Origin of the sequence: Pseudomonas sp. NFPP04, assembly GCF_900113815.1 — a bacterium.
Taxonomy (GTDB): domain Bacteria; phylum Pseudomonadota; class Gammaproteobacteria; order Pseudomonadales; family Pseudomonadaceae; genus Aquipseudomonas; species Aquipseudomonas extremorientalis.
Map to the genome: position 1 here is coordinate 57,672 of NZ_FOQS01000003.1, position 55,989 is coordinate 113,660.

Here is a 55,989-nt window from a genome sequence, read left to right on the forward strand (position 1 = left end):
GCTCACGGTTTCAGCGTGTTGAAACTGGTTCGCTACATCCGTGAAGAGCTGCTGATCGTTCTGGGTACTTCGTCTTCCGAGTCCGCACTGCCACGCATGCTGATCAAGATGGAGCGTCTGGGCGCCAAGAAGTCCGTAGTAGGCCTGGTCATCCCGACTGGCTACTCGTTCAACCTCGACGGTACGTCGATCTACCTGACCATGGCGGCCGTGTTCATCGCCCAGGCGACTGACACTCACATGGACATCACCCACCAGATCACCCTGCTGCTGGTGCTGCTGCTGTCCTCCAAAGGCGCTGCAGGCGTGACCGGTTCGGGCTTCATCGTACTGGCGGCCACCCTGTCGGCCGTAGGTCACCTGCCGGTTGCCGGCCTGGCGCTGATCCTGGGTATCGACCGCTTCATGTCCGAAGCCCGTGCGCTGACCAACCTGGTGGGTAACGCCGTTGCCACCATCGTCGTGGCCAAGTGGGTCAAGGAACTGGACACCGACAAGCTGCAAAGCGAGCTGGCGTCCGGCGGTACTGGCATCTCGGAAACCCGTGAGCTGGATGACCTGGGCGTGGCCGAAGGCCCTGCACCTGTGGTCAAGTAAATCGCCGATGGCGTGAACTAACGCCGACAGCAACGCACAAACGCCCCGACTGGTTCGGGGCGTTTGCGTTTCTGGCGCGTCACTTCGGCGACTTTTGTTTTACAGTGAATGACTCGGTTGTAACGCTTGCAGGAGGTTATGTGGACAGTGTGGATCTGAATGTCCTGCGCAGCGTGCTCGAATGGCGCCGTGCCGGACAGCGAGTGGTGTTGTACAGCGTGGTCCAGACCTGGGGCAGCGCGCCGCGCCCGCCGGGCGCCATGCTGGCGTTGCGGGGCGATGGGGTAGTGATCGGCTCGGTATCGGGCGGGTGCATCGAGGATGACTTGATTGCACGCCTGCAGGACGGCCGGCTGCCTGAAGACGGGCCGCCGGTGCAGTTGGTGACCTACGGCGTTACCCGCGATGAAGCGGCGCGTTTTGGCCTGCCGTGCGGCGGCACCTTGCGCCTGACCGAGGAGCGGGTAGACGAGTGGGAATGGGTGGCTGAGCTGTTGGCACGGTGCGAGGCTCATCAGATCGTCGCCCGGGAGTTGGACCTGGCCACTGGCAAGGTGACGTTGAGTGGCGCGAGCAAGACCGATGTCGTCACCTTCGACGGTGAACGCCTGCGAGCCATCTATGGCCCACGCTGGCGCCTGCTGTTGATCGGTGCCGGGCAGTTGTCGCGGTATGTGGCGGAAATGGCGCGCCTGCTGGATTTCGAAGTACTGATCTGCGACCCGCGCGATGAGTTTGTCTATGGTTGGGAAGACCAGCACGGTCGCTTCGTGCCGGGTATGCCCGATGAGGCGGTGCTGAATATCCAGACCGACGAGCGCACGGCCATCGTCTGCCTCACCCATGATCCGCGCCTGGATGACATGGCGCTGCTGACGGCACTGAATTCCTCGGCGTTCTACATTGGTGCCCTCGGTTCACGGGTCAACAGCCAGAAACGCCGGGAAAACCTCGCAGTGCTCGGCTTGTCGACGGAAGCGATTGCGCGTCTGCATGGGCCGATCGGTTTGCATATCGGCAGTCATACACCGGCGGAAATCGCGTTGTCGTTGATGGCGGAAATTGTTGCGATCAAGAATGGTGTGGCGCCGATGCAGAAGAAGCCGTTGCCGGTGGTGGTTGAGTGAGCATCACCGCGATTGTGCTGGCGGCGGGGCAGGGCAGCCGTTTCCGTGCCGAGGCAGGGGCTGACCAGGACAAGTTGCTGGCTGATTGTGTGGGCCTGGATGGCGTCGTTCGGCCAGTGATCGAGCAGGTGCTGAAAAATCTGCCGAGTGCCGTGGCTGATCGTTGGGTGGTGACTTCAGCCGATCGTCCCGAAGTAATTCGCTTGGCAGAGATCTACGGTTGCAAGGTGTTGCTGCTGCGCTCGGCCGGCATGGGCGACAGTATTGCCGCTGCGGTTGCAGCCAGTGCTTCGGCGAATGGCTGGCTGGTGGTGCTGGGGGATATGCCGTTTATTCAGTCATCGAGCATTGAGCGAGTGATTGCGGGGTTGGAGGAGGGTGGCATCAGTGTGCCGGTGCAGGACGGGCATTACGGGCATCCTGTGGCATTTGGCCGGGCATTTGGGCCCGGGTTGATGGCTTTGACCGGTGACCGTGGAGCCAAGCCGTTGTTTGCCCAGGCGGCGGTGCGTGAGGTGGCGGTAGATGACCCAGGTGTGTCATGGGATGTGGACGTGCCTGCGTTGTTGCATTACCTCTAACCGGACGAACATAAAAAAGCCCCGCCTGATCACTCAGGCGGGGCTTTTCAGTGGCTGCGGGAATCAGGCGAGAGGCTTGCTCTCGTGTTCTGCTTCCTGTGCCGCGGCAGCAGCAGCAGCGGCTTCAGCTTCCTTGCGACGACGACGCACTTCACGTGGGTCGTTCGGCGCACGGCCGTTTTCGGTCAGGGCGCTGACCGGTGCAGCCTCAACCACGGGGGCAGCCACTTCGGCAGCCGCCGGCGCTTCAACTACTGGCGCTGGTTCAACGACCGGAGCAGGCTCAACCACTGGGGCTGGCTCGGCAACCACAACTTCGGCAACCGGTGCCGGCGCTTCTTCTACCGCCGGGGCAGGTGCTGGCGCTGGCGCTTCAACCGGAGCGGCAGGCTCGGCAGTCCATTGGAAGGCGGTCTGTTCTTCACGAACTTCACGAACTTCCGGGGCCGCTTCGACAACCGGTGCTTCAATCACTGCTTTAGCCACAGGTTGAGGCTCGACTACCGGTACTTGTTCAGCCACCGCTTCAACTTCTGGCAGGGCTTCTTGAACCGGAGCAACTTCCACTTCCGGAACAACCGGTGCTTCGATTGGGGTAGTCGCTTCAACAACCGGTGCTTCTACGACTGGGGTTTCGGCAGCAGGTGCTTCAACGACCGACGCTTCAACCACTGGGGCCTCGGCGGCAGGCACTTCCACAACGACGGCTTCTTCAACAGTCGCGGTAGCGCGCTCAGCCTGCTCGTGCGCCTGGGCTTCAGCCGGAGCGCTGATGACCGAGCTGGCAACGGCAGCGGTAACGGCCAGGCCGGCAGCCAGCTCGGCGCCAGTCGGCTCGCTGGTAGCGGCTTCTGCGTTTTCGCCGGTCTCTTCCGAGCCTTCGATCACGTTGCCGTTGGCATCGCGTTGACGCTCACGACGGTTGCTGCGACGACGCTGGCCACGGGAGCGACGGCGTGGACGATCGCCTTCGGCGCCTTCCTGACCGTCTTCCTGCAGTTGCTCTTCGCCGGTCAGCACTTCTTCTTCGCTGGCGGCAGCCGCTTGTTCGGCACGTGGTTGACGCTCTTCACGCGGAGCGCGAGGCTGGCGTTCTTCACGTGGCGCACGTTCTTCGCGCGGCTGGCGAGCCGGGCGTTCTTCGGCAACAACAGCTGCACCGGCAACGGCTGGCGCAGCGTCCAGCGGCTCGCGCAGTTCGCGCACACGCTCTTCGCGCTCGCCACGTGGCTTGCGGTCTTCGCGTGGGGCGCGTGGCGTACGCGGTGCGCGCTCTTCACGCGGTGCCCGTTCTACGGTCGGGGTTTCTTCACGGGCTTCGCGAGGCGCACGCTCTTCACGTGGGGCGCGTTCTTCACGCGGCGCACGCTCTTCGCGCGGCTTGCGCTCTTCGTCACGACGGCCGTTGCGGTTACGGCTCTGCTGGCGACCGTTGCGACGCTCTTCGTTGCGTGCAGGGCGCTCGGTCGCTGGTTTCTCAACCACAACCGGTGCAGCAGGTTCTTCCTTGGTGGCGAACAGGCTTACCAGCGACTTCACCAGGCCTTTGAACAGGCTTGGCTCAGGCATTACGGCTGGCGCGGCAACCGGAGCGGCGGCTTCAACCGGAACCGGTGCGTTGGCACGGGCCGGAGCGGTTTTCACGGCGGCTTCCTGGCGGACCAGGGTGCGGGTCGCGGCGGCTGGCTGCACTTCTTCGACTTCGGCGGCTGCAGCGGCGATTTCGTAGCTGGACTGGCCGCTGTGGGCTTCCGGGCTGTCATCACGCAGGCGCTGCACTTCGAAGTGCGGCGTTTCGAGGTGATCGTTCGGCAGGATGACGATACGGGCACGGGTGCGCAGTTCGATCTTGGTGATCGAGTTGCGTTTTTCGTTGAGCAGGAAGGCTGCAACCGGAATCGGCACTTGTGCGCGGACTTCGGCGGTGCGGTCTTTCAGGGCTTCTTCTTCGATCAGGCGCAGGATCGCCAGGGACAGCGATTCAACGTCACGGATGATGCCGGTGCCGTTGCAACGCGGGCAAACGATGCCGCTGCTCTCGCCCAGGGACGGACGCAGGCGCTGACGGGACATTTCCAGCAGGCCGAAGCGCGAGATGCGGCCGACCTGTACGCGGGCACGGTCAGCTTCCAGGCATTCGCGGACTTTCTCTTCCACGGCGCGCTGGTTCTTGGCTGGGGTCATGTCGATGAAGTCGATCACGATCAGGCCGCCGATGTCACGCAGGCGCAGCTGGCGGGCGATTTCTTCAGCCGCTTCCAGGTTGGTCTGCAGGGCGGTTTCTTCGATGTCGCTGCCTTTGGTCGCACGCGCCGAGTTGATGTCGATGGACACCAGGGCTTCGGTCGGGTCGATCACGATGGAGCCACCGGAAGGCAGTTCGACCACGCGCTGGAAGGCGGTTTCGATCTGGCTTTCGATCTGGAAACGGTTGAACAGCGGAACGCTGTCTTCGTACAGCTTGATCTTGCTGGCGTACTGCGGCATCACCTGGCGGATGAAGGTCAGGGCTTCGTCCTGGGCTTCAACGCTGTCGATCAGCACTTCGCCGATGTCCTGGCGCAGGTAATCGCGGATGGCGCGGATGATCACGTTGCTTTCCTGGTAGATCAGGAACGGCGCGGAACGATCCAGGGAGGCTTCCTTGATGGCGGTCCAGAGTTGCAGCAGGTAGTCGAGGTCCCACTGCATTTCTTCGCTGCTGCGGCCCAGGCCGGCAGTGCGCACGATCAGGCCCATGTCGGCCGGTGCGATCAGGCCGTTCAGCGCTTCACGCAGTTCGTTGCGCTCTTCGCCTTCGATGCGACGGGAAATGCCGCCTGCACGCGGGTTGTTCGGCATCAGGACCAGGTAACGGCCAGCCAGGCTGATGAAGGTGGTCAGGGCCGCGCCCTTGTTGCCACGTTCTTCTTTTTCGACCTGGACGATGACTTCCTGGCCTTCGCTCAGGACGTCCTTGATGTTCACGCGGCCTTCGGGGGCTTTCTTGAAGTATTCGCGGGAGATTTCTTTGAGGGGCAGGAAGCCGTGGCGCTCGGAGCCGAAATCGACAAAGGCAGCCTCGAGGCTTGGTTCGATGCGAGTAATACGGCCTTTATAGATGTTGGCCTTCTTTTGCTCGCGTGCACCGGATTCGATGTCCAGGTCGTAGAGGCGTTGGCCATCTACCAGTGCAACACGCAACTCTTCGGGTTGAGTTGCGTTAATCAGCATTCTTTTCATGTTGTACCGTCGGTTTCCGGGCTGCCGGAAACGGCGTTCGGCACACACGACTTCTCACGGTCGGTGTCAGGTGCGTCAAGAGTGGTTGGCCACTCCAGTGTCCAGCAATAACAGGCCAATTGGGCCGGTACCGCGACGGACGCGTCCTGCTTGTTAGCGGTGGTGACAAAGGCACCACTTCAACAAAAGCTAAGGTCAGGAGGAGGAATCAACCGGCGACTGTGGACGAGATGAAGCGTCTAAATATAAGCCTAGTGCTACACGGTCCGACGGTTGTGCATCTCCACCCTACACGTATCCCTGATAATTCGGGTGCTGCCGCGCGCAGAATCCGCAGCGGGTTGGCATTTACCGTGTTCTCCAATGGGGAGTCCACGCTCATGGCTAAACAAGACTAGGTGTGGGCGGTTGCGCTCTCACTCAGCTCTTAACAGGCGTTGTTTCCGAAGCATTCGCCGTGGTCTGGTCCAAGACTGACTGCACTTTGTGAACTGGCCGTAAATATCGGCGCAGAACGCGAGTATTCACTCTGCTTTCTGCACTCGCTTCAGGCCTCATGTCACCTGCGCTTGTTACAATCTTGAACCTTCCAGGGTGGCGAAAGCCCCGTAGGACGGCCTCGCGTCCTGATGAATTGCGATGGTCAGGGCCGGCAGTTTGCCGCATGTCCTCTGTCCAGGCCGCTTTTGGCGGCGTTCGCGACTATAGCAGCAATGATTAAGTGCTTCAATTCCATAAAAAATTGTTATCATCGCCGCCATGACGACTACCGCCCCCCAGACCCCCAGCGTCCAGCTGCTCGAGGTCTCGCCGGAATATGCCGGCCAACGCATCGACAATTTTCTCCTGGCCAGGCTCAAAGGCGTGCCCAAGACCTTGATTTACCGCATCTTGCGTAAAGGTGAAGTGCGGGTGAACAAGGGCCGGATCAAGCCCGAGTACAAGTTGCAGGCGGGCGATATCGTACGCGTGCCACCGGTGCGCGTGCCTGAGCGTGACGAGCCTGTACCGTTGGCCCAGGGCTTGTTGCAGCGCCTGGAAGCCTCGATTGTCTTCGAAGACAGCAAGCTGATTGTGATCAACAAGCCCTGCGGCATTGCGGTGCATGGTGGCAGCGGCCTGAATTTCGGCGTGATCGAAGCCTTTCGTCAGTTGCGCCCGGATGCCAAGGAGCTGGAACTGGTCCACCGCCTGGACCGCGACACGTCCGGCCTGCTGATGATCGCCAAGAAACGCAGCATGTTGCGCCACCTGCACACCGCGTTGCGCGGCGATGGCGTGGACAAGCGCTACATGGCGCTGGTGCGCGGCAACTGGGCCAGTTCCATCAAGAGCGTCCGTGCGCCGTTGCAGAAGAGCAACCTGCGCTCCGGCGAGCGCATGGTCGAAGTGGATGAGGAGGGCAAAGAAGCCCTGACCCTGTTCAAGGTGCTGCGCCGTTTCGGCGACTTCGCCACGATGGTCGAGGCCAAGCCGGTCACCGGGCGCACCCATCAGATTCGTGTGCACACCCTGCACGCGGGTCACTGCATCGCGGGCGATACCAAGTACGGCGACGAAGATTTCTCCAGGGAAATCCGCGATCTGGGCGGCAAGCGCCTGTTTCTGCACGCCTACATGCTCACCGTGCCGCTGCCAGATGGTGGCGAGTTGAAGCTGCAGGCACCGGTCGATGAGATGTGGGCCAAGACCGTGGAGCGCTTGAGTGTCGCGCCTTGACTACAAACTGCTGATATTCGATTGGGATGGCACCCTGGCCGACTCCATTGGCCGGATTGTCGAGTCGATGCACGCTGCGTCGACCCGCTCGGGGTATGCGCTGTGCAGTGATCTGGCGGTCAAGGGCATTATCGGCCTCGGCTTGCCTGAGGCGATTCGCACCTTGTACCCCGAGATCAGCGACGCCGAACTGGTCGCGTTTCGCGAGCATTACGCCGATCACTACATCGCATTGGAGGCCACCCCTTCGCCGCTGTTCGACGGTGTGGCGCAGGCCCTGGAGGCATTCCGTGCCCAGGGCTATCACCTGGCAGTCGCCACTGGCAAGGCACGACGTGGCCTGGATCGGGTGCTCAAGGCCCACGGTTGGGAAGATTATTTCGATATCACCCGCGCCGCCGATGAAACTGCCAGCAAGCCTCATCCTCTGATGCTGGAGCAGATCCTGGCCCATTGCGGCGTGTCGCCACGCCAGGCCTTGATGGTGGGCGATGCCTCCTTCGACCTGATGATGGCGCGCAATGCGGGCATGGACAGTGTGGCGGTCAGCTATGGCGCCCAGGCTGCCGAGGCGTTGCAGCAATATGAGCCGCGTCTGACGATTGATCATTTTTCCGAATTGCAGGCCTGGCTCAGCCGGGCCCAATAAGTCTTTGTTGGGGTTGATGGCATGAGTGATGAGTGGAAAGCGCCCGAAAAGGCTGAAAGCAGTGATGACAAAAGCTGGAAGCTGCTGGAGAAAACCCTTCTGGCCAGCGTTCAGGAGCAGCGTCGCGCGCGGCGTTGGGGGATTTTCTTCAAGCTGCTGACCTTTGTCTGGCTCATCGGCATGCTGGCGCTGTTCAGTCCACTGGTGGACATGGAAAAAAGCGCAACCCGGGGTGCCAATTACACTGCCCTGATCGAAGTGCGCGGAGTGATTGCCGACAAGGAGTCCGCCAGTGCCGACAACATTGTCAGCAGCCTGCGCGCCGCGTTCGAAGACCCTAAGGTCAAAGGTGTGATCCTGCGTATCAACAGCCCGGGCGGCAGTCCGGTGCAATCGGGTTATGTGTATGACGAGATCCGTCGTCTGCGTGGTCTGCACCCGGATACCAAGCTGTATGCGGTGATTTCCGACCTGGGCGCCTCGGGTGCCTATTACATTGCCAGTGCCGCTGACCAGATCTACGCCGACAAGGCCAGTCTGGTGGGTTCCATTGGCGTGACGGCGGCCGGTTATGGTTTCGTCGGCACCATGGAGAAGCTCGGGGTGGAGCGTCGCACGTACACTTCGGGTGAACACAAATCCTTCCTCGATCCCTTCCAGCCGCAAAAGGCCGATGAGACCCAGTTCTGGCAGGGTGTGCTCGATACCACCCATCGCCAATTCATCGCGAGCGTGAAACAGGGGCGTGGTGATCGTCTGAAGGACAAAGACCATCCGGAGCTGTTCTCCGGCCTGGTGTGGTCCGGCGAGCAGGCGTTGCCGCTGGGCTTGATCGACGGCCTGGGCAGTGCCAGTTCGGTGGCGCGGGATGTGATTGGCGAGAAGGAGTTGGTGGATTTTACGGTTGAGGAATCGCCGTTTGATCGTTTCTCCAAGCGGCTCGGTGCCAGTGTGGCCGAGAAGCTGGCCTTTTACATGGGCTTCCAAGGCCCAAGCCTGCGCTGAGCCCCAGGCTACATATAGATCAAAATGTGGGAGGGGGCTCGCCCCCGATTGCGGTGGGTCAACTGCGGGTTAGTTGGCTGATCCTCTGCTATCGGGGGCAAGCCCCCTCCCACATTTGCTTGTGGTGGTCTCAGGGGATTTGCACGCCTTCGGCCAGCAGCATATCCACCAGGCGAATGAGGGGAAGGCCGATGAGGCTGGTGGCGTCCGACCCTTCGGTACTTTGGAACAGGCTCACGCCCAACCCCTCGGCCTTGAAGCTTCCCGCACAGTCATACGGCTGCTCGACTCGCAAATAGCGCTCGATGCGCTCTGCATCGAGTTCGCGCATGTGCACGGTAAAAGGCACGCAGTCGACCTGGCAGTGCCCCGTCTTGCTGTTGAGTAGTGCAAGCCCGGTGAGGAAGCTGACGCGCTTGCCGCTGGCGGCCAGCAGTTGCTCGCGGGCATTCTCGAAGGTGTGCGGCTTGCCGATGATCCTGCCATCGAGTGCGGCCACCTGGTCGGAGCCGATAATCAAATACCCCGGATGGCTGGCGGCAAGGGCGCGGGCTTTCTGTTCGGCCAGGCGCTTGACCAGTTCCTCGGCGGATTCATTTTCGTGGTGACTTTCATCGATATCCGGTGAGCTGCAGATAAACGGCAGGTGCAGGCGGCTCAGCAATTCCCGGCGATACACCGAGCTGGATGCGAGTAATAAAGGCAGCATGGGCGTCTCCTCAGGTCGGCAGCGGATTCTAGCGGGGCGACCGGCTGACGCACAGGGCTGAATTTCCTTTGACATGGCTGGGTGCATCCCTATAATGCTGCGCCTATGTTGAATGACCCGATTCCACCTCACGTTGACCCGCGCAAATTGGCTGATCGTGGCACTTCCCTTCAAGGTGAGTTGCTGCTGGCCGATTTGGAGAGACTCTGCGACCCGCTTTCCGACACTGTCGGTACGGTGCAGGCCAAATTCGTTTTTGAACGAGATGAACGTAAATCTGTGGTAATCCACAGTTTTATCGACACCGAAGTCAAAATGGTTTGCCAGCGTTGTCTTGAGCTGGTCACCCTGCCGATCCACAGCGAGTGCAGTTATGCTGTGTTGAAGGAGGGTGCGAATACCCAGTCGTTGCCGAAAGGTTATGACGTGCTGGAACTGGGCGAAGATCCTTTGGATCTGCATGCACTGATCGAGGAGGAGCTTCTGCTCGCCTTGCCCATTGTGCCTGCTCATCATCCGGAAGAATGCCAGCAGCCGGCGGGCCTCGATGACGAGCCCGAACCGAGCGAGGACGAGGTAACGCGGTCCAACCCGTTCAGTGTATTGGCGCAGTTAAAGCGTGACCCAAACGTTTAGGAGTTAATCAATTATGGCTGTTCAGCAGAACAAAAAATCCCGCTCCGCCCGTGACATGCGCCGTTCGCACGACGCTCTCGAGGCTAGCACCCTGTCCGTGGAAAAGACCACCGGTGAAGTTCACCTGCGTCACCACGTATCGCCAGAAGGCGTATACCGTGGCCGTAAAGTGATCGACAAGGGCGCTGACGAGTAATCACTTGTCTGCTCTAGTCATCGCGATAGACGCAATGGGCGGGGACTTCGGTCCCCGCAGCATTGTTCAGGCCTGCATTGCCAGCCTGTCTGCAACACCCTCGCTGCACCTGGCCCTCGTCGGCCAACCCTCCTTACTTGAAGAACTGATTGCCAGCCATCCGGCGGTGGATCGCGCGCGCCTGACGATTACGCCAGCCAGCGAAACCATCACCATGGATGAAAAGCCTGCGGCAGCTCTGCGTGGCAAGCCTGACTCTTCAATGCGGGTGGCCCTGGAACTGCTGCGTGATGGCAAGGTGCAAGCCTGTGTCAGCGCCGGTAATACCGGGGCGCTGATGGCGTTGTCGCGGTTTGTGCTCAAGACCCTGCCCGGCATTGATCGACCGGCTATGGTGGCGGCGATTCCGACGCAAAAAGGCTATTGCCAGTTGCTGGATCTGGGCGCAAACGTCGATTGCAGCGCCGAGCATCTGCTCCAGTTCGCCGTGATGGGCTCGGTGGCCGCCGAGGCGCTTGGCGTGGCCCGCCCGCGCGTTGCCTTGCTGAATATCGGCACCGAAGACATCAAGGGCAACCAGCAGGTCAAGCTGGCCGCCACGTTGCTGCAGGGCGCGCGGGGTTTGAATTACGTCGGGTTTGTCGAAGGTGACGGCTTGTACCGTGGCGAAGCGGACGTGGTGGTGTGTGACGGGTTTGTCGGCAATATCCTGCTCAAATCCAGCGAAGGCCTGGCGACCATGATCGCCACGCGTATCGAGGCGCTGTTCAAACGGAGCCTGGCATCGCGCGTTGTCGGCGCCCTGGCGCTGCCGTTGATGCGCCGCTTGCAGGCTGACCTGGCTCCGGCGCGGCATAATGGCGCGAGTTTTCTGGGGTTGCAGGGCATTGTGGTAAAAAGCCACGGCTCGGCCGGTGTCGAGGGTTTTCAAAGTGCGATCGCGCGGGCAGTGATCGAGATCCAGGAAAACCTGCCGCAACGCTTGCACGGCCGTCTTGAGGACCTGTTGCCTTAGGCGAATCGGCCCGGGAGTGCTTAAATGTGACCGGCCAGTTCAATTGACCATCCAATCTGTCAGTTTCGTGCGCTCCCACCGTAGGAGTGCGCATTTTTGACGACCAGATCATTAGGGGCTTGTTACATGTCTACATCCCTCGCATTCGTCTTTCCAGGGCAGGGTTCGCAGTCCCTCGGCATGTTGGCCGAGCTGGGCGCGCAATACCCGCTGATCCTGGACACCTTCAAGGAAGCTTCCGACGCCCTGGGTTACGACCTGTGGGCACTGACCCAGCAGGGGCCGGAAGAGCAACTCAATCAAACCGATAAAACCCAGCCGGCCATCCTGACCGCCTCGATCGCCCTGTGGCGCCTGTGGCTGGCAGAAGGCGGCGCACGCCCTGCATTCGTCGCCGGCCACAGCCTGGGCGAATACAGCGCCCTGGTGGCAGCGGGCAGCATGACCCTGGGTGAGGCGGTCAAGCTGGTCGAGCGTCGTGGCCAGCTGATGCAAGAAGCCGTTCCGGCCGGGCAGGGCGGCATGGCCGCGATCCTGGGCCTGGACGACGCCGTGGTGATCGAAGCCTGCGCCGAAGCGGCCCAGGGCGAAGTCGTCAGTGCAGTGAATTTCAATTCCCCGGGCCAGGTGGTGATCGCCGGTGCCAAGGCTGCCGTTGAGCGTGCCATCGAAGGCTGCAAGGCCCGTGGCGCCAAGCGTGCGTTGCCGTTGCCGGTGAGCGTGCCGTCGCACTGCGAGCTGATGCGCCCGGCGGCCGAGCGTTTTGCCGAGTCCATCGCCGCCATCAACTGGCAGGCGCCGCAGATCCCGCTGGTGCAGAACGTCAGCGCCGCCGTGGCTGCCGACCTCGAAACCCTCAAGCGCGATCTGCTGGAGCAGCTCTACAAGCCGGTACGCTGGGTTGAATCGGTCCAGACCCTGGCCGCCAATGGTGCGACTGAACTGGTTGAGTGTGGACCGGGTAAAGTCCTGGCCGGCCTGAACAAGCGCTGCGCCGACGGCGTGTCGACTGCCAACCTCAATACCCCTGACGCCTTTGCTGCCGCTCGCGCGGCACTGGCCTGAATCCCTGAACTTAGGAGAAGCCTGCATGAGTCTGCAAGGTAAAGTTGCACTGGTCACCGGCGCAAGCCGTGGCATTGGCCAGGCGATCGCCCTGGAGCTGGGCCGTCAGGGCGCTGTTGTGATCGGCACCGCTACTTCCGCCTCGGGCGCCGAGCGTATCGCCGCGACCCTGAAGGAAAACGGCGTGCAAGGCACCGGCCTGGAACTGAACGTGACCAGCGATGAATCCGTGGCTGCCGTTTTGGCCGAGATCACCGCACAGTTCGGCGCGCCGGCGATTCTGGTGAATAACGCCGGTATCACCCGCGATAACCTGATGATGCGCATGAAAGACGACGAGTGGTACGACGTGGTCGACACCAACTTGAACAGTCTGTTTCGCCTGTCCAAGGGCGTTTTGCGCGGTATGACCAAGGCGCGTTGGGGCCGAATTATCAATATTGGCTCCGTAGTGGGTGCCATGGGCAACGCAGGCCAAGTAAACTACGCAGCCGCCAAGGCCGGTCTGGAAGGTTTCAGCCGTGCATTGGCGCGTGAAGTCGGCTCGCGGTCGATTACGGTCAACTCGGTGGCTCCAGGGTTCATCGACACCGATATGACCCGCGAACTGCCGGAAGCACAGCGTGAAGCGTTGCTGACGCAGATTCCGCTGGGCCGTCTGGGCCAGGCTCAAGAGATCGCGAATGTGGTCACTTTCCTGGCATCCGACGGTGCGGCATACGTGACTGGGGCTACAATCCCGGTGAACGGCGGGATGTACATGAGTTAAATTGTGACGGATCGCTTCAAAAATATGTCATACGAGCTGTCTAAAATCCGTTATAAAGCTGCAACTTAATTTATAGGCAGGTGGCCGACCGGGTACAGGATGAAGCTTTCAGTTGAAAAGCTGAAAAGGCTTTCTATACACTTACCCACTGGCCAGCTGCCTGAATTTGTCCATTAGGAGTTAAACAAGGTATGAGCACCATCGAAGAGCGCGTCAAGAAAATCGTCGCCGAGCAACTGGGCGTTAAAGAAGAAGAAGTGGTCAACACTGCTTCCTTCGTAGAAGACCTGGGTGCCGATTCCCTTGACACCGTTGAGCTGGTGATGGCTCTGGAAGAGGAATTCGAGACCGAAATCCCGGACGAAGAAGCTGAAAAAATCACTACTGTTCAAGCTGCTATCGACTACGTTACTAGCCACCAGGCGTAATAGTTTGTAGTCGTCGCTTGCTGTCAGGGAAAAACCGCACTGCTGTAACGGCGTGCGGTTTTTTCTTTAGCCCTGATGAAAAGTACGCGCTGAAGCAAAAGTGTCGTCATTAGAAAAAGGAGAGTGCTGTGTCGCGTAGACGCGTCGTAGTCACCGGTATGGGTATGTTGTCGCCACTGGGCACGGATGTGCCAAGCAGTTGGCAGGGCATTCTGGCTGGCCGCAGTGGTATTGGTCTGATCGAACACACGGACCTTTCTGCCTATTCCACCCGTTTTGGCGGCTCGGTAAAGGGTTTCAATGTCGAGGAATATCTCTCGGTCAAGGAATCCCGCAAACTCGACCTGTTCATTCAATACGGCCTGGCAGCCGGTTTTCAGGCGGTGCGTAATGCCGGCCTGGAAGTCACCGACGCCAACCGTGACCGCATCGGCGTGGCCATGGGTTCGGGTATTGGCGGTTTGACCAATATCGAAGAAACCAGCCGCACGTTGCACGATTCCGGCCCTCGTCGAATTTCGCCGTTCTTCGTCCCGGGCTCGATCATCAATATGATTTCCGGTTTCCTGTCCATCCACCTGGGCGCACAGGGACCTAACTACGCCATCGCCACGGCGTGCACCACCGGCACGCACTGCATTGGCATGGCGGCGCGCAATATCGCCTATGACGAAGCCGACGTGATGATCGCCGGTGGCGCCGAAATGGCGGCCTGCGGCCTCGGCATGGGCGGCTTCGGCGCGTCCCGTGCGCTGTCGACGCGCAACGACGAGCCGACCCGCGCCAGCCGTCCATGGGACAAAGGCCGTGATGGCTTCGTGCTGTCCGACGGTGCCGGCGCCCTGGTGCTGGAAGAGTTGGAACACGCCAAGGCGCGTGGTGCCACCATCTACGCCGAGCTGATTGGCTTTGGCATGAGCGGTGACGCCTACCACATGACCTCGCCACCGTCCGACGGTGCCGGTGCCGCGCGTTGCATCACCAACGCCCTGCGCGATGCCAAGGTGAATGCGGACCAGGTGCAGTACATCAACGCCCACGGGACTTCGACTCCGACGGGCGACCTGGCGGAAGCCGAGGCCATCAAGTCGGTGTTCGGTGAGCACGCCTATAAGCTGACGGTCAGCTCCACCAAGTCCATGACCGGACACCTCTTGGGGGCGGCGGGCGCGGTCGAGGCGATCTTCAGTGTGATGGCCATCAAGGATCAGGTTGCGCCGCCGACCATCAACCTGGATGAGCCTGACGAAGGCTGCGACCTGAACTTCGTGCCTCACGAAGCTCAGCCGATGCCGATCGACGTGGCGATCTCCAACTCGTTCGGGTTTGGCGGTACCAACGGTTCCCTGGTGTTCCGCCGGTTCGCCGAGTAATGCACAGCTGGGTCGACGGTCAGCCAGCGGACAGCGTGCCCCTGAAAGATCGCGGCCTGGCGTATGGCGATGGGCTGTTCGAGACCATCGCCGTCAAGGCCGGACAGCCGGTGCTGCTCGACCGTCACCTGCAACGCCTCGACGAGGGTTGCAGGCGCCTCGCCTTGGTTGCGGATCCGATGGTGATCCGCAGCGAAGTGCTGGCCTACGCCACCGCCCTTGGCGAGGGTGTCCTCAAATTGATCCTGACCCGTGGCGACAGCCTGCGCGGTTATGGCATCCACCCTGGCGCACCGGTGCGCCGTATCTTGCAGGGCAGCCCGCCTGCTACTTATCCCAGCGCTCATGGAACCGATGGCATCCGCCTGTTTCCCTGTGCCACCCGCTTGGCCGAACAGCCGTTGCTGGCCGGTCTCAAGCACCTCAACCGTCTGGAACAGGTGATCGCCCGCGCCGAGTGGCAGGACACCAAGCACGCTGAAGGCTTGATGCTGGATGTGTCCGGTCGTGTGATCGAAGGCGTGTTCAGCAACCTGTTCCTGGTGTGCAACGGCTTGTTACTAACCGCTGATCTGACACGTTGTGGCGTGGCCGGGGTGATGCGCGCCGAGATTCTGGCCCAGGCACAGACCCTGGGCATCCCGGTGGCCGTGGCCGACATCAGTGTCGAGCAGTTGCAGCAAGCCGACGAAGTCTTCGTGTGTAACAGCGTTTATGGCATTTGGCCGGTGCGCGAGTGCGCTGCGATGAGCTGGTCGGTTGGCCCGCTCACCCGTAAACTGCAGGGCATTGTTCGCGCGCTATTGGAAATTTGAGTTGATACGAAAACTGTTTGTACTGCTGCTGATCGGTCTGTTCTCGGCGGCTTTGCTGTTGGGTTATGGCGCCTGGAAATACGACGCTGCCCTGAAGCAGCCCTTGAAGCTGACCCAGGAGCAATTGCTCGACGTACCGGCAGGGGCGACCCCCACCGGCACCTTCAATCGCCTGGAAGCTGACGGCGTACTGGACGGTGCCTTCTGGTTGCGTTTGTACTGGCGCTTCAACCTGGACGGCCAGCCATTGCACAGCGGCGAATACCGCATGACGCCCGGCATGACGGCGCAAGGCTTGATCGGCTTGTGGCAGCGTGGCGAAGTGGTGCAATACAGCCTGACGCTGGTCGAAGGTTGGAACTTCCGCCAGGTACGCTCGGCCCTGGCCAAGCATGAAAAGATCGTGCAGACCCTCTCGGGCCTGAGCGACAGCGACGTCATGGACAAGCTCGGTCACCCTGGCGTGTTTCCAGAAGGGCGGTTCTTCCCCGATACCTACCGTTTCGTGCGTGGCATGACCGACGTCGAATTCCTGAAGAAAGCCTACAACCGCCTGGACGACGTACTCGCCCAGGAATGGAGCAAGCGCGCTGCCGACGCGCCTTACACAGACCCTTACCAAGCGCTGATCATGGCCTCCCTGGTGGAGAAAGAGACGGGCGTGCCTGAAGAGCGTGGGCAGATTGCCGGGGTATTTGTGCGGCGCCTGAAGGTCGGCATGCTGCTGCAGACCGACCCGACGGTGATCTACGGCCTGGGTGAACGCTACAACGGCAAGTTGACCCGCGCGCACCTCAAGGAAGCCAATCCCTACAACACCTACATGGTCGCCGGCCTGCCGCCGACGCCCATTGCCATGGTCGGCCGCGAGGCGATCCATGCCGCGCTGAACCCGGTGCCGGGCAGCAGCCTGTATTTCGTTGCCCGTGGCGATGGCAGCCACATTTTCTCGGATAACCTGGATGCGCATAATGCCGCCGTGCGTGAGTTCCAACTCAAGCGACGCGCCGATTACCGCTCCAGCCCGGCGCCGGTGGTGAAGCCTGCCGAAGACGCAACGCCACCGGCGGATGTGCCCGCCGAGGCGCCGGTAGAAAAGCCGGCCGACCCTGCTCCGGACGCTACCGCGCCGCAAAGCCCGCAATAATTCTGACTAAGGACTGCCTGTGACTGGCTTGTTTATTACCCTGGAAGGCCCCGAAGGCGCCGGCAAAAGCACCAACCGCGATTACCTGGCCGAGCGCTTGCGCAGCGAAGGCATCGAGGTGGTGTTGACCCGTGAGCCCGGTGGCACGCCGCTGGCCGAGCGTATCCGCGAAGTGCTGCTGGCGCCGGGTGACGAGCAGATGAACCCGGACACCGAGCTGCTGCTGGTGTTCGCCGCCCGTGCCCAGCATCTGGCCGAGGTGATCCGTCCGGCCCTGGCCCGTGGTGCCGTGGTGATTTGTGACCGTTTCACCGATTCCACCTACGCCTACCAGGGCGGCGGTCGGGGCTTGTCCGTGGAGCGCATCGCCACCCTGGAAACCTTTGTCCAAGGCGACTTGCGCCCTGACCTGACCTTGCTGTTCGATCTGCCGGTGGAAGTCGGCATGGCCCGTGCCAGCGCCCGTGGCCGCCTGGATCGCTTCGAGCTGGAAGGCGATGGGTTCTTCAACGCGGTACGCAGTGCATTCCTCACACTTGCCAAGGCGGAGCCTGCACGGTACTCCCTGCTGGATGCAGCCCAGCCGCTGGCGCAGGTGCAGCAGGCCATCGACGCGCTGCTACCGAAACTGCTGGAGCGCGCCCGTGGCTGAAGCCTACCCGTGGCAGGACAGCCTGTGGCAACAACTGGCCGGCCGTGCCCAGCACGCCCACGCCTACCTGTTGCATGGGCCGGTGGGGATCGGCAAGCGAGCGTTGGCCGAGCGCCTGATGGCAAGCCTGCTGTGCCAGCGCCCGATCAATCTTGAGGCCTGCGGCGAGTGCAAATCCTGCCTGCTGCTCAAGGCTGGCAGCCACCCGGATAACTACCTGCTGGAACCCGAGGAAGCCGACAAGGCAATCAAGGTCGACCAGGTGCGCGACCTGGTCAGCTTCGTGGTGCAGACCGCACAGATGGGCGGACGCAAGGTGGTGCTGATCGAGCCGGTGGAGGCGATGAACATCAATGCTGCCAACGCCTTGCTCAAAAGCCTGGAGGAGCCGTCCGGCGATACGGTGTTGTTGCTGGTGAGTCACCAGTCCAGCCGTTTGCTGCCGACCATCCGCAGCCGCTGCGTGCAGCAGGCGTGCCCGCTGCCAAGCGAGGCCATGAGTCTTGCGTGGCTGGCACAGGCGTTGCCGGAGTGCTCCCAGGACGAACGGGTCGAGTTGCTGAGCCTGGCCGCCGGTTCGCCGTTGGCGGCGGTGAAGCTGCAGGTCCAGGGCGTGCGTGAACAACGGGCGCTGGTGGTGGAGGGGGTCAAGAAACTGATCAAGCAGGAAGTGTCCGCCACCCAGCTGGCAGAAAGCGCCTGGAAGGACATCCCCCTGCTGTTGCTGTTCGACTGGTTCTGCGACTGGTCAAGCCTGATCCTGCGCTACCAGCTGACCCAGGATGAAAACGGTCTGGGCCTGCCGGATATGCGCAAGGTGGTGCAGTACCTGGCGCAGAAAAGTGCCCAGGACAAGGTGCTGGCGAACCAGGACTGGATCCTCGCCCAGCGCCAGAAGGTGCTCGGCAAGGCCAACCTCAACCGCGTGCTGCTGCTTGAAGCGTTGCTGGTGCAATGGGTCGGTTTGCTCGGACGCCGTTAATTTCCGTGGCCGGCGGGTGTATCGTCGGCCAGACACTTTTCGTGACTGAAGTTGTAGATTCCTATGATTGTAGATTCCCACTGCCACCTTGACCGCCTCGACCTGGCCCAGCACGGCGGTTCCCTTGACGCTGCCCTCGACGCCGCACGCCAGCGTGGGGTAGGGCACTTCCTGTGCATCGGCGTCAGCGCGGAGAATGCAGCGGACGTCAAATCCCTGGCCGAGCGTTATGCCGATGTGGATTGCTCGGTGGGCATCCACCCGCTGGACCTCAAGCCCGGTGAAGCCCCGGCACTCGACTGGCTGCTGGGTGAACTCAATCACCCGCGCGTGGTGGCCATTGGCGAAACCGGCCTGGATTACCACTACGAACCCGAAGCCGCCGAGTTGCAGCAGGCTTCGTTCCGCCTGCACCTGCAAGCCGCCCGGCAGACCGGCAAACCGGTGATCGTCCACACCCGTGGCGCCCGTGCCGACACCCTGACCCTGCTGCGCGAAGCGGCATTGCCCCAGGCTGGCGTGTTGCATTGCTTTACCGAAGACTGGGACATGGCCAAGGCGGCGCTGGACCTGGGGTTCTATATTTCGCTGTCGGGTATCGTCACCTTCCGCAACGCCGACGCCCTGCGTGATGTCGCACGCCAGGTGCCCGCCGACCGCCTGCTGGTGGAAACCGATTCCCCGTACCTGGCTCCCATCCCCCATCGCGGCAAGCCGAACCTGCCGGAGTATGTGCGCGACGTGGCGGATTACCTGGCGATGCTGCGCGGTGAGTCCTACGAGCGTTTTGCCGAGCAGACTACCGAAAACTTCAAGCGCCTTTTCCCACTGGCCCACGTCGCTTCTTAACGCGAGGGCCAAATCGCAGGCAAAAAAAACCCGGGTTCTGGGGGGGGAATCCGGGTTAAGACCATTAGGAGTAAAACAAGGGTACGCGGTCCGTTGGTACCCAGGTCGGCGCTTCACTTGGGGGAGATGTCACGTCGACAGTTCAAGTATTGATCAGTATCCGATTCAGTCCAGTCGCGGCTGATCGTTTTTTAAACAGATTTGGAATACGCGCGCTTCGCTTGAGTTCTCATCAGGCCGGTGCACGGGTGCAGTTGTTGCGTATTATTTCTGACTGATATCAATGAAAACGTTGGCGTGCTGAAAGTAAAGTGCATTCCGGGTTCACATAGACATTGCCCAACGACCGTTCAGTCGGGATAATCCCTCGCACCGGGTAAATCGTATCGCCACGTATCCGTGGCCCTGCGCAACCCTCCCTAATCCGACCTTTGCAGACCTCTTCCTCATGCACAAAGAACCCCGTAAGGTCCGTGAGTTTCGCCGCCGTGAGCAGGAAATTCTCGACACCGCACTCAAGCTGTTCCTTGAACAAGGTGAAGACAGCGTCACCGTCGAGATGATCGCGGATGCCGTGGGTATCGGCAAAGGCACGATCTACAAGCACTTCAAGTCCAAGGCCGAGATCTACCTGCGCCTGATGCTCGACTATGAGCGCGACTTGAACGAGTTGCTGCACTCGGCCGATGTCGACAAGGACAAGGAAGCCCTGTCCCGTGCCTACTTCGAGTTCCGCATGCGTGACCCGCAGCGCTATCGCCTGTTCGACCGGCTGGAAGAGAAGGTGGTCAAGGGCCACCAGGTGCCGGAGATGGTCGAGGAACTGCACAAGATCCGCGCCTCGAACTTCGAACGCCTGACTTTGCTGATCAAGGGGCGCATCAGCGAAGGCAAGCTCGAAGATGTGCCGCCGTATTTCCACTACTGCGCCGCCTGGGCCTTGGTCCACGGTGCCGTGGCGCTGTACCACTCGCCGTTCTGGAGCAACGTGCTGGAAGACCAGGAAGGTTTCTTCCAGTTTTTGATGGATATCGGCGTCCGCATGGGCAACAAGCGCAAGCACAGCAGTGAGCAGCCACCGGCAGAAACGCCTGCCACGTAATGATTTGCTGCCACGCGTAGTACCCCAGGAATATACTCAGGCATGGACTCTTGCTAAAAGCTGATTTATCAGTCAGCTTTTAGCGCGCCCGAATCATCCTCTGCCGGAGTGATCCATGATCGTTGATCGTCAAGGCAGGCGTTTTCGCAATTTGCGGATCAGCCTGACCTCAGCCTGCAATTACGCGTGTACCTACTGCGTGCCTAACGGCAAGCGGCTGGTGGCTGCCCAGGACGAACTCTCCGCCGAGGCCATGGCCCGTGGTGTGGAATACCTGATCGAAGCGGCGGGCATCGACCGCCTGCGCATCACCGGCGGCGAGCCGCTGGTCAGCCCCAAGCTGGAAGCGTTCATGGGCGCCGTGGGGGGGATGGGGCTCAGCGATATCAGCCTGACGACCAACGGCCAATTGCTGGCGCGCAAGCTGCCGTTGCTGGTGGAGGCCGGGATCAAGCGCATCAACGTGTCCCTCGATACCCTCGACGCAGATGCCTTCCGCGGCATTGCCCGTGGTGGCGACCTGGCCACTGTGCTCGACGGCATGGACCAGGCCCGCGCTGCCGGCATCAAGATCAAGGTCAATATGGTGCCGTTACGCGGCCAGAACCTCGACCAGGTCATGCCGCTGCTCGACTATTGCCTGGAGCGTGGCTACGAGCTGCGCTTTATCGAATTGATGCGCATGGGCCACCTGGCCAAGGACTCCAACGCGTTCCTGCAGCAGTTTGTCAGCCTGCAACAACTGCTGGGTTTGATCGGTGAGCAGCATGAATACCTGCAAGCCAATGCGCCTGTGGATGCCACTGCCGTACGCTACGAAATCCCCGGTAAAGGCTTCTTTGGTGTGATCGCCAACGAAAGCGTACCGTTCTGCCGTACCTGCTCACGGTTGCGCTTGTCGTCCACGGGGTGGTTGCATGGCTGCCTGTCGTCGAGTAACCGTCACTACGTCGGCGACCTGCTGGACAAGCCGCGCCATCAAGCACTTCCGGCCTTGCAGGGCCTGTTGATGAAGGCGTTGGGTGACAAGCAGGAGGTGGCTTTTTCTGGCGGCGCCACCATCATGAAAATCATCGGCGGCTAACCAGCCCGCCAAGCCAGCACACAACCAGATGTGGAAGGGGGCAAGCTCCTCCCACATTTGTCATAGGTTGCTGCCAAATGGCGCAAAACCTGCATCACACGCCCATTCGCCGGTTTTCCGTCACCGGCTTCTGGAGGATTAGGATGCGTAGTCTGGTTTTGTTGCTGGCGTTGTTGACGCTGAGTGGCTGCATGACCGTCAGCGATATGGCCGAAGGCACCCGCTATCAGATGAGCGACGCCGGTTTGCTGGACCACAGCGATACCCGCCGTACCGCCTCGGTACGCATACAGCCGGACTCCTTTGTCTTTATCGCCCAGGGCGCCTTTGTGCCGCCGGGCAGTGCCTACCCGCGGCCGAACGTGGTGGCCGAAGAAGCCTTCAATGGCTTTGTCGAGTACTTCCCCATGGTGCGCCGCGCCCGTCAGCCTGAAGGCCTGGAGCAGGCCATGGCCGAAGCCCGTGCGGCGGGGGCTCACTACCTGCTGTACTGCCGTTTCGCCAAGGCGGATGACCGCATCGGCAACGCGGATGAATGGGCCGACCAGGAAGCCCTTGACCGCGTCGGCCTGGACAGCGGCGTCATCCAGATCATGTTGATCGAGACCAGCACCCAGTATTTGATTGATACTGCACGTATACGCAGTCGTGGCGGTTTACTGACGTTTCACGACAACAAGCCAGAAGATCTGATTGCCCGCCCCCTGGCGCAGTACGCCCGCGGCCTGTTGGGGATGAGCAATCCATAAGACCCAGGAGAACCCCATGACCGATTCCGCCAAGGCCAACGACCTGTTGGCCCAGTTGCCCAAGGGCAAGGGTCCGGCCCCGGTGCACCTGTGGAACCCGGACTTCTGCGGCCATATCGACATGCGCATCGCCCGTGATGGCACCTGGTTCTATCAAGGCACGCCGATCGGGCGCAAGCCGATGGTCAAGCTGTTCTCCAACATCATCCGTCGCGATGGCGATGATTACTTTCTGATTACCCCCGTGGAAAAAGTCGGCATCACCGTCGATGATGCTCCGTTTGTCGCCATTACCTTGGACGTCGAAGGGCAGGGCGAAAGCCAGGTGCTGCGCTTCACCACCAACGTCGATGACCAGGTCGAAGCCGGCCTCGAACACCCGCTGCGGGTGGTGATCGATCCTGTGACCCAGGAGCCTGCACCCTATCTGCGAGTGCGCAGCAACCTCGAAGCCCTGGTGCACCGCAATGCGTTCTACCAGTTGGTGGAATTGGCAGTGAGCCGTCCGATCAACGGTCAGAACTGGCTGGGCGTCTGGAGCGCAGGGGAGTTTTTCCCTATTGGCCTGGAGCCCTGACGCCGGTTTTATCATCTCCCTGAAATAATTCGCTTGCTGTACATGGGCGCTTTGCGTTATCAATTTGTACATGATTAGACATGTTCGATTTGATAAGAAAAAACGCGTCGTCGACGAGCTCATCCGCCGTATCGAGGGTGGGGTGATGGCCGACGGTTTCCTGCTGCCGGGCGAGCACCAATTGGCCGAGGAGTTCGCGGTCAGCCGCGGCACCCTGCGTGAGGCCCTGGCCGAACTCAAGCGGCGCAACTACATCGCGACCCAGAGCGGCGTCGGCTCCATCGTGACCTTTGACGGCATGGTGCTCGACCAGCGCAGTGGCTGGGCCCAGGCCCTGGCGGACACCGGTGCGAAGGTCAACACCGATATCCTGCGCCTGGAAGCGGTGACCCGCCCGGACCTGCTCAGCCGTTTCGGCAGCGACCAATTCATTGCCCTCGACCGCCGCCGTCGCACTACCGATGGCACTGCCGTGTCCCTGGAACGCTCGCTGATGCCCGCTTCCGGAGGCCTGGAGGGCCTGCCAAGAGTAGGCCTGATCGATAATTCCCTGACCATCACCCTGGCCGCCTACGGATATGTCGGCGCCGAAGGGGACCAATGGATCGGTGCCGAGCCCCTCAGCGATGAAGATGCCGAGTTGCTTGGCCGCCCAGCCGGCACGGTGTTCCTCAAGGCTTCGCGTACCACCTACGACCGTCGCGAACGTTTCATGGAGTATGTCGAAAGCTTGCTCGACCCTCTGCACTTTCGCCTGCACCTGCAATTTGGAAACTCGAAATGACCCCGCTCAATCGCGCCCTCGGCGCGTTCTACGGCCTGGCCTTGGGCGATGCCCTGGGCATGCCGACCCAGTCCTTGAGCCGCGAACAGGTGCGTGCGCGTTTCGGTGCCATCACCGGCCTGGAAAACGCCGATGCCGACCAGCCCATCGCACCGAACATGCCCGCCGGCTCCATCACCGATGACACCGAACAGGCCATCCTGGTGGGCGAGTTGCTGGTGGAAGGCCGAGGCAAGATCGAACCCACTGTGCTTGCCGAGCGCCTGATCGACTGGGAAGCGGTGATGCGTGCCAAGGGCTCGCAGGATTTGCTCGGTCCCTCCACCAAGCGTGCGATCGACATGATCCTCGCCGGCCACACCCCGGAAGAATCCGGCCGCTACGGCACCACCAACGGCGCCGCGATGCGCATCACGCCAGTGGGGATTGCCGCCGATGTCAGCGACCCGGCGCAGTTTATCCAGGCGGTGATCCAGGCCTGCCAGGTCACCCACAACACCACCCTGGGTATTTCCAGCGCGGCGGCGGTGGCGGCGGTGGTGTCGGCCGGCATCAACGGCGTGGACCTGGGCGAAGCGTTGAACATCGGCACCCAGGTTGCCCAGCAGGCCGAAGGCCATGGTCACTGGATCGCTGGTGGGCGGATTTCCACGCGCATCAGCTGGGCGCGGACCTTGAGCGTCGGCAGCGGTGACAAGGCCCTGTTCGCGGACCTGTTGTACGAATTGATCGGCACCTCCGTCGCGTCCCAGGAGTCGGTGGTGGTGTCGTTCGCCCTGGCCCAGCAAGTGGCGGTGGGCGAGATGAATGCCTTCGAGGCGTTGTGCCTGGCGGCCAGCCTTGGCGGCGACACTGACACCATCGCGGCGATTCTCGGCGCCATGCTCGGCGCGTGCCTGGGCATGCAGTGCTGGCCCGAGGCGATGATCGAACAGGTCAAGCAGGTCAATGGCCTGGATCTGCAATCGCTGGTTCAAGAGCTGTTGAAAATGCGCTGAGTCAGGACGACCGGAAGATTCGCTTTGTATACCTGCCACAACCACAACAATACAGGCACTTGGAGCACCCCCTCATGAGCAGTACATCTTCCGGTCAAAGCGCCGGGCAATTGGAAACACGCGGCATCGAACCGGTCCCGGAAGGCGAGTGCAACGGCCACCCGCTGCAACTGTTCTGGGTGTGGTTCGCGGCCAATATCAGCATCCTCGGCTTGCCGCTCGGCGCCACGCTGGTCGCGTTTCGCGGCCTGGCGATCTGGCAGGCCATCATCGTGGCGATCCTCGGCGCCGCCGGCTCCTTTGCGGTGGTCGGCATCATCTCCATCGCCGGCCGTCGCGGCCGTGCGCCCAGCCTGACGCTGTCCCGTGCCATCTTCGGTGTGCGCGGCAATATCGGCCCGACCCTGGTGTCGCTGATGTCGCGCCTGGGCTGGGAAACCGTCAACACCACCACGGCGGCCTTTGTGCTGCTGTCGTTGTGCTCGATCCTGTTCGGCTCGCCGGTCGAAGCCAAAAGCGCACCGGTGCTCACCCTGGTCTTCATCGCCATCTTCGTGCTGCTGACCTTATCGGTATCCGGGCTGGGCCACGCCACCTTGCTGGTGATCCAGAAGTGGGCCACCTACGTGTTCGGCGCGTTGAACATCCTGGTCGGCGGCTTCCTCTGCGCCACGATCGACTGGAGCGCGGTGTTCAACGCTACCCCGGCACCGTTGAGCGCGATGATTATCGGCATCGGCACCATGGCCGCTGGCACGGGTATCGGCTGGGCCAACGCCGGCGCGGACATGTCGCGCTACCAGCACCGCAGCGTCAAGGCGGTGCGCCTGGTGGCGTCGGCAGCATTCGGTGCGGGCATTCCGCTGGTGCTGTTGATCACCCTCGGCGGCCTGTTGTCGGTGGGCAACAACGACCTGGCTTCGGCCACCGACCCGATCGTCGCGATCCGCGACATGCTGCCGACCTGGATGGCCGTGCCGTACCTGATCACCGCGTTCGGTGGGTTGCTGCTGTCCAACAACCTGTCGGTGTACTCGGCGGGCCTCACCACGCTGACCCTCGGTTTGAAGGTCAAGCGCGTGCATGCGGTGATCGTCGATATCGTGGCGATCTTTGCCGGCTCCATCTACTTCATGCTGATCGCCGACAGTTTCTACGGCCCGTTCATCACGTTCATCTCTTTGCTGGCGGTGCCGATCACGGCATGGGTCGGCATCTTTGTGGTCGACCTGATCCACCGTCACTACTACAGCGCCAAGGACCTGCTGGACGTGAGCCCAAGCAGCGCCTACTGGTATCGCGGCGGTGTGGAATGGCGTGCCTTCGGTGCCTGGGCCGTGGCGATCGTGCTGGGCTTCAGCTTCACCACCATTGGCACCACCGCCGAGAACATCTGGTTCGCCGGGCCTTTGTCCGACTCCTGGCTGGGCCACAACGGCCTGGGCTGGATCGTCACCTTCCTGGTGGCCGGCGGGATTTATGCGGTGCTGGGCGGTGCGGCTGACCGTCGCCCGGCTTTAGTCGAGAGCCCTAATGTCTAGATTGCTGCACACCGGCCAGGTCATCGTCGACCTGGTCATGGCCCTCGATACCTTGCCCGCAACCGGCGGCGACGTGCTGGCGCAATCGGCCAGTTTCGAAGCCGGCGGTGGCTTCAACGTGATGGCGGCTGCGCGGCGCAATGGGTTGGCGGTGGTCTACCTGGGCCGTCACGGCAACGGGCGCTTCGGCGACCTGGCACGCGCGGCGATGCAGGCGGAAGGTGTCGAAATCGCCCAAGCCGCCAGCACGGATAAAGATACCGGTCTGTGTGTATCGCTGACCGAGGCCACCACCGAGCGCACGTTCATTTCCCATATCGGTGCTGAAGGCGAGTTGAGCGCCGACGACCTGGCGCGGGTGGTTCCACAGGCGGACGATTATGTGTATGTGAGTGGCTACAGCCTGTTGCTGGAAGGCAAGGCGCAGGCTCTGCTCGACTGGTTACTGGCCCTGCCTCGCGATATCCAGGTGGTGTTCGACCCGGGTCCGTTGGTGAAGGCACCGGATTCGGCGCTGATGGTGGCGCTGTTGCCGCGTATCGATATCTGGACCAGTAATGGCCCTGAAGCATTGGCGTTTACCGGGGCGGAAACGGTTGCGGAGGCGCTTGTCGACCTGAATCGTCATCTGCCTGGCGGTGCCTTGCTGGTGGTGCGGGATGGGCCGAATGGCTGCTGGGTGAGCCGCAATGGCCAGGCGGAGCATGTGCCGGGGTTCAAGGTGACGGCGGTGGACAGCAATGGCGCAGGGGATGCCCATGCCGGGGTGTTTATTGCAGGGTTGGCCGATGGCTTGGCACCTGCCCGGGCAGCGCGTCGGGCGAACGCAGCAGCAGCGCTGGCCGTGACACGCTGGGGGCCGGCTACATCGCCTGGCAGCGCAGAAGTCGACGCCTTGCTGCGGGAATAGGGTGGGTCAAAAAATGTGGAGGGGGCAAGCCCCCTCCATATTTGAGGCTACTGGCTCGTTTCAGACTCCAGCTTGCGCGCCTCATCCACACCCGACGCCGTCAGCTTGATCGGCAGGTTCAACGCATACTCACCGGCGGCGTCAGTGGTCACATGCCCATCCTTGATCAGGCCGCGATCCTGCAGGAACGCCAACGCACTGGCGACGACTTTTTCTCCGCGGTAGTTATCCAACACCTCCTTGCCCAGCCCTTGAGGGTGAGCGTGCAGCAGGCGGGTCAGGACTTCTTTTTCAAGGTCTTTGTCGACGTTCATGCGTACCTCTTCACTGGGAAATGATCGGGTGTTCGTCAGGCGTTGGTTGGATCAGGGCGCAGGTTGTTTCGGAGCGCCGGGCAGGTTCGAGTCATCGCCCTTATTGATCTTGGGTTCATTGACCGATGGACCCATTTTGCCGTTGCCGACGGCGGCTGGCGCCTGGCGTTGAGTGTCATGACCCTGGGTGTGCGGGTCGGCGGCATTGGTATTGTCAATGACTGCGCCGCCATTGGTGTCCAGGCCGGTGCCCATGGATTTCTGGGACTCGGTGGTGGCGTCCGGATTGGTCGGGCCGGTAGAGGAGGTGGCTGCAAAACCGCTCAGCGAAACCGAAGACAACAGGCCAGCCAGGGCGAGGGCAGCAAACTTGGAATGCTTCATGAGGGTGTCTCCATATGATGAATGTCCTTACCCTCTATTGGTCCGCCGGTATTCTGCGTTCGTGCCTTGATGGCGACGAACGGTCTTGTGTCACCTGTAAGATTTTGTGTGCCAGTGACCACGAAAATGCGCTGCAACTCGTCACGAAAGCGCCTTAGTATGTGTGCTTTGAAATTGCCAAGGCTCACCCATGACCATCGAGATTCGCCCCGCCGTGCCCAGCGATGCTGCGCAGATCCTGACTTTCATCACCGAGCTTGCCGAGTATGAGAAGGCCCGGCATGAAGTGATCGCCAGTGTGGTGGACATCGAGCGCAGCCTGTTCAGCGAAGGGGCGACCGCCCATGGCCTGATCTGTTTGCGCGATGGCTTGCCGATTGGTTTTGCGGTGTTCTTTTTCAGCTATTCCACATGGCTGGGCAGCAACTGCCTGTACCTGGAAGACCTGTACATCAACCCGGAGCAACGCGGTGGCGGCGCAGGCAAGAAGCTCTTGCGCCACCTGGCGAAGATCGCGTTCGACAACGGTTGCGGTCGCTTCGAGTGGAGCGTGCTGGACTGGAACGAACCGGCGATTGCCTTCTATAAATCCATCGGCGCCCAGCCGCAGGAAGAGTGGGTGCGTTACCGAATGGAAGGCGATGCGCTGCGTGATTTCGCCTTGGGCTAGCTGAAAATCAAAATGTGGGAGGGGCTTGCCTACTCCCACATTTTTTTTGTGCTTTGCTCACTATATGGGATGCAAATTTATATATTGAGATGTTTCAAAAGATGGGTTTATAGTCGGCTGCATCAGCACTCACTACCAAAAATAAAACAGGTGAAGCGATGCAGGCACAACCGTTGTCACTCCCCGCCGTGCCCGAGCCCATCTACGGCGAGCGGCTCAAAGGCAAAGTGGTGATCATCACCGGTGCCGCCCAGGGCATTGGCGAGGCGATCGTCGCGTGTTTCCAGGCGCAGCAGGCGAAGCTGGTCATCGCCGATATCCAGGGTGAAAAGGTCGAGAACGTCGCGACCCACTGGCGTGAACGCGGCGCCGAGATCTACGCGCAACCGGTCGATATCACGTCCAGGGAGCAATGGCAGGCGCTGGTCAATGTGGCCATCGAGCGCTTCGGCCGGGTGGATGTGCTGGTCAATTGCGCCGGGGTCAATGTGTTCCGCGACCCGCTGGAGATGACCGACGAAGACTGGCGCCGCTGCTTCGCCATCGACCTCGACGGCGCCTGGTACGGCTGCCGCACGGTGCTGCCGCACATGATCGAGCAGGGCATCGGCAACATCATCAACATTGCCTCCACCCATTCCAGCCACATCATCCCCGGCTGCTTCCCCTATCCCGTGGCCAAGCATGGCCTGCTTGGCCTGACCCGCGCCCTCGGCATCGAATACGCGCCCAAGGGCATCCGTGTGAATGCCATCGCGCCGGGCTACATCGAAACCCAACTCAATGTCGACTACTGGAACGGTTTCCCCGACCCCCACGCCGAGCGCCAGCGTGCGTTCGACCTGCACCCGCCCAAGCGCATCGGCCAGCCGATCGAGGTGGCGATGACCGCGCTGTTTCTGGCGACCGACGAGGCGCCTTTTATCAACGCCACCTGCCTGATGATCGATGGCGGGCGGTCTGTGATGTACCACGACTAACGCGTTTTCCAATAACAAGAAAGAGGTGGTTCATGTTCAAGAAGACTCTAGGCACCCTCGCGCTCGCCCTTGCCTTCAGTGGCTTTGCATCGGCCGAAGAAGTGAAGATCGGCTTCCTGGTCAAGCAGGCCGAAGAACCCTGGTTCCAGACCGAATGGGCCTTCGCCGAAAAAGCCGGCAAAGAACACGGCTTTACCGTGATCAAGATCGCCGTGCCCGATGGTGAAAAAACGCTCTCGGCCATCGACAGCCTGGCCGCCAACGGTGCCAAGGGCTTTGTGATCTGCCCGCCGGACGTGTCCCTCGGCCCGGCCATCGTGGCCAAGGCCAAGGTCAATGGCTTGAAAGTCATGGCTGTGGATGACCGCTTTGTCGACGCCAAGGGCAACTTCATGGAAGACGTGCCGTACCTGGGCATGGCGGCCTTTGAAGTGGGCCAGAAGCAGGGCAGCGCGATGGCGGAGGAGGCGAAAAAACGCGGCTGGGATTGGAAGGACACCTACGCGGTGATCAACACCTATAACGAACTCGACACCGGCAAGAAGCGCACCGATGGTTCGATCAAATCCCTGGAAGACGCCGGCCTACCCAAAGACCATATCCTGACCGCCGCGCTCAAGACCCTCGACGTTCCCGGCAGCATGGACGCGACCAACTCGGCTTTGGTCAAACTGCCTGCAGGCGCGAAAAACCTGATCATCGGCGGCATGAACGACAACACCGTGCTGGGCGGCGTACGCGCCACCGAAAGCGCCGGCTTCAAGGCGGCCAACGTGATCGGCATCGGCATCAATGGCACCGACGCCATCGGCGAGTTGAAAAAGGCTGAAAGCGGTTTCTTCGGCTCCATGCTGCCCAGCCCGCATATCGAGGGTTACAACACCGCGCTGGCGATGTACGAGTGGGTCACCACCGGCAAGGAGCCTGCGAAATACACGGCGATGGACGAAGTGACGCTGATCACCCGCGCCAACTTCCAGGCAGAGCTGACCAAGATCGGGCTGTGGAAATGACCGGCGCGGCCTTGCGTTTCAACGGCATCGGCAAGGAGTTTCCCGGTGTGAAAGCCCTGGCGCAGATCAGCTTTGAAGCGCGGCCGCGCGAGGTGCATGCGTTGATGGGCGAGAACGGTGCGGGCAAGTCGACGCTGCTGAAAATCCTTGGCGGCGCCTACCTGCCCAGCAGCGGCTCACTGCAGATCGGCGCGCAGACCATGGCCTTCCGAAACGCCGCCGACAGCATTGCCAGCGGCGTGGCGGTGATCCACCAGGAGCTGCACCTGGTGCCGGAAATGACGGTGGCCGAGAACCTGTTCCTTGGGCATTTGCCGACGCGCTTCGGGGTGGTCAACCGCAGCCGGTTGCGCAAGCAAGCGTTGGCCTGCCTCAAGGGGCTGGCGGATGAAATCGATCCGGATGAGAAGCTCGGTCGGCTTTCCCTTGGGCAACGCCAACTGGTGGAAATCGCCAAGGCGCTGTCCCGTGGCGCCCATGTGATTGCCTTTGACGAACCCACCAGCAGCCTGTCGGCGCGGGAGATCGACCGCCTGATGGCGATCATCACGCGCCTGCGTGACGAAGGCAAAGTGGTGCTCTACGTGTCCCACCGCATGGAAGAAGTGTTCCGCATCTGCAACGCCGTCACGGTGTTCAAGGACGGTCGCTACGTGCGTACTTTCGATGACATGAGCACGCTGACCCACGATCAATTGGTGACGTGCATGGTGGGTCGCGATATCCAGGACATTTACGACTACCGCCCGCGTGAACAGGGCGAGGTGGCGCTGAAGGTCGAGGGCTTGCTTGGCCCGGGCCTGCGTGAGCCGGTCAGCCTTCAGGTACACAAGGGCGAGATTCTCGGCCTGTTCGGCCTGGTCGGGGCAGGGCGCACGGAGCTGTTTCGGCTGCTGAGTGGTTTGACCCGCAGCACCGCAGGACGCCTGGAGCTCTGCGGGCAACCACTGCAGCTGCATTCACCCCGCGATGCCATCGCCGCCGGGGTGCTGCTGTGCCCGGAGGACCGCAAGAAGGAAGGCATCATTCCGCTATCCAGCGTCGCCGAGAACATCAATATCAGTGCGCGTGGCGCCCACTCTGCGTTCGGCTGGCTGCTGCGCGACGGTTGGGAAAAGGCCAACGCCGACCGGCAAATCAAAAGCATGAAGGTCAAGACGCCGAACGCCGAACAGAAAATCATGTACCTGTCCGGTGGCAATCAGCAGAAGGCCATTCTTGGCCGATGGCTGTCGATGCCGATGAAAGTGCTGCTGCTGGATGAGCCAACGCGAGGCATCGATATCGGCGCCAAGTCGGAGATCTACCAGATTATCCATAACCTGGCGGCCAGCGGCATTGCGGTGATTGTGGTGTCCAGCGACCTGATGGAAGTGATGGGGATTTCCGACCGTATCCTGGTGATGAGCGAAGGCGCCCTGACCGGCGAACTCACCCGCGACCAGGCGGATGAAGCACGGCTGTTGCAACTGGCTCTCCCGCGTTCGCGGGCTTGAAGAATTCGAGGTGAATGATGTCCGAGGTAAAAACTGCAAAGGGCTTCTGGCCGGGTTTCAACCAGCGCAAATTCCTCGATGACTGGGTGATGCTGCTCGCCGCGTTGAGCATCTTTGTGCTCAGCGCGTTGTTTATCGACAACTTCCTTTCACCGCTGAACATGCGTGGGCTGGGCCTGGCGATTTCCACCGTAGGCATTGCCGCGTGCACCATGTTGTTCTGCCTGGCCTCCGGGCATTTCGACTTGTCGGTGGGCTCGGTGATTGCGTGTGCCGGCGTGGTCGCGGGCATCGTGATCCGCGACACTGACAGCGTGGTGCTCGGTGTGTCGGCAGCGTTGGCCATGGGCCTGGTGGTGGGGCTGATCAACGGCATCGTCATCGCCAAGCTGCGCATCAATGCATTGATCGCGACGTTGGCGACCATGCAGATCGTGCGCGGCCTGGCCTACATCTTCTCCAACGGCAAAGCGGTGGGGGTGATGGATGAGGGCTTCTTCGTGTTCGGCAACGGCCAGCTGATGGGCGTGCCGGTGCCGATCATCATCACCGTGCTGTGCTTTGTGTTCTTCGGCTGGCTGCTCAACTACACCACCTACGGGCGCAACACCATGGCCATCGGTGGTAACCAGGAAGCGGCATTGCTGGCCGGGGTGAACGTCGATCGCACCAAGATCATCATCTTTGCCGTGCACGGCTTGATCGGCGCCCTGGCCGGGGTGATTCTCGCCTCGCGCATGACCTCGGGCCAGCCGATGATTGGGCAAGGGTTCGAGCTGACCGTGATCTCGGCGTGTGTATTGGGCGGGGTGTCGTTGAGTGGCGGCATCGGCATGATCCGTCATGTGATTGCCGGGGTGTTGATTTTGGCGATCATCGAGAATGCGATGAACCTGAAGAACATCGACACCTTCTACCAGTACGTCATCCGTGGTTCGATCCTGTTGCTGGCGGTCATCATCGACCGCATGAAACAGCGTTGATCCCGAGCCCTATGAAGATTCGAATGTGGGAGGGGGCTTGCCCCCGATAGCGGTGGGTCAGTGGATACATGTTTTTCTGATGTGCCGCCATCGGGGGCAAGCCCCCTCCCACATTTGGATCGCCACTGTATTGAGGGGCGGTATTTGCCATAATGCCCCCGCTTTCACACTAATAGGCCCGATATGCAGGAAAACGCCCACATCCCCGTCAAAGATACCGCCCCCACTGGCACCCAGACCCTGTTGCGCGGCCTGGGCGTGGTGCAGGCCGTGGCGGCGGGTGCGCGGGATCTGAAAGAGATCGCCAAGCGCATCGGCACCACTCGCAGCACCACCCACCGCCTGGCCAGTTGCCTGGTGGAGGAGCGTTACCTGCGCGTGGTGCCGCAAGTGGGTTACCTGTTGGGGCCGAAGTTGATCGAACTGGGGTTCCAGGCGCGCGAAGAGCTGCCACTGGTGACCCTGGCCATTCCGTATCTGGATGAGCTGTCGGCGCTGACCGGTGACACCATCCACCTGGCCATCCGTGAATACGACGATGTGCTCTACCTGCACAAGAACCCCGGCCGCAATGGCCCGGAAATGCGCTCGCGGGTCGGCCACCGCATGCCGCTGGCGCGGACCGGGATCGGCAAGGCATTGCTGCTGGATGACACGGTGGAGGAGTGGCAGCGCCTGTACGACGTCAGCCTGCCGGCGGGTGGGAAAAGCCTGCAATGGCCGCAGCACCCGGAACAATCCTGGGCGCAGTTCGAGCAGCGCATGCGTGAATACGTGGTGGGTGGGTATGCGTTCGACCTGGAAGACAACGAACCGTCGATCCGCTGCGTAGCGGCACCGGTGCGCGATGCCAGCCGGCGCATCGTCGCCGGCATCAGCATCGCCAGTACCGTGCCCTACATGCCGCTGGAGAAAATGGCCGAGCTGATCCCCGTGGTCAAACAGGTCGCAGCCCGGCTGTCGGCGGAGTTGGGCGCGAAGGCCTGATCAGGCCTTCAAGGTCGCCATGTCGATGACAAAACGGTACTTCACATCGCCGGCGATCATGCGGCTGTAGGCTTCGTTGATATGTCGGATGTCGAGCATTTCGATGTCGCAGGTGATGTTGTGCTCGGCGCAGAAATCCAGGACTTCCTGGGTTTCGGCAATGCCACCGATCAAGGAACCGGCCAGCACTTTACGGCCCAGCACCAGCTTGGCGGCGTTGACGGGCGGGTCGACCGGTTCGATCAGGCCCACCAGGATATGCACGCCGTCAAAGCGCAGCACGTCGAGGTAAGGGTTCAGGTCGTGCTGCACCGGGATGGTGTCCAGCAGGAAGTCGAAACTGCCGGCGGCGGCGTTCATCTGCTCGGTATCGGTGGACACGATCACATGGTCGGCCCCCTGGCGACGACCTTCCTCAGCCTTGCTCGCCGAGCGGGTGAACAATGTCACTTCCGCACCCATCGCCTTGGCGAACTTGATGCCCATATGGCCCAGGCCACCCATGCCCAGCACGCCGACCTTATCGCCGGCCTTTACGCCGTAGTGCTTGAGCGGCGAGTAAGTGGTGATGCCGGCGCACAGGATCGGTGCCGCGCTGGCCAGGTCGAGCTTGGCCGGGATCTTCACCACGAAGTGTTCGCTGACCACGATGCTGTCCGAGTAACCGCCCATGGTGTTGCTGCCGTCTACGCGGTCCGGGGTGGCGTAGGTCATGGTCGGGCCTTCGAGGCAGTATTGCTCAAGGTCCGATTTGCAGGCGTCGCAGTGACGGCACGAGTCGACCATGCAGCCGACGCCGACCAGGTCGCCGACTTGGTGCGCGGTGACATTGGCACCAACGGCAGTGACCTTGCCGACAATCTCGTGGCCCGGCATCAGCGGGTATACGGCGATGCCCCATTCGTTGCGAGCCTGGTGGATGTCGGAGTGGCAGACGCCGCAGTAGAGGATCTCGATGGCCACGTCATCGGCGCGCGGGCTGCGGCGCTGGAAGGACATGGGGGCGAGGGGAGTGGTGGCCGACTGGGCGGCATAACCGATGGCGGTATACATGGGGAAACCTCGCAAAAGCCTGGACTGTAGAGGTGGCGCATTCTGCGCGCCGACCCTGGAAGCGAACATGGCAAATGCTCCGAGTCTCATGCCTATTCGTCCGGGAGTGCCCCTGGTTTGGATCCATTGGCCGCCAGACCTGCGATGATGTTCTCATCCCTTATTCGCGAAGTTTTTTGCCATGTTGTTGACCCGCCATCTCGATGCCAACGCCACCTTGGTTGCCTTGATTGAGGGGCTTACGCCCTGCGACGGTTTCTCCCCGACCCACCTGCCCGGTGTGCAAGTGCTGCGCGCCAGTTGTGACGTGGCACGCGGGCCGCAGATCTATGAGCCAAGCCTGATGTTCGTGGCCCAAGGCAGCAAAGTCGCCTACCTGGGGCCGCGCACGCTGGAGTATGGCGCCGGGCATTACCTGATCCAGGCCATGCCGGTGCCGTTCGAGTGCGAGACGTTTGCCATGGGCTCCGATGCGCCGTTGTATGGCGTCACGGTGGGCATTGACCGCGTGGTCTTGGGCGAATTGGTGATGGCCATGGGCATTCAGGCCGGGCCGCCGCCCACGGCGCAGACGCTGGAGTCGATGAGTTCGGTGATGCTCGATGATGCGATGCGCGGTGCCGTCGAACGGCTATTGGAGTGTCTGCACGATCCGCTGGAAAGCCGGATCATGGGGCCGGCGCGGGTCCGGGAAGTGTTGTTCACCGCTTTACGAGGTCCGCAAGCGGATGTATTGCGGGCGCTGGTGGAACAGCAGGGGCAGTTTTCGCGCATCGCCACGTCGTTGAATCACCTGCATGCCCATTACGCCGAGCCGCTGAATATCGAGACGCTGGCGGGGTATGCGCACATGAGTGCGTCGACCTTTCATGAGCACTTCAAGCGCTGCACGTTGTTGTCGCCGGTGCAGTACCTGAAGCGTTTGCGTCTGCTCAAGGCCCAGCAGTTGCTGCTGGTGGACGGCATGGGCGTGGCGCAGGCGGCGCATAGCGTGGGGTATCAGAGTACGTCGCAGTTCAGTCGGGAATATAAACGCTATTTCCTGCGTAATCCCGGCGAAGAGCGCGCAGCATAAAAAAGGCTCCCATTTGGGAGCCTTTTTGTTCGAGCTGCGAGCTTACATATTCGGGTAAGTCGGCCCACCCGCGCCTTCCGGCGTAACCCAGGTGATGTTCTGCGAAGGGTCCTTGATGTCACAGGTCTTGCAGTGCACGCAGTTCTGGGCGTTGATCTGGAAGCGCTTCTCGCCGTCTTCCTGGGTGATCACTTCATACACGCCGGCCGGGCAGTAGCGCTGCGCCGGTTCATCGTAGAGCGGCAGGTTGGTGCCGATCGGGATGCTCGCGTCTTTCAACTTCAAGTGGCACGGCTGTTCTTCTTCATGGTTGGTACCGGAGATGAACACCGAGCTCAGCTTGTCGAAGCTCAGCTTGCCGTCGGGTTTCGGGTAGTCGATCTTCTTGCTGTCCTTGGCCAGCTTGAGGCAGGCGTAGTCCGGCTTGGTGTCGTGCAGGGTGAACGGCATCTTGCCGCCCAGGATGTTCTGGTCGAACCAGTTGAAACCGGCACCGATGATCGGGCCGAACTTGTGCATCGCCGGGCCGAAGTTGCGGCTGGCGAACAGTTCTTCGTAGAGCCAGCTGGACTTGAAGCTGTCGACGTAAGCGGTCAGTTCATCACCGCCTTCGGATTCGGCAAACAGGCGGTCGGCCACGGCGTCGGCGGCAAGCATGCCGGACTTCATCGCGGTGTGGCTGCCCTTGATCTTGGCGAAGTTCAGGGTGCCGAGGTCGCAACCGATCAGCGCGCCGCCCTTGAAGACCATCTTCGGCAGCGAGTTCAGGCCGCCTTTGCAGATGGCACGGGCGCCGTAGCTGATGCGCTTGCCGCCTTCGAGGTACTGGGCCAGCACCGGGTGGTGCTTGAGGCGCTGGAACTCATCGAACGGCGACAGGAAGGTGTTGCTGTAGGACAGGTCGACGATCAGGCCGACCACCACCTGGTTGTTTTCCAGGTGATAGAGGAACGAGCCGCCGGTGTTCTCGGCGCTCATGATGTCCAGCGGCCAGCCGGCGGTGTGCACCACCAGGCCAGGCTGGTGCCTGGCCGGGTCGATTTCCCAGATTTCCTTGAGGCCGATGCCGTAGTGCTGGGCGTCGGCGTCGCTGTCCAGGTTGAAGCGCTGGATCAGTTGCTTGCCGATGTGGCCACGGCAACCTTCGGCGAACAGCGTGTACTTGCCACGCAGCTCCATGCCTGGGGTGTAGACGCCTTCCTTTGGGTTGCCCTCGCGATCGACGCCGAGGTCACCGGTGATGATGCCGCGCACCACGCCGTTTTCGTCGAACAGCGCTTCCTGGGCGGCGAAGCCTGGGTAGACTTCCACGCCCAGGTTCTCGGCCTGCTGGGCCAGCCAGCGGCACAGGTTGCCCAGGGAAATGATGTAGTTGCCTTCGTTGTGCATGGTCTTGGGCACAAAGAAGTCAGGGACCTTGGTGGAGGCTTCGGGGCTGCGCAGTACATAGATGTCATCGCGCACCACCGGAGTGTTGAGCGGCGCACCGAGTGCTTTCCAGTCCGGGAACAGTTCGTTCAGGGCGCGGGGTTCGAACACGGCACCGGAGAGGATATGCGCGCCGACTTCGGAGCCTTTCTCGACCACGCAGACGCTGATTTCCTTACCGGCTTCGGAGGCCTTCTGCTTCAGGCGGCAGGCGGCAGACAGTCCCGCCGGGCCAGCGCCGACGATGACCACGTCGAATTCCATGTATTCGCGTTCCACAGGCTATCTCCTACTCAAGGCTCAACAGGCTTTTTTTTCTAATGGGTGGAGGTTCGGTGTTGTCTTGCGGCAACGGCAAGACCCACCTTTCTCTCTAGGTGGCGCATTATATCTACACCACTGGCAGCGTCCAATACAAACGTTTGTTTGAATTGCCCGCAGGCTAGATAAATCACAGTGGTGCGGCTTATGACTGGCTATTTTGCCGTATTGACCAGAATAGGCGTTCCGGTCAATATACGGTCGGTTTTGCGCTTACCGTAGGCAGACAGCAGGTTTCAAGAGCACGTCCAAAAGCAAGACAGGTGACGCGTGCCCAACCATTGGCGCGCAGTTTACACGCTGCGATAAAGAATGACCTCTCAGTCACCCCTGACGAACGGTCATCATTTCCCGTGAGCAAGTTCGCCGCCTGCGTTTTTGGAGGTGCCCTTGTGTGCCGATGAGCATCAACCGCCAGGTTCGCCTAGGCGACTTTCTTTTCACCGGAGAGTAACGAGGAATCCATGAAGGTTCTTGTAGCTGTCAAACGCGTTGTCGATTACAACGTGAAAGTTCGCGTCAAGGCGGACAATTCCGGCGTCGACCTCGCTAACGTCAAGATGTCGATGAACCCGTTCTGCGAAATCGCCGTGGAAGAAGCCGTACGCCTGAAAGAGAAAGGCGTGGCGACTGAAATCGTCGTGGTTTCCATCGGTCCTGCCACTGCTCAAGAGCAGCTGCGTACTGCCCTGGCACTGGGCGCCGACCGAGCCATCCTGGTCGAGTCCGCTGAAGAGCTGACCTCCCTCGCCGTGGCCAAGCTGCTCAAAGCCGTTGTCGACAAGGAACAGCCTCAGCTGGTTATCCTCGGCAAACAGGCCATCGACAGCGACAACAACCAGACTGGGCAGATGCTGGCTGCGCTGACCGGTTACGGCCAGGGTACCTTCGCCTCCAAAGTCGAAGTGAGCGGCGACAGCGTGGCTGTCACCCGTGAAATCGACGGCGGCGCGCAGACCGTTTCTTTGAAACTGCCGGCCATCGTCACCACCGACCTGCGTTTGAACGAGCCGCGCTACGCGTCCCTGCCAAACATCATGAAAGCCAAGAAGAAGCCGCTTGAGTCGCTGACTCCGGAAGCTTTGGGCGTTTCCACCGCTTCCACCAACAAGACCGTCAAAGTTGAAGCACCGGCTGCACGCAGCGCGGGCATCAAGGTCAAGTCGGTGGCTGAACTGGTCGAGAAACTGAAAAACGAAGCGAAGGTAATCTAACCATGACTATCTTGGTAATCGCAGAACACGACAACAAAGTGCTGGCCCCGGCCACCCTGAACACCGTGGCTGCCGCTGCGAAAATCGGTGGTGATATCCACGTATTGGTTGCGGGCCAGGGCGCTGGCGCGGTGGCTGAAGCCGCTGCGAAAGTCGCTGGCGTGAGCAAAGTACTGGTCGCCGACAACGCGGCCTACGCTCACCAACTGCCGGAAAACGTTGCGCCTCTGGTTGCAGAGCTTGGCGCTGGCTACAGCCACATCCTGGCTGCCGCCACCTCCAACGGCAAAAACATCCTGCCACGCGTTGCCGCGCAGCTGGACGTTGACCAGATCTCCGAGATCATCTCGGTCGAAAGCGCCGACACCTTCAAGCGCCCGATCTATGCCGGTAACGCTATCGCTACCGTACAGTCCAACGCTTCGGTCAAAGTCATCACCGTGCGTGCCACCGGTTTCGACCCGGTTGCCGCTGAAGGTGGTTCGGCTGCCGTTGAAGCCGTCGCCGCTGCCCACGACGCTGGCACCTCAAGCTTTGTAGGCGAAGAGCTGGCCAAGTCGGACCGTCCTGAGCTGACCGCTGCCAAGATCGTCGTTTCCGGCGGCCGTGGCATGCAGAACGGTGACAACTTCAAGCACCTGTACGCCCTGGCCGACAAGCTGGGCGCTGCGGTCGGCGCTTCCCGCGCGGCCGTCGACGCAGGTTTCGTACCCAACGACATGCAGGTCGGCCAGACCGGCAAGATCGTTGCGCCACAGCTGTACATCGCCGTCGGTATCTCTGGCGCGATCCAGCACTTGGCCGGTATGAAGGACTCCAAAGTGATCGTTGCGATCAACAAGGACGAAGAAGCACCGATCTTCCAGGTGGCTGATTACGGCCTGGTGGCGGACTTGTTCGAAGCCGTCCCTGAGTTGGAGAAGCTGGTCTAATCCAGTCGCTTCACTTATAAAGAGCCCGGTCCTAGTGACCGGGCTTTTTTTTGACTTGCTGGAGACACACGCCATGGAATTGCGCCCCTGGGCTGTACTGCTGGGCCTCACACTGCTGCCGAGCCTGGCGCTGGCCGCCGGCAAATGCGACCGCCTGGTGATCACCGGCAGCCCGGACGCGCCGCCCCTGCTCTGGCGTGACCCGCAAGACCCCACGCGCCTGATCGGCGCCACCGCCGACGTGCTGCAACAGGTGGGCAAGGACCTCGGGTTGAAAATCGACCTGCTCTATGGCGGTAAACGCTCGCTGGCCCTGGATGAGGTGCGCAGCGGGCGCATGGATATCCTCGCCGATGCGCCGCTGAACCTGGGCGAGCTGGAAACCCTCGACTACATCCACCCGGCCCTGGTGCAGCTCGACTATCTGGTGTGGACGCGCAAGGATTCAGCGCTGGTCTACACCACGGCGGCCGACCTGCACGGGCACAAAGGCGCGGTGTCGGAACGTGCGCGCTTGAGTGCCGCCTTCGAGACCTTCGCCGGCCAGCAATTGAGCCTGCAACGCCTGGCGTCCCTGACGCCGGCGTTCCAGAAGCTGCTGCTGGGAGAGGTCGACTATGTCCTCGCCGGACGCTATTCCGGCATGGCGATGGCGCAGACCCTGGGCATGAGCAACGACCTGATCGCCCGCGACGTGCCCGTCGATCAGCCGGGCCTGTACCTGGCGATTTCCCACAACTCGGCCTGCAACGATCCGTGGTTGCGCGGACAGCTCGCCAAAAAGATGACAGAATTGCCCGGGTCTGGTGTGACGGAAGCCGCGTTGCAGCGCAATCTGGAACGTTGGAAAGCGCAATTGCAACAACCCGTCGGCACCCCAACAAAGTAGGGATTTTCAGTGACTCTTCGACCTCTTTTCGCGGCCCTCGCCGTTGTCGCTCTGGCGGGATGTGCAGCTGATCCTGCGCCGAATGAACAAATTCGCCTCACCCAGCAAGCCCTGGAGCAAGCCAGCGCCGTTGGCGCCAACCCTGATGAATCGCCCGAACTGAAACTGGCCGAAGAGAAATTCGCCCGGGCCAAGTCGAGCATGGCTGACCAGTCCTACAAAAATGCACGCATGCGCTTTGAGCAAGCCGAGTTGGACGCGCGGCTGGCAGAAGCCAAAGTGTTGACCCGCAAGAGCCAGGAGCAGTTAAACGTGCTCAACACCCGCATCACTCGCCTGCGCAAGCAACTGCAGTTGGGGGACGCCCAATGAGCCCGATGATCCGTGGTTTGAGCTGTGCGCTGCTGTTGGGCACTGCTGTATTGGGCGGTTGTGCCAGCCATCCCGACAGCGAACAGGCCCTGCAACAGGCCGGGAATGATTTCCAGAAGGTCAAGGAAGACGCCAATGTGTTGCGCTTTGCACCCAAGGACGTGATCCGCGCCGGTGAGTCCCTGGCCCGTGCCGACCGCTTGTCCAGCTACTGGGGCAGCGGTGCCGACGTGGTGCATTACGCTTATTTGAGCCAGCGCTATAGCGCCATTGCCCGCGAACACACCGAACAGGCGCTCAACCAGGAGCGCGGCGCCAAGCTCGAACTGGAGCGCCAGCGCCTGCAACTGGCCTTGCGCGAAAGCAAGCTGAGCAGCGTGCAGCAGCAGGGCAAATGGCTTGAAGAACAGATCGCCAGCCTGACCACCACCCAGACCGATCGTGGCCTGGTAATGACCCTGGGCGATGTGCTGTTCGACACCGGTGACGCCGAGCTGAAGAACTCGGCCAACCGTACAGTGCTCAAGATCGTGCAGTTCTTGCAACTGAACCCCAAGCGTGTGGTGCGTATCGAGGGCTACGCCGATAACACCGGCGGCGAGCAGGAAAACCTCAAACTGTCCCGCGACCGCGCGCAGTCGGTGGCTGATGTGCTGGTCGACCTGGGCATCGACGAAAAACGCATCCAGGTGCAAGGGTATGGCGACCAGTACCCGGTGGAGGCCAATGCCTCCGAGCGGGGCAGGGCGCAGAACCGTCGCGTTGAAATCGTCTTCTCTGACGAAAAAGGCCAACTGGGCGCTGCCCGGTAGTAGCCTGGAGCAGCTCTGAATGTGGGAGGGGGCTTGCCCCCGATAGCGGTGCATCAGTCAGCAAATCTGTCGCTGACCCACCGTCATCGGGGGCAAGCCCCCTCCCACATTTTTTGGTGTGCACCCTCACAGTTTTTACTGTCACTCCAACGCGCGCTCGACTATTGTGGCAACTGTCCCCGTACACTTCTAAACTGTGCCGGTATGTTTCACACAAAAATAAAATACCCGTGAAATCGAGTGCTGCGTCATGACCAATCTGTTGCTTTACCAACGTATCGCCCAGCAACTGGCTGAAGATATCCGGCGCGGTGTCTATCAACCGGGCGAGCGCGTGCCTTCGGTGCGCAAGATGAGTTCGCAGTTGAACGTCAGCCACGCGACGGTGTTGCAGGCCTATGCCAACCTGGAAGACCAGGGGCTGATCCGGGCGCGGCCACAGTCCGGTTATTACGTGCACCAGACGCCAGCACTCACGGCGCCGACGCCGGATATTGCACGGGTCGAGCGCCCTGGGTTGGTCACCCGCAGCAGCATCATTCAACAGGTATTGGGCGAGTCGCGTCGCGAGGGAGTGTTTCCGTTGGGCGCCGCAGTGCCGAGCGTGGACTACCTGCCTGTACGCGCGCTGCACCAGCAACTGGCCAAGGTCACGCGCTTCCAGAGCCCACGGGCGTTCAGCTACATGTTCAGCCCCGGTTTCGAACCGCTGCGCCGCCAAGTGGCGATCCGCATGCGCGATGCGGGCGTGGTGGTGGACCCGTCCGAAGTGGTGATCACCCACGGTTGTGTCGACGCGTTGCAGATGTCCCTGCGGGTGCTGACGCGGCCAGGCGACCTGATAGCCGCTGAATCGCCGACCTATTACGGTTTGCTGCAACTGGCCGATCTGTTGGGCCTCAAGGTCATCGAGATTCCCAGCGACCCGTCCACCGGCATGAGCCTGGAGGCCCTGCAGCTGGCGGCCAACCAATGGTCGATCAAGGCCCTGGTGCTGACCACGCGCCTGAGCAACCCGCTGGGCGGCACGATGCCCGAGGAACGACAGAAACAGTTACTGCGCCTGGCCTCGGACTTCGACATCCAGATTGTCGAGGACGATATCTACGGCGAGCTGATGTTCGAACTGGGCCGCACCAAGGCGCTGAAAGCCTATGACCGCCTGGATCGGGTCATCTATTGTTCGAGCTTTTCCAAGACGCTGTCCCCCGGTGTGCGCATTGGCTGGATGATCGCCGGCAAGTATCAGCAGGAGATCCAGCGCCTGCAGATGTTCAGCACCCACTCCGCGTGCAGTGTCACACAGATGGGCGTTGCGGCTTACCTGGAAAATGGCGGCTACGACCGGCATCTGCGTTACATCCGCCAGGAGTACCGCAAGAACCTCAGCGCCTTTCAACTGGCCGTGCAGCAGTATTTCCCGGAAGGCACTCAGATGACCCGTCCGACGGGCGGCTTCATCCTGTGGGTCAGTTTGCCTGGAAGGGTCAATACCCAGGAACTGCACGTGCGCGCACTGCAACAGGGCATCAGTATTGCGCCGGGGCTGATCTTCAGTAATACGGAGCAGTTCAATCACTGCATTCGCCTCAACTGCGGCACCCCGTGGAACCGCGAGGCAGAGCGGGCGCTGATGACGTTGGGGATGCTGGCCAGCCAGTTATGCCAGGAAACGGCAGCGGGACTGTGACGCTCGGAAAGGGGACAAATCCTATAGCGCGCTGATCACCGTGCTTGTCATGCCGCGCACAACAAGCGAGCATATGGCCCTCTGCCGTTAATGCTGTAGGCGATATGACCTGTATTTTTCGCGCTGTTCTGGTAATTGGCCTGTTAAGCCTGTGCAACGTCGGCACAGTGCTGGCGGCAGCCCCTGTGAGCGAAACCAAGCCAGCCGCCAGTAACGAGCAGAAGACCCCCGCGAAAAAACCGGCTCCCGTAAAAAAAGCGCCAGCGGTGAAGAAACCCACCGCCGCCGCCAAAAAACGTGCAGCCAGCAAGTCCAAGGCATCTCGCGAAGTGACGCAGACACAATTGCCACCGGCACAGTTGGACCTGTCCTTGCCGTCGGATATGGTCAGGCACTTGCAGCCTATCGGCACCATGCCCAAACCCAAAAGTGTGCCCTTGCTGCCGCCAATGTTCGGTGAGAAGCCCGCCGACAACAGCGCCTTCCAGATCAACGGCCGCCTGCTCAGCAACGAAATGCAGCTGCAACTGCGCAACGAAGAACGACGCGAAGTGGAAGGCGCCGCGCTGGAGTTCGAGTTCAAGCAGTAAACTTTTCCCGCAAACGTGACGCGTGCCCTCGACCATCTGTCGCAGACTGGTCAGTCACTTTTGTTTTCTGCGAAAAACCCCTGTTAACCCATTTTAAAACGGCTGTTTTAGGGCGTACTCTAGCCCCGCCATCCACATTGAGTCGTCGAGGACCTGCTGGTCATGAATTGCCGTGAAGGCTGTGGCGCTTGCTGCATCGCCCCCTCCATCAGTTCGCCATTACCGGGCATGCCACAAGGCAAGCCCGCCGGCGAACGCTGTTTGCACCTGTCGGTCGAACAACTATGCCTGCTGTTCGGCCAGCCGGAGCGACCGGCGGTGTGCAGTGATTTCAAGGCAGATCTCGAGGTCTGCGGCACCGATCAGGCCGATGCGATCCGCTTGATCGGCTGGTGGGAGCAGATGACGGCGGCTTGATGGGCTTTACTATCGGAACTTCAACAATAAGGAATACAACAATGGGTTCGCTGAAACGAATGGCTGTGTTGTGCGGTTTTACAGTGTTGTTTGCTGCCACTGCCCAGGCTGAGGATTGGCAAGTCGCCAAGGACGAAGACGGTATCAAGGTGTCCCTGAGCGAAATTGCCGGCTCCAAGTACAAAGCGTATCGCGGGGTCACCACGATCAAGGCGCCGGTGGCCAAGATTGTCGCGCTGCAGGAAGACGTTGCCGGTGCGTGCGCCTGGATCCACGAATGCAAGTCCCAGAAACTGGTCGACAAGAAGGGCGACGAGATCTGGACCTACACCCGATTCAAAGCGCCGTTCCCTGTGACGGACCGCGACTCCTACCTGCATATCACCACGACCAAGGCCGCCGATGGCACGTTGACTCGTAAACTTGAAGGTGTCCCCACCTACAAGCCTGAAGAAAAAGGCTACGTGCGCGTCGCCCAGGTCGACGGCTTCTGGAAACTGGTGCCCAAAGGCGACAACCTGACCGAAGTCACCTACCAGGTGCACACCGAGCCAGGCGGCAGCGTGCCCTCGTGGTTGGCCAACAAGTTTGTGGTGGACGCCCCGTTCAACACCTTGAAAGCCTTGAAACAACACGCAGAAAAATAACTGCAGTTGATCCGGTGCCTCCGGCCTTGAGTGGAACGTTTGTCCAGCGCTCAAGGTCCAGATACGTGTAAGCCCACACATGGGTTTTATCGAGGAGGCACCGATGCAAACGTGGCAAATTACCTTCGTTGATGATCACGGCGTGCAGTCCGTGGAGCAGTTCACCTGCGAACACAAGCCCAGCCTCGAAGACGCTGCGCACATGATTCGCAACAAGCTGGTGCCCGTCGCCGCCAAACTGAACCTCAATGACCTGGAGGGCCGCAAGCCCGAGCCGACGGTCAAGATTCTCAAAGACCAGAACAGTATCCAGATCCTCGACATCTCTCCCGCCGCCTGAACATTCCCTGTAAGCCATCCAAGCGCCTCTGGTGGAGGTGATAGCTTCGCGCTACTCTGCAAACGAGATCAGCGAATGAATCGCTAGTTCTGGTCTTGTCAGCTACATGCTTGTTTTCCAGCGGTGATGTTGTTGCCGTAGTCCCACGCCATTGCGGCGTGGGCTTCGGGAAGCACGGAAAGTCTATCCATCAATTCGAGGAGCACTTTTCATGAGCACAGCCTATCAAGAAGACATCAGCACCAACGTTCTGCGCCGCATGAAAGAAGGCGGCTTCGACTTTTCGCGTTTTCACCCCATCGAGTTCTACGCCATTTTCCCGGATGAGGAACGGGCGCGCAGGGCTGCGGGTGAGTTTCGCGGGGAATCCCTGAATGCCCAGGTGAGTGCGCGCGACGATGGCGCCTGGTACCTGGAACTGAGCAAAGTCATGTTTGCGACCTACGACGGCATAGGAGACTTCGAGCAAGACTTCGGGGCGGTGGTCGAGCCGCTGGGTGGGATCATCGAAGGATGGGGCGTGAAGCAGGAGGTGCGTGGGTTACCCATGTAGCGGCTTGAAGTATGAGAAACGCAGCGTATCGGCTGACCTTTGGGTCGGCCGATTTTGTTTGTGAGGTGGGAAAATTACTCGGAACTTGCGCGCTATTTTTACGCACCAAAAAAAGGCCACCCATGAGGGTGGCTTAAAGGGAAGAGCGGAGCGCTGAAGGCAGTTCAGCAGATGGGGCCGATTATCCGCAGCCTGCGCCGGGCAGTGAAATCAACTCTGACTATGCTGTTGATAGTCAAAGCCCGCATTGCGATGAAGCGCCGGGCAGTGCACCGGGCATTCTGCGCACCAGGACGGTGCGAGCAGATTGCGTGGTTAATTCAACTCACTGATTTCTAAGTGTTTATGCCGCTGGCACGGGCCTTGCGACGGTTCTTTCGCCCGGGTGACAAGGAGTTCGGCATGATCCGCACTTATTACGATGAAATGTACGATGGGGCAGGCCAGGTCCGACCGCATTACCGCGAGTTCGCCCGCTGGCTGGCCGAAACCCCGCCTGAACTGCTGGCCCAGCGCCGGCGCGAAGCCGATTTGCTGTTTCACCGCGCCGGGATCACCTTCACCCTCTACGGGGACGAGCAGGGCACCGAGCGCCTGATTCCCTTCGACACCATCCCGCGCAGCATTCCCGCCAGCGAATGGCGGATTGTCGAGCGCGGCTGCATCCAGCGGGTCAAGGCGCTGAACATGTTTCTCGCCGACCTGTATCACGAGCAACGCATCATCAAGGCCGGGATCATTCCTGCCGAACAGGTGCTGGCCAACGAGCAATACCAGCTGGCAATGCAGGGCCTGGACCTGCACCGCGACCTGTATTCCCACATCTCCGGCGTCGACCTCGTACGCGATGGAGACGGTACGTACTACGTGCTCGAAGACAACCTGCGTACGCCCAGCGGCGTCAGCTATATGCTTGAAGACCGCAAGATGATGATGCGCCTGTTCCCCGAACTGTTCGCTGCCCAGCGCATCGCGCCTATCGATCACTACCCCAACCTGTTGCTCGACACCCTGAAAAGCTCAAGCCCCCTGGATAACCCCAGCGTGGTGGTATTGACGCCGGGCCGCTTTAACAGCGCGTTCTTTGAGCATGCCTTTCTCGCCCGTGAGATGGGGGTGGAACTGGTGGAAGGCGCCGACCTGTTCGTGCGTGACGATCGCGTCTTCATGCGCACGACCGATGGGCCAAAGGCCGTGGACGTGATCTACCGTCGCCTCGACGATGCGTTTCTCGACCCCCTGGCCTTCAACCCGGACTCCATGCTCGGCGTGCCCGGCCTGCTCGCGGCTTATCGCTGCGGGAATGTGGTGCTGGCCAATGCCATCGGCACCGGGGTGGCGGATGACAAGTCGGTGTACCCCTTCGTCACCGAGATGATCCGTTTTTACCTGGATGAAGAACCGATCCTGAAGAATGTTCCGACCTTCCAGTGCCGTAAGCCCGACGAACTGTCCCACGTGCTCGCCAACCTGCCCGACCTGGTGGTGAAGGAAACCCAGGGCTCCGGCGGCTACGGCATGTTGGTAGGCCCGGCGTCCACGGCAGCGGAAATCGAAGCCTTCCGTGCGCGTATCAAGGCCAAGCCCCACGCCTATATCGCCCAGCCGACCCTGTGTTTATCCACCTGCCCGACCTTTGTCGAAAACGGCATTGCGCCGCGCCATATCGACCTGCGCCCATTTGTGTTGTCCGGCAAGGAGACCCGTGTAGTCCCCGGCGGCCTGACCCGCGTGGCCTTGCGCGAAGGCTCGCTGGTGGTCAACTCGTCCCAGGGCGGCGGCACCAAAGACACTTGGGTGGTCGAGGACTGATGCCATGTTGAGTAGAACTGCCTCGGATCTGTACTGGATGTCGCGCTACCTGGAGCGTGCCGAAAACCTCGCACGCATGCTCGACGTCAGCTACTCGCTGTCACTCATGCCCCAGGATGGGCGCGGCGATGGCCTGCATGAACTGGCCATGCCGTTGTTGATTACCGGCACCCTGGAGGATTACCACGAGCGTCACGGCCAATTGCACGCCGAACGCCTGTTGCACTTTTTTGCGCTGGACGCGGCCAACCCGGCCAGCATCTACAGTTGTCTCGGTGCGGCGCGGGCCAGCGCCCATGCCGTGCGTGGGCGAATTACCGCGGATATGTGGGAAAACATCAACGCCACCTGGCTGGATATTCGCGATATCGCCCAGCAGGGCCTCAGCCGTTATGGCATGAGCCGGTTCTGTGAGTGGGTCAAGGAACGCTCCCATCTGTTCCGTGGCGCCACCTACGGCACCATCATGCGCAACGACGCCTTCCGGTTTATCCGCCTGGGCACTTTTATCGAGCGCGCCGACAACACGCTGCGCCTGTTGGACGCCCGCTATGAAATGGCCGGTGACCGCGCCGAGCCTGTCACCGATGGCACGGCCCACGCCTACTATCAATGGAGTGCCTTGCTGCGCGCCTTGTCGTCGTTCGAGGCCTACACCGAGATTTATCGCGATGCGCCTGGCGCGCGGCAAGTCGCCGAGTTGCTGCTGTTGCGCGCCGATGTGCCACGCTCGTTGCGTGCCTGCAGTGAAGAGATCGACCAGATCCTCGCCAGCCTGCCCGGCATCAACGGCCGCCCGGCCCAGCGCCTGGCTGCCGAGATGGATGCGCGCCTGCGCTTTACCGCCATCGATGAAATCCTTGAGGAAGGCCTGCACGCCTGGCTGACCGACTTTATCCCTTTGGTCCGCCAGTTGGGCGACGCCATCTACAGTTCCTACCTGGAGGCGGCATGAGACTCTCCATCAGCCACGAAACCACCTACCACTATGAAGACCAGGTGCGCGCCAGCATCCAGTACCTGCGCCTCACGCCCCATGACAGCGAGCGCCAGCATGTGCTCAGTTGGCAACTCGACCTGCCGCGCCCGGTGCGTGCCCAGGTGGACCCGTTCGGTAACATCCTGCATGTGTTGACCCTGGATGAGCCCCACGACGCCATCATCATTGGCGCGCGTGGCCAGGTGGATATCGACGAGCTGCGTGAGGCCGAGCACGAGAGCCAATCGGCGTTCCCGTTCCTGCGGTGCACCCGCCTGACCGAACCTGATGACGCCTTGCGTGGTTTTGCCGAACAGCACTGCCGTCAACGGCGCGACCGCACGGCGTTGATCGACTTGATGCACGCGCTGAACCAGGCGATGGCCTACACACCTGGCGCGACCGAAGTCGACACCTGCGCCGCCCAGGCCTTCGCCGGCCGGGCGGGCGTGTGCCAGGACCACACCCACGCGTTCCTGGCCTGTGCGCGTAGCCTGGGCATTCCTGCGCGGTATGTGTCGGGGTATTTATACACCGAGGACAGCACGCACCTGGCCAGCCACGCCTGGGCCGAAGCCTGGCTGGATGACGCCTGGTACAGTTTTGACGTGACCAACCAACTGGCGCGCCCGGAGCGGCATTTGAAGCTGGCGGTGGGGCTGGATTACCTCGATGCTTGCCCGGTGCGCGGCATGCGCCGGGGCGGTGGGCATGAGCAAATGCATGCCAAGGTGTTCGTGGCGCCGACGCCGGTGATTTCCGTCCAGCAGCAATGATAGGGTCGCGGCGAGCGGGGTGTCGTGGCGTTTGCCACCGGATGTTTAAGGTTGCGGTTTACGCCCGGCCATATGCTTCAAATACCCCACCAACAGATCCAGCTCACCGTCCGGCAACACGCTGGCCGCGAACGCCGGCATCTTCGCCTGCGGCCAATGCCGCAAACTCTGTGGGTCGCGGATATAGCGCTTGAGGAAATCACCGCCAAAATACTCGGTGGGGTTGTAGGGGATATTCAGGTCCGGTCCCACCTGGGCGTCTCCGGCGCCATTGAGGCGGTGGCAGGCCAGGCAGTTTTTCTGGAACAGGGCAAAACCCTGGTTGATCGGGTCGTTGGCCGCCAGCTTCGGATCCGGCAACAACGCCGGAAAACGCTCCGCCACGGTCTTCAACTGCTTGATCGCGGAAATCTGGAATGGCCACTGCTCAGGGCTGATAGCCCCGGCTTGCGGGTTGGTCCACACCAGGTAGAACGGCCCTGCACTGGGTTTGCCATCTGCCAGCGCCGGCCATGGTTGAGCAGGATCCTCCACCGCCAACCAGGCGCGTGCACCCTGTTGTTCCAGCAACGGCGCGGCGGTGAGTTCGGCGGCGAATCCATCCAGGGCCACCGCTTGCACGTGGCTCTCGGGTTTCAAGCCAGGTAGGAGTACGGCCAGCGGCACTGCGCGATAACTCATGCTGCGCTTGTAGGAGACGTCATCGGCGATCTGCACCGTCTGCGCTTGCGGGTGCTTGAGCAAGTCGGCGGTCTCCCAGGTCTTGCGGGAGTGGTCGAGTTCGATGGTCAATTGGGCCGCCGCAGTGGGGAGGCTGATGAGCAAGGCGAGGAGGGCAAGGATGGCTTTCAAGAAAGGGCCCGGTGTCGAGTGGCGATGCTGCTCACGATAGCGCAAATCTGCACGCAAAAAGACAGCCCCTGCAGGACCGCTATGCGCAATGTCCTTGCAGGCGCTGCCAAAAACTGCAGAACCGGTGCTGTGAATGCACGGCATGTGGGCGTGGAGGTGTCACCCAATAACCTTGGTTAAATTGGGCAAGATCAGAATCAGTGTGGTGGCGAACAGAATGAGTCCCGCCTGACGTACTTTCGAATGTTTGAACATGGCTGACTGCCTTTTGTTGTTATTCCTGAGCGTCAAATGCGTGCCGGTTTTATTTCAGTATGGCGAGATGACGTGTCGCTTTTCTTACAGTTGCTCCAGCAAAACCCGGCAGCAACTTCCTACTGATTCAACCTTAGAGGCCTTGTTCTTCGCGGCTTAGACTCATTTCGTATCAGCTAATCAGCATTTCTGCTTAAAAAGGCATGAGGCATATCGCCATCTTGGCGCCAATGCCTTGGCTAGACAGCTAAAACGATTAATCAGGGGATTACCTTAGGTACCTACCGTTCGTCCGAGCGAGGGGGTCAAAAGCAATGAGCGCATCCGTCATTGAAACCGTGTCAATCGGGCCTAAGGTAGGGCACACATGCACACTGGTTCGAGGACGTCATGACCCAAGCGTTGATCTTTGATGCAATACGCACCCCCCGTGGCAAAGGCAAGCCGGACGGTGCCTTGCACAGCGTCAAGCCGGTAAACCTGGTGGCCGGCCTGCTCACCGCGCTGGCCCGACGCAGTGACCTCGACACTCATCAAGTGGACGACATCGTGCTCGGCTGCGTGACCCCGGTAGGCGACCAGGGCGCCGACATCGCCAAGACCGCGGCGCTGGTGGCGGACTGGGACATCAGCGTCGCCGGCGTGCAGGTCAACCGCTTCTGCGCGTCAGGCCTGGAGGCGGTGAACCTGGGGGCGATGAAAGTCCGCTCCGGTTTCGAGGACCTGGTGGTGGTCGGCGGTGTCGAGTCCATGTCCCGCGTGCCCATGGGCAGTGACGGCGGCGCCTGGGTGCTCGACCCGCAGACCAATATGCACAGTCACTTCACCCCACAGGGCATTGGCGCGGACCTGATCGCCACCCTGGAAGGTTTCACCCGCGAGGACGTCGACGCCTTCGCCCTGCATTCGCAGCAGAAAGCGGCGAGGGCGCGTGCAGACGGTGCCTTCGACAAGTCGCTGATCGCGGTGCAGGACCAGAACGGCATCGTGCTGCTGGACCATGACGAATTCATTCGCGGCGATTCCACCCTTGAAGGCCTCGGCAAGCTCAAGCCGAGTTTCGAAATGATCGGGCAGATGGGCTTCGATGCCACCGCGTTGCGGGTCTACAGCCATGTAGAGCGCATCCATCACGTACACACCCCCGGCAACAGTTCCGGCATCGTCGACGGGGCGGCGCTGATGTTGATCGGCTCCGAAGCCAAGGGGCGTGAACTGGGCCTGCAACCCCGGGCACGTATCGTTGCCACGGCGGTCACCAGTACCGATCCGACCATCATGCTCACCGGTCCCGCACCCGCCACGCGCAAGGCCCTGGCCAAGGCCGGCCTGCGCGTCGAAGACATCGACCTGTTCGAGGTCAACGAAGCGTTTGCCTCGGTGGTGCTCAAGTTCATCAAGGACATGGGCATCGACGCCGCACGTGTGAACGTCAACGGCGGCTCGATTGCCATGGGGCACCCGTTGGGGGCGACCGGCTGCGCGATCCTCGGCACCCTGCTCGACGAACTCGAAGTACGCCAGCAGCGCTATGGCCTGGCCACCCTGTGTGTTGGCGGTGGCATGGGCATCGCCACCATTATCGAACGCCTCTGAGCCCAAGGAATTTGTCATGACCCAAGCCATTCGTTACGAAAAAGGCCAGGACGGCATCGTGGTGCTGACCCTCGACATGCCCGGCCAAAGCGCCAACACCATGAACGGCGTATACCGCGCGGCCATGGCGGCCACGGTCGAGCGCCTGGAGACGGAAAGGGACAGCATCGCCGGCGTCGTCATCACCTCGGCGAAGAAAACGTTTTTTGCCGGTGGCGACCTCAATGAACTGATCAAGGTCGACAAGGCCCACGCCAAGGATTTCTATGACGGTGTGCGGGTGTTGAAAGCGCAACTGCGGCGCCTGGAAACCCTCGGTAAACCGGTGGTGGCCGCCATCAATGGTGCGGCACTCGGCGGCGGCTGGGAGATTTGCCTGGCATGCCATTACCGCGTCGCGCTGGACGACAAGTCGGTGCAGTTGGGCTTGCCGGAAGTCACCCTGGGCCTGCTGCCGGGGGGCGGCGGGGTGGTGCGCATGGTGCGTATGCTGGGGCTGGAAAAGGCCTTGCCGTATTTGCTCGAAGGCAAGAAAGTGCGGCCGCAACAGGCGCTGCAAGCCGGCTTGATCAACGAACTGGCGGCGGATCGCGATGAGTTGCTGGCCAAGTCCCGCGCCTGGATCCTGGCCAATCCGGACGCCAGGCAACCGTGGGACAACAAGGCCTACCAGATTCCGGGCGGCACCCCTTCGAACCCGAAAATTGCGCAGATGCTGGCAATTGCGCCGTCGATTTTGCGCAGTAAAACCAACGGCTGTTTCCCCGCCCCGGAGAAAATTCTCTGTGCGGCCGTCGAAGGCGCCCAGGTAGACTTCGACACCGCGCACCTGATCGAAACCCGTTACTTCACCGAGCTGGTGACGGGGCAGGTCGCAAAAAACATGATCGGCACCTTCTGGTTCCAGCTTAACGAGATCAACTCCGGCAGCTCGAGGCCGCAAGGGTTTGCGCCGCATATCACGCGTAAAGTCGGCGTGCTGGGCGCGGGGATGATGGGGGCGGGCATTGCCTATGTCAGCGCCAGCGCAGGCATCGAGGTGGTGCTCAAGGACATCAACCTGGCGGCCGCCGAGAAGGGCAAGGCGCATTCGGCGGCGCTGCTGGACAAGAAGGTCAGCCGTGGGCAATTGACCGCCGAGCAGCGGGAAACCATTTTGGCGCGGATTCTTCCTACGGCCTCTGATACTGATCTGGCAGGCTGTGACCTGATCATCGAGGCGGTGTTCGAAGACCGCGAACTCAAGGCCAAGGTCTCGGCCGCTGCGCAAAGCGTGGTCGGCGCCGACGCCGTGATCGCCTCCAACACCTCCACCTTGCCCATCAGCGGCCTGGCCACGGCGGTGCCGGATCAGGCCAGGTTCATTGGCCTGCACTTCTTCAGCCCGGTGGACAAGATGCCGCTGGTGGAAATCATCAAGGGCGCACGCACCAGTGACGAAACCCTGGCCCGTGGTTTGGATTTTGTCCTGCAAATCAAGAAAACCCCGATCGTGGTCAATGACAGCCGTGGCTTCTTCACTTCACGGGTGTTCGGCACCTTTACTAACGAAGGCATTGCCATGCTCGGTGAGGGCGTGGCCGCGCCGATGATCGAGACCGAAGCGCGCAAGGCCGGCATGCCGGTGGGGCCGTTGGCGGTGTCTGACGAAGTGTCCCTCAGCCTGATGAGCCATATCCGGCAGCAGACGGCCAAGGACCTGCAGGCGGAGGGCAAGGCGCTGCCTGCGCACCCGGCGACGGCGGTGATCGATCTGTTGGTCAATGAATACAAGCGGCTGGGCAAGGCGGCGGGAGGCGGTTTCTATGAGTACCCCAGCGGCGGGCAAAAGTACCTGTGGCCAGAGTTGAAAAGCCGCTTTGAGCGACCCGACCAACGCATCTCTGCACAGGATGTACGCGACCGCCTGCTGTTTATCCAGGCCATCGAGACGGTGCGCTGTGTGGAGGAGGGGGTGTTGATGTCCACGGCGGACGCGAACGTGGGGTCTGTTTTCGGCATTGGTTTCGCGGCCTGGAGCGGTGGCGCGCTGCAGTTCATCAACCAATACGGCTTGAACGACTTTGTTGCCCGCGCCCGCTACCTGGCGCAGCAGTATGGCGAACGTTTCACGCCGCCGGCGCTGTTGCTGGAGAAAGCGGCGCAGGGTGAAGTGTTCCGGTGAAGCTGGGGGGCTTGCCTTGAAGGGGTATTTCAAGGCAGGCTCTGGGGGTGTGCAATATTCCCATCACCGTGTCAGGTATTTTTTATGTCGCTACGCGTCTGTATCCTGGAAACCGATATCCTGCGTCCAGGCTTGATCGATCAATACCAAGGGTACGGGCAGATGTTCAAGCGCCTGTTCGCCAAGCAGCCGATTCCCGCCGAGTTCGTGGTGTACAACGTGGTGAACGGTGAATACCCCTCGGACGACGAAGTGTTCGACGCGTACCTGGTCACCGGCAGCAAGGCCGACTCCTTCGGCACCGACCCATGGATCCAGACCCTCAAGACCTACCTGCTCGACCGTTACGAGCGTGGCGACAAGCTGCTCGGCATCTGCTTCGGTCATCAGTTGCTGGCACTGTTGCTGGGCGGCAAGACCGAGCGCGCCGGCCAGGGCTGGGGCATGGGCATTCACGACTACCAGTTGGATGCCAAGGCCCCGTGGATGAGCCCTGAAGTACCGGAATTGACCCTATTGATCAGCCATCAGGACCAGGTCACCACGTTGCCGGAGAATGCCACTGTCATCGCCTCCAGCGCTTTTTGCCCGTTCGCGGCGTACCACATCGGTGACCAGGTGTTGTGTTTCCAGGGCCACCCGGAATTTGTCCATGATTATTCCCGCGAGTTGCTGGAGATTCTCCAGACAACCCTGGGCGAAAAAGTCTATACGAACGGCGTGGCCAGCCTCGAGCGCGACCACCACGGTGCAACCGTGGCGGAATGGATGATGCGGTTTGTGGCGCACAAATCCTAAAGCCAACCCGACCTTTTGAAACTGGCCCACAATGCCGTGCAACCCGTCGCAATAAACCCGAGTACCGCAAAGTAGCCGTAGTGCCATTGCAGCTCGGGCATGTTCTGGAAGTTCATCCCGTAAATCCCCGCCACTGCGGTGGGGAACGCCAGGATCGCCGCCCATGCGGCAAACTTGCGCTGCACCACGCTCTGGCGCGAAGCCTCCAATAACACACCGATTTCGATGGTCTGGCTGGCGATATCGCGCAGGGTGGTCAGGTCTTCCATCTGCCGCGTCACGTGAATCTGCACGTCACGGAAATACGGGCGCATGT

58 protein-coding genes (2 of these 58 running past the window's edge) are annotated in these 55,989 nt (G+C 61.2%); 50 read left to right on the forward strand and 8 right to left on the reverse strand.

Features of this window, described 5'->3' with window-relative positions; translation table 11 throughout:
- The 3 genes from BM017_RS07610 to BM017_RS07620 form a co-directional block, all read left to right on the forward strand.
- Positions 1–597 carry the end of a dicarboxylate/amino acid:cation symporter gene (locus BM017_RS07610; protein WP_071490511.1) on the forward strand. Its footprint begins 735 nt before the window's first position, so 597 of the gene's 1,332 nt are visible here — the last part of the coding sequence; its start codon lies off the left edge, out of view; it ends in the stop codon at positions 595–597.
- A 140-nt stretch (positions 598–737) separates the two neighbouring features.
- Positions 738–1,724, forward strand: a complete 987-nt coding sequence (locus BM017_RS07615) for an XdhC family protein (RefSeq protein ID WP_092242517.1) — start codon at positions 738–740, stop codon at positions 1,722–1,724.
- Positions 1,721–2,305: a nucleotidyltransferase family protein gene (locus BM017_RS07620; RefSeq protein ID WP_092242519.1), complete on the forward strand. Its 585-nt coding sequence runs from the start codon at positions 1,721–1,723 to the stop codon at positions 2,303–2,305. Before BM017_RS07615 ends, BM017_RS07620 begins: the two co-directional genes overlap by 4 nt.
- A gap of 63 nt (positions 2,306–2,368) precedes the next feature.
- On the opposite strand, the gene rne is transcribed toward BM017_RS07620, so the two are convergent.
- Positions 2,369–5,527, reverse strand: a complete 3,159-nt coding sequence (gene rne / locus BM017_RS07625) for a ribonuclease E (protein ID WP_218189849.1) — start codon at positions 5,525–5,527, stop codon at positions 2,369–2,371.
- Between the two features lie 759 nt (positions 5,528–6,286).
- Between rne and rluC the strand changes: the two genes are divergently transcribed.
- Genes rluC through BM017_RS07640 form a run of 3 tightly spaced genes read left to right on the forward strand, consistent with a single transcriptional unit; the run spans position 6,287 to position 8,900 of the window.
- Positions 6,287–7,246: a 23S rRNA pseudouridine(955/2504/2580) synthase RluC gene (rluC, locus tag BM017_RS07630; protein ID WP_071490507.1), complete on the forward strand. Its 960-nt coding sequence runs from the start codon at positions 6,287–6,289 to the stop codon at positions 7,244–7,246.
- Complete coding sequence (locus tag BM017_RS07635) at positions 7,233–7,895, forward strand: HAD-IA family hydrolase (protein WP_092242524.1); 663 nt, start codon at positions 7,233–7,235, stop codon at positions 7,893–7,895. Before rluC ends, BM017_RS07635 begins: the two co-directional genes overlap by 14 nt.
- Positions 7,896–7,916: 21 nt before the next feature.
- Complete coding sequence (locus tag BM017_RS07640; protein WP_092242527.1) at positions 7,917–8,900, forward strand: S49 family peptidase; 984 nt, start codon at positions 7,917–7,919, stop codon at positions 8,898–8,900.
- Positions 8,901–9,030: 130 nt separating this feature from the next.
- Here the strand turns inward: BM017_RS07640 and BM017_RS07645 are convergent, their stop codons facing one another.
- Positions 9,031–9,609 (reverse strand): Maf family protein, encoded by a 579-nt coding sequence (locus BM017_RS07645; protein ID WP_092242530.1) that lies wholly within the window; start codon positions 9,607–9,609, stop codon positions 9,031–9,033.
- Positions 9,610–9,714: 105 nt separating this feature from the next.
- Here BM017_RS07645 and BM017_RS07650 point away from each other — a divergent pair, with 105 nt between their 5' ends.
- The 20 genes from BM017_RS07650 (at position 9,715) to BM017_RS07745 (ending at position 27,281) form a co-directional block, all read left to right on the forward strand.
- Positions 9,715–10,245 (forward strand): YceD family protein, encoded by a 531-nt coding sequence (locus BM017_RS07650; RefSeq protein WP_092242533.1) that lies wholly within the window; start codon positions 9,715–9,717, stop codon positions 10,243–10,245.
- A gap of 13 nt (positions 10,246–10,258) precedes the next feature.
- Positions 10,259–10,441 (forward strand): 50S ribosomal protein L32, encoded by a 183-nt coding sequence (rpmF, locus tag BM017_RS07655; protein WP_003179396.1) that lies wholly within the window; start codon positions 10,259–10,261, stop codon positions 10,439–10,441.
- A gap of 4 nt (positions 10,442–10,445) precedes the next feature.
- On the forward strand, positions 10,446–11,456 hold the full coding sequence (plsX, locus tag BM017_RS07660) for a phosphate acyltransferase PlsX (RefSeq protein WP_092242536.1): 1,011 nt from the start codon (positions 10,446–10,448) through the stop codon (positions 11,454–11,456).
- A gap of 126 nt (positions 11,457–11,582) precedes the next feature.
- A complete protein-coding gene (fabD, locus tag BM017_RS07665) occupies positions 11,583–12,521 on the forward strand; it encodes an ACP S-malonyltransferase (protein ID WP_092242539.1) in 939 nt (312 codons plus the stop codon).
- Between the two features lie 25 nt (positions 12,522–12,546).
- The gene (fabG, locus tag BM017_RS07670) at positions 12,547–13,290 is read left to right on the forward strand and encodes a 3-oxoacyl-ACP reductase FabG (protein ID WP_015885432.1); all 744 of its coding nucleotides are present in this window, start codon (positions 12,547–12,549) and stop codon (positions 13,288–13,290) included.
- A 191-nt stretch (positions 13,291–13,481) separates the two neighbouring features.
- Positions 13,482–13,718 carry an acyl carrier protein gene (gene acpP, locus BM017_RS07675; RefSeq protein ID WP_003175607.1) on the forward strand — a complete coding sequence of 79 codons (237 nt, stop codon included), beginning with the start codon at positions 13,482–13,484 and terminating at the stop codon, positions 13,716–13,718.
- 128 nt (positions 13,719–13,846) lie between these two features.
- Complete coding sequence (gene fabF, locus BM017_RS07680; protein ID WP_092242542.1) at positions 13,847–15,091, forward strand: beta-ketoacyl-ACP synthase II; 1,245 nt, start codon at positions 13,847–13,849, stop codon at positions 15,089–15,091.
- Positions 15,091–15,906 (forward strand): aminodeoxychorismate lyase, encoded by an 816-nt coding sequence (pabC, locus tag BM017_RS07685; RefSeq protein ID WP_092242545.1) that lies wholly within the window; start codon positions 15,091–15,093, stop codon positions 15,904–15,906. The genes fabF and pabC overlap by 1 nt, the downstream gene beginning before the upstream one ends.
- Before the next feature lies 1 nt (position 15,907).
- Positions 15,908–17,053, forward strand: coding sequence for an endolytic transglycosylase MltG (mltG, locus tag BM017_RS07690; RefSeq protein ID WP_092242548.1), 1,146 nt, complete (start codon positions 15,908–15,910; stop codon positions 17,051–17,053).
- 19 nt (positions 17,054–17,072) lie between these two features.
- A complete protein-coding gene (tmk, locus tag BM017_RS07695; protein ID WP_092242551.1) occupies positions 17,073–17,705 on the forward strand; it encodes a dTMP kinase in 633 nt (210 codons plus the stop codon).
- Complete coding sequence (locus BM017_RS07700) at positions 17,698–18,687, forward strand: DNA polymerase III subunit delta' (protein WP_092242555.1); 990 nt, start codon at positions 17,698–17,700, stop codon at positions 18,685–18,687. The genes tmk and BM017_RS07700 overlap by 8 nt, the downstream gene beginning before the upstream one ends.
- 63 nt (positions 18,688–18,750) lie before the next feature.
- Positions 18,751–19,536 (forward strand): TatD family hydrolase, encoded by a 786-nt coding sequence (locus BM017_RS07705; RefSeq protein WP_092242558.1) that lies wholly within the window; start codon positions 18,751–18,753, stop codon positions 19,534–19,536.
- Between the two features lie 448 nt (positions 19,537–19,984).
- The gene (locus BM017_RS07710; RefSeq protein ID WP_071490496.1) at positions 19,985–20,638 is read left to right on the forward strand and encodes a TetR/AcrR family transcriptional regulator; all 654 of its coding nucleotides are present in this window, start codon (positions 19,985–19,987) and stop codon (positions 20,636–20,638) included.
- A gap of 115 nt (positions 20,639–20,753) precedes the next feature.
- A complete protein-coding gene (locus tag BM017_RS07715) occupies positions 20,754–21,722 on the forward strand; it encodes a GTP 3',8-cyclase MoaA (RefSeq protein WP_092242561.1) in 969 nt (322 codons plus the stop codon).
- A 143-nt stretch (positions 21,723–21,865) separates the two neighbouring features.
- Entirely contained in the window at positions 21,866–22,471 is a 606-nt protein-coding gene (locus BM017_RS07720; RefSeq protein WP_092242564.1) for a DUF4823 domain-containing protein, read from the forward strand.
- 16 nt (positions 22,472–22,487) lie between these two features.
- Positions 22,488–23,048, forward strand: a complete 561-nt coding sequence (locus BM017_RS07725; RefSeq protein WP_092242566.1) for a DUF1285 domain-containing protein — start codon at positions 22,488–22,490, stop codon at positions 23,046–23,048.
- Between the two features lie 70 nt (positions 23,049–23,118).
- Complete coding sequence (locus tag BM017_RS07730) at positions 23,119–23,832, forward strand: GntR family transcriptional regulator (RefSeq protein WP_092242568.1); 714 nt, start codon at positions 23,119–23,121, stop codon at positions 23,830–23,832.
- Entirely contained in the window at positions 23,829–24,830 is a 1,002-nt protein-coding gene (locus BM017_RS07735; RefSeq protein WP_092242570.1) for an ADP-ribosylglycohydrolase family protein, read from the forward strand. The genes BM017_RS07730 and BM017_RS07735 overlap by 4 nt, the downstream gene beginning before the upstream one ends.
- A 74-nt stretch (positions 24,831–24,904) precedes the next feature.
- Positions 24,905–26,371, forward strand: a complete 1,467-nt coding sequence (locus tag BM017_RS07740) for a purine-cytosine permease family protein (RefSeq protein WP_092242572.1) — start codon at positions 24,905–24,907, stop codon at positions 26,369–26,371.
- Positions 26,364–27,281 carry a PfkB family carbohydrate kinase gene (locus BM017_RS07745; protein WP_092242575.1) on the forward strand — a complete coding sequence of 306 codons (918 nt, stop codon included), beginning with the start codon at positions 26,364–26,366 and terminating at the stop codon, positions 27,279–27,281. The genes BM017_RS07740 and BM017_RS07745 overlap by 8 nt, the downstream gene beginning before the upstream one ends.
- 47 nt (positions 27,282–27,328) lie before the next feature.
- On the opposite strand, the gene BM017_RS07750 is transcribed toward BM017_RS07745, so the two are convergent.
- Positions 27,329–27,595: a hypothetical protein gene (locus tag BM017_RS07750; RefSeq protein ID WP_058427435.1), complete on the reverse strand. Its 267-nt coding sequence runs from the start codon at positions 27,593–27,595 to the stop codon at positions 27,329–27,331.
- A 51-nt stretch (positions 27,596–27,646) separates the two neighbouring features.
- Positions 27,647–27,979, reverse strand: a complete 333-nt coding sequence (locus BM017_RS07755; protein ID WP_058427434.1) for a hypothetical protein — start codon at positions 27,977–27,979, stop codon at positions 27,647–27,649.
- A 190-nt stretch (positions 27,980–28,169) separates the two neighbouring features.
- Here BM017_RS07755 and BM017_RS07760 point away from each other — a divergent pair, with 190 nt between their 5' ends.
- From BM017_RS07760 to BM017_RS07785, 6 genes are all read left to right on the forward strand, one after another.
- On the forward strand, positions 28,170–28,649 hold the full coding sequence (locus tag BM017_RS07760; RefSeq protein WP_010208407.1) for a GNAT family N-acetyltransferase: 480 nt from the start codon (positions 28,170–28,172) through the stop codon (positions 28,647–28,649).
- A gap of 158 nt (positions 28,650–28,807) precedes the next feature.
- Positions 28,808–29,629: an SDR family oxidoreductase gene (locus tag BM017_RS07765; protein WP_092242578.1), complete on the forward strand. Its 822-nt coding sequence runs from the start codon at positions 28,808–28,810 to the stop codon at positions 29,627–29,629.
- A 32-nt stretch (positions 29,630–29,661) separates the two neighbouring features.
- On the forward strand, positions 29,662–30,642 hold the full coding sequence (locus BM017_RS07770; RefSeq protein WP_092242581.1) for a substrate-binding domain-containing protein: 981 nt from the start codon (positions 29,662–29,664) through the stop codon (positions 30,640–30,642).
- Entirely contained in the window at positions 30,639–32,138 is a 1,500-nt protein-coding gene (gene araG, locus BM017_RS07775) for an L-arabinose ABC transporter ATP-binding protein AraG (RefSeq protein ID WP_092242584.1), read from the forward strand. The genes BM017_RS07770 and araG overlap by 4 nt, the downstream gene beginning before the upstream one ends.
- Before the next feature lie 17 nt (positions 32,139–32,155).
- Positions 32,156–33,121, forward strand: coding sequence for an L-arabinose ABC transporter permease AraH (gene araH, locus BM017_RS07780; protein ID WP_028617559.1), 966 nt, complete (start codon positions 32,156–32,158; stop codon positions 33,119–33,121).
- Positions 33,122–33,304: 183 nt separating this feature from the next.
- Entirely contained in the window at positions 33,305–34,108 is an 804-nt protein-coding gene (locus BM017_RS07785) for an IclR family transcriptional regulator (RefSeq protein WP_071491453.1), read from the forward strand.
- On the opposite strand, the gene BM017_RS07790 is transcribed toward BM017_RS07785, so the two are convergent.
- A complete protein-coding gene (locus tag BM017_RS07790; RefSeq protein WP_092242587.1) occupies positions 34,109–35,161 on the reverse strand; it encodes an NAD(P)-dependent alcohol dehydrogenase in 1,053 nt (350 codons plus the stop codon).
- Positions 35,162–35,342: 181 nt separating this feature from the next.
- On the opposite strand from BM017_RS07790, the gene BM017_RS07795 reads away from it, so the two are divergent.
- Positions 35,343–36,236: an AraC family transcriptional regulator gene (locus BM017_RS07795; RefSeq protein ID WP_071491451.1), complete on the forward strand. Its 894-nt coding sequence runs from the start codon at positions 35,343–35,345 to the stop codon at positions 36,234–36,236.
- A gap of 42 nt (positions 36,237–36,278) precedes the next feature.
- Here BM017_RS07795 and BM017_RS07800 read toward each other — a convergent pair whose 3' ends face one another.
- Positions 36,279–37,943: an electron transfer flavoprotein-ubiquinone oxidoreductase gene (locus BM017_RS07800; RefSeq protein WP_092242588.1), complete on the reverse strand. Its 1,665-nt coding sequence runs from the start codon at positions 37,941–37,943 to the stop codon at positions 36,279–36,281.
- A gap of 506 nt (positions 37,944–38,449) precedes the next feature.
- On the opposite strand from BM017_RS07800, the gene BM017_RS07805 reads away from it, so the two are divergent.
- From BM017_RS07805 to BM017_RS07870, 14 genes are all read left to right on the forward strand, one after another.
- Positions 38,450–39,199, forward strand: a complete 750-nt coding sequence (locus BM017_RS07805) for an electron transfer flavoprotein subunit beta/FixA family protein (RefSeq protein WP_071491449.1) — start codon at positions 38,450–38,452, stop codon at positions 39,197–39,199.
- 2 nt (positions 39,200–39,201) lie between these two features.
- Entirely contained in the window at positions 39,202–40,131 is a 930-nt protein-coding gene (locus BM017_RS07810) for an electron transfer flavoprotein subunit alpha/FixB family protein (protein WP_058427425.1), read from the forward strand.
- Positions 40,132–40,204: 73 nt separating this feature from the next.
- Positions 40,205–41,020, forward strand: coding sequence for a substrate-binding periplasmic protein (locus BM017_RS07815; protein WP_092242591.1), 816 nt, complete (start codon positions 40,205–40,207; stop codon positions 41,018–41,020).
- A gap of 9 nt (positions 41,021–41,029) precedes the next feature.
- Complete coding sequence (locus tag BM017_RS07820; RefSeq protein ID WP_092242594.1) at positions 41,030–41,392, forward strand: DUF4398 domain-containing protein; 363 nt, start codon at positions 41,030–41,032, stop codon at positions 41,390–41,392.
- The gene (locus tag BM017_RS07825; RefSeq protein ID WP_092242597.1) at positions 41,389–42,204 is read left to right on the forward strand and encodes an OmpA family protein; all 816 of its coding nucleotides are present in this window, start codon (positions 41,389–41,391) and stop codon (positions 42,202–42,204) included. Before BM017_RS07820 ends, BM017_RS07825 begins: the two co-directional genes overlap by 4 nt.
- A gap of 250 nt (positions 42,205–42,454) precedes the next feature.
- The gene (locus BM017_RS07830) at positions 42,455–43,894 is read left to right on the forward strand and encodes an aminotransferase-like domain-containing protein (protein WP_015885400.1); all 1,440 of its coding nucleotides are present in this window, start codon (positions 42,455–42,457) and stop codon (positions 43,892–43,894) included.
- 104 nt (positions 43,895–43,998) lie between these two features.
- Positions 43,999–44,484: a translation initiation factor 2 gene (locus tag BM017_RS07835; protein WP_092242599.1), complete on the forward strand. Its 486-nt coding sequence runs from the start codon at positions 43,999–44,001 to the stop codon at positions 44,482–44,484.
- A 162-nt stretch (positions 44,485–44,646) separates the two neighbouring features.
- On the forward strand, positions 44,647–44,901 hold the full coding sequence (locus BM017_RS07840) for a YkgJ family cysteine cluster protein (protein WP_071491547.1): 255 nt from the start codon (positions 44,647–44,649) through the stop codon (positions 44,899–44,901).
- Positions 44,902–44,942: 41 nt separating this feature from the next.
- On the forward strand, positions 44,943–45,548 hold the full coding sequence (locus BM017_RS07845; RefSeq protein WP_092242602.1) for an START domain-containing protein: 606 nt from the start codon (positions 44,943–44,945) through the stop codon (positions 45,546–45,548).
- Between the two features lie 103 nt (positions 45,549–45,651).
- Positions 45,652–45,888 (forward strand): hypothetical protein, encoded by a 237-nt coding sequence (locus BM017_RS07850; RefSeq protein ID WP_092242608.1) that lies wholly within the window; start codon positions 45,652–45,654, stop codon positions 45,886–45,888.
- A gap of 211 nt (positions 45,889–46,099) precedes the next feature.
- Complete coding sequence (locus tag BM017_RS07855; RefSeq protein WP_058427416.1) at positions 46,100–46,441, forward strand: ribonuclease E inhibitor RraB; 342 nt, start codon at positions 46,100–46,102, stop codon at positions 46,439–46,441.
- Positions 46,442–46,843: 402 nt separating this feature from the next.
- Entirely contained in the window at positions 46,844–48,253 is a 1,410-nt protein-coding gene (locus tag BM017_RS07860) for a circularly permuted type 2 ATP-grasp protein (RefSeq protein ID WP_092242611.1), read from the forward strand.
- Positions 48,254–48,257: 4 nt separating this feature from the next.
- Positions 48,258–49,208, forward strand: a complete 951-nt coding sequence (locus BM017_RS07865; protein WP_071491441.1) for an alpha-E domain-containing protein — start codon at positions 48,258–48,260, stop codon at positions 49,206–49,208.
- Positions 49,205–50,008, forward strand: coding sequence for a transglutaminase family protein (locus tag BM017_RS07870; protein ID WP_092242614.1), 804 nt, complete (start codon positions 49,205–49,207; stop codon positions 50,006–50,008). The genes BM017_RS07865 and BM017_RS07870 overlap by 4 nt, the downstream gene beginning before the upstream one ends.
- A 45-nt stretch (positions 50,009–50,053) precedes the next feature.
- Here BM017_RS07870 and BM017_RS07875 read toward each other — a convergent pair whose 3' ends face one another.
- A complete protein-coding gene (locus tag BM017_RS07875; RefSeq protein WP_092243311.1) occupies positions 50,054–50,860 on the reverse strand; it encodes a c-type cytochrome in 807 nt (268 codons plus the stop codon).
- Positions 50,861–51,505: 645 nt separating this feature from the next.
- Between BM017_RS07875 and BM017_RS07880 the strand changes: the two genes are divergently transcribed.
- The 3 genes from BM017_RS07880 to BM017_RS07890 all read left to right on the forward strand — a co-directional run bounded on the left by BM017_RS07880 (position 51,506) and on the right by BM017_RS07890 (position 55,673).
- Positions 51,506–52,711, forward strand: a complete 1,206-nt coding sequence (locus tag BM017_RS07880; RefSeq protein ID WP_092242622.1) for an acetyl-CoA C-acetyltransferase — start codon at positions 51,506–51,508, stop codon at positions 52,709–52,711.
- A gap of 16 nt (positions 52,712–52,727) precedes the next feature.
- Positions 52,728–54,875, forward strand: coding sequence for a 3-hydroxyacyl-CoA dehydrogenase NAD-binding domain-containing protein (locus BM017_RS07885; protein WP_092242624.1), 2,148 nt, complete (start codon positions 52,728–52,730; stop codon positions 54,873–54,875).
- 84 nt (positions 54,876–54,959) lie between these two features.
- Positions 54,960–55,673 (forward strand): amidotransferase, encoded by a 714-nt coding sequence (locus BM017_RS07890; RefSeq protein WP_071491436.1) that lies wholly within the window; start codon positions 54,960–54,962, stop codon positions 55,671–55,673.
- Here BM017_RS07890 and BM017_RS07895 read toward each other — a convergent pair.
- Positions 55,670–55,989 carry the end of a magnesium and cobalt transport protein CorA gene (locus BM017_RS07895; RefSeq protein ID WP_092242626.1) on the reverse strand. It continues 652 nt past the right edge of the window, so the window shows 320 of its 972 coding nt (coding positions 653–972); the start codon falls outside the window, past its right edge; it ends in the stop codon at positions 55,670–55,672. The genes BM017_RS07890 and BM017_RS07895 overlap by 4 nt on opposite strands.

Excerpts from the sequence above, each read along its gene's own strand:
- rne (WP_218189849.1), bottom strand. The coding sequence starts at position 5,527 with ATGAAAAGAATGCTGATTAACGCAACTCAACCCGAAGAGTTGCGTGTT.
- rluC (WP_071490507.1), top strand. The coding sequence starts at position 6,287 with ATGACGACTACCGCCCCCCAGACCCCCAGCGTCCAGCTGCTCGAGGTC.
- BM017_RS07640 (WP_092242527.1), top strand. The coding sequence starts at position 7,917 with ATGAGTGATGAGTGGAAAGCGCCCGAAAAGGCTGAAAGCAGTGATGAC.
- BM017_RS07645 (WP_092242530.1), bottom strand. The coding sequence starts at position 9,609 with ATGCTGCCTTTATTACTCGCATCCAGCTCGGTGTATCGCCGGGAATTG.
- BM017_RS07650 (WP_092242533.1), top strand. The coding sequence starts at position 9,715 with ATGTTGAATGACCCGATTCCACCTCACGTTGACCCGCGCAAATTGGCT.
- rpmF (WP_003179396.1), top strand. The coding sequence starts at position 10,259 with ATGGCTGTTCAGCAGAACAAAAAATCCCGCTCCGCCCGTGACATGCGC.
- fabD (WP_092242539.1), top strand. The coding sequence starts at position 11,583 with ATGTCTACATCCCTCGCATTCGTCTTTCCAGGGCAGGGTTCGCAGTCC.
- fabG (WP_015885432.1), top strand. The coding sequence starts at position 12,547 with ATGAGTCTGCAAGGTAAAGTTGCACTGGTCACCGGCGCAAGCCGTGGC.
- acpP (WP_003175607.1), top strand. The coding sequence starts at position 13,482 with ATGAGCACCATCGAAGAGCGCGTCAAGAAAATCGTCGCCGAGCAACTG.
- pabC (WP_092242545.1), top strand. The coding sequence starts at position 15,091 with ATGCACAGCTGGGTCGACGGTCAGCCAGCGGACAGCGTGCCCCTGAAA.
- BM017_RS07705 (WP_092242558.1), top strand. The coding sequence starts at position 18,751 with ATGATTGTAGATTCCCACTGCCACCTTGACCGCCTCGACCTGGCCCAG.
- BM017_RS07710 (WP_071490496.1), top strand. The coding sequence starts at position 19,985 with ATGCACAAAGAACCCCGTAAGGTCCGTGAGTTTCGCCGCCGTGAGCAG.
- BM017_RS07715 (WP_092242561.1), top strand. The coding sequence starts at position 20,754 with ATGATCGTTGATCGTCAAGGCAGGCGTTTTCGCAATTTGCGGATCAGC.
- BM017_RS07720 (WP_092242564.1), top strand. The coding sequence starts at position 21,866 with ATGCGTAGTCTGGTTTTGTTGCTGGCGTTGTTGACGCTGAGTGGCTGC.
- BM017_RS07725 (WP_092242566.1), top strand. The coding sequence starts at position 22,488 with ATGACCGATTCCGCCAAGGCCAACGACCTGTTGGCCCAGTTGCCCAAG.
- BM017_RS07730 (WP_092242568.1), top strand. The coding sequence starts at position 23,119 with ATGATTAGACATGTTCGATTTGATAAGAAAAAACGCGTCGTCGACGAG.
- BM017_RS07735 (WP_092242570.1), top strand. The coding sequence starts at position 23,829 with ATGACCCCGCTCAATCGCGCCCTCGGCGCGTTCTACGGCCTGGCCTTG.
- BM017_RS07740 (WP_092242572.1), top strand. The coding sequence starts at position 24,905 with ATGAGCAGTACATCTTCCGGTCAAAGCGCCGGGCAATTGGAAACACGC.
- BM017_RS07745 (WP_092242575.1), top strand. The coding sequence starts at position 26,364 with ATGTCTAGATTGCTGCACACCGGCCAGGTCATCGTCGACCTGGTCATG.
- BM017_RS07750 (WP_058427435.1), bottom strand. The coding sequence starts at position 27,595 with ATGAACGTCGACAAAGACCTTGAAAAAGAAGTCCTGACCCGCCTGCTG.
- BM017_RS07755 (WP_058427434.1), bottom strand. The coding sequence starts at position 27,979 with ATGAAGCATTCCAAGTTTGCTGCCCTCGCCCTGGCTGGCCTGTTGTCT.
- BM017_RS07760 (WP_010208407.1), top strand. The coding sequence starts at position 28,170 with ATGACCATCGAGATTCGCCCCGCCGTGCCCAGCGATGCTGCGCAGATC.
- BM017_RS07765 (WP_092242578.1), top strand. The coding sequence starts at position 28,808 with ATGCAGGCACAACCGTTGTCACTCCCCGCCGTGCCCGAGCCCATCTAC.
- BM017_RS07770 (WP_092242581.1), top strand. The coding sequence starts at position 29,662 with ATGTTCAAGAAGACTCTAGGCACCCTCGCGCTCGCCCTTGCCTTCAGT.
- araG (WP_092242584.1), top strand. The coding sequence starts at position 30,639 with ATGACCGGCGCGGCCTTGCGTTTCAACGGCATCGGCAAGGAGTTTCCC.
- araH (WP_028617559.1), top strand. The coding sequence starts at position 32,156 with ATGTCCGAGGTAAAAACTGCAAAGGGCTTCTGGCCGGGTTTCAACCAG.
- BM017_RS07785 (WP_071491453.1), top strand. The coding sequence starts at position 33,305 with ATGCAGGAAAACGCCCACATCCCCGTCAAAGATACCGCCCCCACTGGC.
- BM017_RS07790 (WP_092242587.1), bottom strand. The coding sequence starts at position 35,161 with ATGTATACCGCCATCGGTTATGCCGCCCAGTCGGCCACCACTCCCCTC.
- BM017_RS07795 (WP_071491451.1), top strand. The coding sequence starts at position 35,343 with ATGTTGTTGACCCGCCATCTCGATGCCAACGCCACCTTGGTTGCCTTG.
- BM017_RS07805 (WP_071491449.1), top strand. The coding sequence starts at position 38,450 with ATGAAGGTTCTTGTAGCTGTCAAACGCGTTGTCGATTACAACGTGAAA.
- BM017_RS07810 (WP_058427425.1), top strand. The coding sequence starts at position 39,202 with ATGACTATCTTGGTAATCGCAGAACACGACAACAAAGTGCTGGCCCCG.
- BM017_RS07815 (WP_092242591.1), top strand. The coding sequence starts at position 40,205 with ATGGAATTGCGCCCCTGGGCTGTACTGCTGGGCCTCACACTGCTGCCG.
- BM017_RS07825 (WP_092242597.1), top strand. The coding sequence starts at position 41,389 with ATGAGCCCGATGATCCGTGGTTTGAGCTGTGCGCTGCTGTTGGGCACT.
- BM017_RS07830 (WP_015885400.1), top strand. The coding sequence starts at position 42,455 with ATGACCAATCTGTTGCTTTACCAACGTATCGCCCAGCAACTGGCTGAA.
- BM017_RS07835 (WP_092242599.1), top strand. The coding sequence starts at position 43,999 with ATGACCTGTATTTTTCGCGCTGTTCTGGTAATTGGCCTGTTAAGCCTG.
- BM017_RS07840 (WP_071491547.1), top strand. The coding sequence starts at position 44,647 with ATGAATTGCCGTGAAGGCTGTGGCGCTTGCTGCATCGCCCCCTCCATC.
- BM017_RS07845 (WP_092242602.1), top strand. The coding sequence starts at position 44,943 with ATGGGTTCGCTGAAACGAATGGCTGTGTTGTGCGGTTTTACAGTGTTG.
- BM017_RS07850 (WP_092242608.1), top strand. The coding sequence starts at position 45,652 with ATGCAAACGTGGCAAATTACCTTCGTTGATGATCACGGCGTGCAGTCC.
- BM017_RS07855 (WP_058427416.1), top strand. The coding sequence starts at position 46,100 with ATGAGCACAGCCTATCAAGAAGACATCAGCACCAACGTTCTGCGCCGC.
- BM017_RS07860 (WP_092242611.1), top strand. The coding sequence starts at position 46,844 with ATGATCCGCACTTATTACGATGAAATGTACGATGGGGCAGGCCAGGTC.
- BM017_RS07865 (WP_071491441.1), top strand. The coding sequence starts at position 48,258 with ATGTTGAGTAGAACTGCCTCGGATCTGTACTGGATGTCGCGCTACCTG.
- BM017_RS07870 (WP_092242614.1), top strand. The coding sequence starts at position 49,205 with ATGAGACTCTCCATCAGCCACGAAACCACCTACCACTATGAAGACCAG.
- BM017_RS07880 (WP_092242622.1), top strand. The coding sequence starts at position 51,506 with ATGACCCAAGCGTTGATCTTTGATGCAATACGCACCCCCCGTGGCAAA.
- BM017_RS07885 (WP_092242624.1), top strand. The coding sequence starts at position 52,728 with ATGACCCAAGCCATTCGTTACGAAAAAGGCCAGGACGGCATCGTGGTG.
- BM017_RS07890 (WP_071491436.1), top strand. The coding sequence starts at position 54,960 with ATGTCGCTACGCGTCTGTATCCTGGAAACCGATATCCTGCGTCCAGGC.